51 protein-coding genes and 1 pseudogene (1 of these 52 only partly in view) are annotated in these 57,671 nt (G+C 61.9%); 28 read left to right on the forward strand and 24 right to left on the reverse strand.

What is annotated here, in order from left to right:
• Nucleotides 1–128 precede the first annotated feature (128 nt).
• The 9 genes from LVD08_RS18740 (at nt 129) to LVD08_RS18780 (ending at nt 8,254) form a co-directional block, all read left to right on the forward strand.
• A complete protein-coding gene (locus tag LVD08_RS18740; protein WP_247268901.1) occupies nt 129–1,523 on the forward strand; it encodes an ethanolamine ammonia-lyase subunit EutB in 1,395 nt (464 codons plus the stop codon).
• Between the two features lie 5 nt (nt 1,524–1,528).
• Nucleotides 1,529–2,353 (forward strand): ethanolamine ammonia-lyase subunit EutC, encoded by an 825-nt coding sequence (gene eutC, locus LVD08_RS18745; RefSeq protein ID WP_247268902.1) that lies wholly within the window; start codon nt 1,529–1,531, stop codon nt 2,351–2,353.
• 114 nt (nt 2,354–2,467) lie between these two features.
• The gene (locus LVD08_RS18750; RefSeq protein ID WP_003228592.1) at nt 2,468–2,929 is read left to right on the forward strand and encodes a GNAT family N-acetyltransferase; all 462 of its coding nucleotides are present in this window, start codon (nt 2,468–2,470) and stop codon (nt 2,927–2,929) included.
• 346 nt (nt 2,930–3,275) lie between these two features.
• Entirely contained in the window at nt 3,276–3,932 is a 657-nt protein-coding gene (locus LVD08_RS18755; protein WP_247268903.1) for a DedA family protein, read from the forward strand.
• 4 nt (nt 3,933–3,936) lie between these two features.
• A complete protein-coding gene (locus tag LVD08_RS18760) occupies nt 3,937–4,749 on the forward strand; it encodes a M90 family metallopeptidase (protein ID WP_247268904.1) in 813 nt (270 codons plus the stop codon).
• A gap of 112 nt (nt 4,750–4,861) precedes the next feature.
• Complete coding sequence (ppa, locus tag LVD08_RS18765; RefSeq protein ID WP_008052339.1) at nt 4,862–5,389, forward strand: inorganic diphosphatase; 528 nt, start codon at nt 4,862–4,864, stop codon at nt 5,387–5,389.
• A gap of 223 nt (nt 5,390–5,612) precedes the next feature.
• Nucleotides 5,613–6,359: a S24 family peptidase gene (locus tag LVD08_RS18770; RefSeq protein WP_247268905.1), complete on the forward strand. Its 747-nt coding sequence runs from the start codon at nt 5,613–5,615 to the stop codon at nt 6,357–6,359.
• Between the two features lie 890 nt (nt 6,360–7,249).
• Entirely contained in the window at nt 7,250–7,804 is a 555-nt protein-coding gene (locus tag LVD08_RS18775; RefSeq protein WP_247268906.1) for a hypothetical protein, read from the forward strand.
• 15 nt (nt 7,805–7,819) lie between these two features.
• Nucleotides 7,820–8,254, forward strand: coding sequence for a hypothetical protein (locus LVD08_RS18780; RefSeq protein ID WP_027612917.1), 435 nt, complete (start codon nt 7,820–7,822; stop codon nt 8,252–8,254).
• Nucleotides 8,255–8,277: 23 nt separating this feature from the next.
• Here the strand turns inward: LVD08_RS18780 and LVD08_RS18785 are convergent, their stop codons facing one another.
• Genes LVD08_RS18785 through LVD08_RS18810 form a run of 6 tightly spaced genes read right to left on the reverse strand, consistent with a single transcriptional unit; the run spans nt 8,278 to nt 18,463 of the window.
• Nucleotides 8,278–9,090 (reverse strand): YfaP family protein, encoded by an 813-nt coding sequence (locus LVD08_RS18785; protein WP_247268907.1) that lies wholly within the window; start codon nt 9,088–9,090, stop codon nt 8,278–8,280.
• A 3-nt stretch (nt 9,091–9,093) separates the two neighbouring features.
• The gene (locus LVD08_RS18790) at nt 9,094–10,713 is read right to left on the reverse strand and encodes a DUF2300 domain-containing protein (protein ID WP_247268908.1); all 1,620 of its coding nucleotides are present in this window, start codon (nt 10,711–10,713) and stop codon (nt 9,094–9,096) included.
• Between the two features lies 1 nt (nt 10,714).
• The gene (locus LVD08_RS18795; RefSeq protein WP_247268909.1) at nt 10,715–15,289 is read right to left on the reverse strand and encodes an alpha-2-macroglobulin family protein; all 4,575 of its coding nucleotides are present in this window, start codon (nt 15,287–15,289) and stop codon (nt 10,715–10,717) included.
• Nucleotides 15,286–15,951, reverse strand: coding sequence for a DUF1175 domain-containing protein (locus tag LVD08_RS18800; RefSeq protein ID WP_045121987.1), 666 nt, complete (start codon nt 15,949–15,951; stop codon nt 15,286–15,288). Before LVD08_RS18800 ends, LVD08_RS18795 begins: the two co-directional genes overlap by 4 nt.
• Nucleotides 15,921–17,633 (reverse strand): DUF2138 domain-containing protein, encoded by a 1,713-nt coding sequence (locus LVD08_RS18805; RefSeq protein ID WP_247268910.1) that lies wholly within the window; start codon nt 17,631–17,633, stop codon nt 15,921–15,923. The genes LVD08_RS18800 and LVD08_RS18805 overlap by 31 nt, the downstream gene beginning before the upstream one ends.
• Before the next feature lie 38 nt (nt 17,634–17,671).
• Nucleotides 17,672–18,463 carry a YfaP family protein gene (locus tag LVD08_RS18810; RefSeq protein ID WP_247268911.1) on the reverse strand — a complete coding sequence of 264 codons (792 nt, stop codon included), beginning with the start codon at nt 18,461–18,463 and terminating at the stop codon, nt 17,672–17,674.
• A 277-nt stretch (nt 18,464–18,740) separates the two neighbouring features.
• Here LVD08_RS18810 and LVD08_RS18815 point away from each other — a divergent pair, with 277 nt between their 5' ends.
• The 5 genes from LVD08_RS18815 (at nt 18,741) to LVD08_RS18835 (ending at nt 25,114) form a co-directional block, all read left to right on the forward strand.
• The gene (locus LVD08_RS18815) at nt 18,741–19,886 is read left to right on the forward strand and encodes a Fic family protein (protein ID WP_027612924.1); all 1,146 of its coding nucleotides are present in this window, start codon (nt 18,741–18,743) and stop codon (nt 19,884–19,886) included.
• A gap of 88 nt (nt 19,887–19,974) precedes the next feature.
• A complete protein-coding gene (locus tag LVD08_RS18820) occupies nt 19,975–20,217 on the forward strand; it encodes an exodeoxyribonuclease VII small subunit (RefSeq protein ID WP_003228627.1) in 243 nt (80 codons plus the stop codon).
• Nucleotides 20,214–21,101, forward strand: a complete 888-nt coding sequence (gene ispA / locus LVD08_RS18825; protein WP_247268912.1) for a (2E,6E)-farnesyl diphosphate synthase — start codon at nt 20,214–20,216, stop codon at nt 21,099–21,101. Before LVD08_RS18820 ends, ispA begins: the two co-directional genes overlap by 4 nt.
• Nucleotides 21,102–21,192: 91 nt before the next feature.
• Entirely contained in the window at nt 21,193–23,091 is a 1,899-nt protein-coding gene (gene dxs / locus LVD08_RS18830; RefSeq protein WP_247268913.1) for a 1-deoxy-D-xylulose-5-phosphate synthase, read from the forward strand.
• A gap of 139 nt (nt 23,092–23,230) precedes the next feature.
• The gene (locus LVD08_RS18835) at nt 23,231–25,114 is read left to right on the forward strand and encodes a TonB-dependent receptor domain-containing protein (RefSeq protein ID WP_247268914.1); all 1,884 of its coding nucleotides are present in this window, start codon (nt 23,231–23,233) and stop codon (nt 25,112–25,114) included.
• Nucleotides 25,115–25,225: 111 nt separating this feature from the next.
• Here LVD08_RS18835 and LVD08_RS18840 read toward each other — a convergent pair whose 3' ends face one another.
• From LVD08_RS18840 to nrdR, 12 genes are all read right to left on the reverse strand, one after another.
• Nucleotides 25,226–26,026: a cobalamin-binding protein gene (locus LVD08_RS18840; protein WP_247268915.1), complete on the reverse strand. Its 801-nt coding sequence runs from the start codon at nt 26,024–26,026 to the stop codon at nt 25,226–25,228.
• Complete coding sequence (locus LVD08_RS18845; RefSeq protein WP_027612930.1) at nt 26,026–26,445, reverse strand: hypothetical protein; 420 nt, start codon at nt 26,443–26,445, stop codon at nt 26,026–26,028. Before LVD08_RS18845 ends, LVD08_RS18840 begins: the two co-directional genes overlap by 1 nt.
• Entirely contained in the window at nt 26,442–27,059 is a 618-nt protein-coding gene (gene ribA / locus LVD08_RS18850; protein ID WP_027612931.1) for a GTP cyclohydrolase II, read from the reverse strand. The genes LVD08_RS18845 and ribA overlap by 4 nt, the downstream gene beginning before the upstream one ends.
• Nucleotides 27,060–27,298: 239 nt before the next feature.
• Entirely contained in the window at nt 27,299–28,036 is a 738-nt protein-coding gene (locus LVD08_RS18855) for a substrate-binding periplasmic protein (protein WP_247268916.1), read from the reverse strand.
• A gap of 34 nt (nt 28,037–28,070) precedes the next feature.
• The gene (locus tag LVD08_RS18860; RefSeq protein WP_007910933.1) at nt 28,071–28,574 is read right to left on the reverse strand and encodes a phosphatidylglycerophosphatase A family protein; all 504 of its coding nucleotides are present in this window, start codon (nt 28,572–28,574) and stop codon (nt 28,071–28,073) included.
• On the reverse strand, nt 28,571–29,536 hold the full coding sequence (thiL, locus tag LVD08_RS18865) for a thiamine-phosphate kinase (RefSeq protein ID WP_247268917.1): 966 nt from the start codon (nt 29,534–29,536) through the stop codon (nt 28,571–28,573). The genes LVD08_RS18860 and thiL overlap by 4 nt, the downstream gene beginning before the upstream one ends.
• A gap of 17 nt (nt 29,537–29,553) precedes the next feature.
• Nucleotides 29,554–30,054 carry a transcription antitermination factor NusB gene (nusB, locus tag LVD08_RS18870; RefSeq protein WP_003228643.1) on the reverse strand — a complete coding sequence of 167 codons (501 nt, stop codon included), beginning with the start codon at nt 30,052–30,054 and terminating at the stop codon, nt 29,554–29,556.
• Nucleotides 30,051–30,527 (reverse strand): 6,7-dimethyl-8-ribityllumazine synthase, encoded by a 477-nt coding sequence (ribH, locus tag LVD08_RS18875; protein ID WP_003228649.1) that lies wholly within the window; start codon nt 30,525–30,527, stop codon nt 30,051–30,053. Before ribH ends, nusB begins: the two co-directional genes overlap by 4 nt.
• 235 nt (nt 30,528–30,762) lie before the next feature.
• Nucleotides 30,763–31,854, reverse strand: coding sequence for a bifunctional 3,4-dihydroxy-2-butanone-4-phosphate synthase/GTP cyclohydrolase II (gene ribBA / locus LVD08_RS18880; protein ID WP_003228650.1), 1,092 nt, complete (start codon nt 31,852–31,854; stop codon nt 30,763–30,765).
• A gap of 16 nt (nt 31,855–31,870) precedes the next feature.
• Complete coding sequence (locus tag LVD08_RS18885) at nt 31,871–32,533, reverse strand: riboflavin synthase (protein WP_095139117.1); 663 nt, start codon at nt 32,531–32,533, stop codon at nt 31,871–31,873.
• A 47-nt stretch (nt 32,534–32,580) separates the two neighbouring features.
• Nucleotides 32,581–33,714: a bifunctional diaminohydroxyphosphoribosylaminopyrimidine deaminase/5-amino-6-(5-phosphoribosylamino)uracil reductase RibD gene (gene ribD, locus LVD08_RS18890; protein WP_183784251.1), complete on the reverse strand. Its 1,134-nt coding sequence runs from the start codon at nt 33,712–33,714 to the stop codon at nt 32,581–32,583.
• Nucleotides 33,711–34,175, reverse strand: a complete 465-nt coding sequence (nrdR, locus tag LVD08_RS18895; protein ID WP_003228656.1) for a transcriptional regulator NrdR — start codon at nt 34,173–34,175, stop codon at nt 33,711–33,713. The genes ribD and nrdR overlap by 4 nt, the downstream gene beginning before the upstream one ends.
• A gap of 127 nt (nt 34,176–34,302) precedes the next feature.
• On the opposite strand from nrdR, the gene LVD08_RS18900 reads away from it, so the two are divergent.
• From LVD08_RS18900 to trxA, 3 genes are all read left to right on the forward strand, one after another.
• Nucleotides 34,303–34,767 (forward strand): YbaY family lipoprotein, encoded by a 465-nt coding sequence (locus LVD08_RS18900; protein WP_027612936.1) that lies wholly within the window; start codon nt 34,303–34,305, stop codon nt 34,765–34,767.
• Nucleotides 34,764–35,420, forward strand: a complete 657-nt coding sequence (locus LVD08_RS18905) for a class I SAM-dependent methyltransferase (RefSeq protein ID WP_247268918.1) — start codon at nt 34,764–34,766, stop codon at nt 35,418–35,420. The genes LVD08_RS18900 and LVD08_RS18905 overlap by 4 nt, the downstream gene beginning before the upstream one ends.
• Nucleotides 35,421–35,590: 170 nt before the next feature.
• Nucleotides 35,591–36,463, forward strand: coding sequence for a thioredoxin (gene trxA, locus LVD08_RS18910; protein ID WP_247268919.1), 873 nt, complete (start codon nt 35,591–35,593; stop codon nt 36,461–36,463).
• 4 nt (nt 36,464–36,467) lie between these two features.
• On the opposite strand, the gene LVD08_RS18915 is transcribed toward trxA, so the two are convergent.
• Complete coding sequence (locus tag LVD08_RS18915) at nt 36,468–36,827, reverse strand: hypothetical protein (RefSeq protein ID WP_115988796.1); 360 nt, start codon at nt 36,825–36,827, stop codon at nt 36,468–36,470.
• Between the two features lie 135 nt (nt 36,828–36,962).
• Here LVD08_RS18915 and LVD08_RS18920 point away from each other — a divergent pair, with 135 nt between their 5' ends.
• From LVD08_RS18920 to LVD08_RS18940, 5 genes are all read left to right on the forward strand, one after another.
• A complete protein-coding gene (locus tag LVD08_RS18920; RefSeq protein WP_247268920.1) occupies nt 36,963–37,565 on the forward strand; it encodes a DUF2796 domain-containing protein in 603 nt (200 codons plus the stop codon).
• 138 nt (nt 37,566–37,703) lie between these two features.
• Nucleotides 37,704–38,414, forward strand: coding sequence for an ABC transporter ATP-binding protein (locus tag LVD08_RS18925; protein ID WP_108183942.1), 711 nt, complete (start codon nt 37,704–37,706; stop codon nt 38,412–38,414).
• A gap of 1 nt (nt 38,415) precedes the next feature.
• Complete coding sequence (locus tag LVD08_RS18930; RefSeq protein ID WP_247268921.1) at nt 38,416–39,681, forward strand: ABC transporter permease; 1,266 nt, start codon at nt 38,416–38,418, stop codon at nt 39,679–39,681.
• Between the two features lie 11 nt (nt 39,682–39,692).
• On the forward strand, nt 39,693–40,211 hold the full coding sequence (locus LVD08_RS18935) for a DUF3299 domain-containing protein (RefSeq protein ID WP_027612942.1): 519 nt from the start codon (nt 39,693–39,695) through the stop codon (nt 40,209–40,211).
• A 184-nt stretch (nt 40,212–40,395) separates the two neighbouring features.
• Nucleotides 40,396–41,094: an OmpW/AlkL family protein gene (locus LVD08_RS18940; protein WP_027612943.1), complete on the forward strand. Its 699-nt coding sequence runs from the start codon at nt 40,396–40,398 to the stop codon at nt 41,092–41,094.
• A 183-nt stretch (nt 41,095–41,277) separates the two neighbouring features.
• On the opposite strand, the gene LVD08_RS18945 is transcribed toward LVD08_RS18940, so the two are convergent.
• Both LVD08_RS18945 and LVD08_RS18950 read right to left on the reverse strand, forming a co-directional pair.
• Nucleotides 41,278–42,207, reverse strand: coding sequence for an NAD-dependent epimerase/dehydratase family protein (locus LVD08_RS18945; protein ID WP_247268922.1), 930 nt, complete (start codon nt 42,205–42,207; stop codon nt 41,278–41,280).
• Nucleotides 42,200–43,084, reverse strand: a complete 885-nt coding sequence (locus tag LVD08_RS18950) for a sugar nucleotide-binding protein (protein ID WP_247268923.1) — start codon at nt 43,082–43,084, stop codon at nt 42,200–42,202. Before LVD08_RS18950 ends, LVD08_RS18945 begins: the two co-directional genes overlap by 8 nt.
• A 295-nt stretch (nt 43,085–43,379) precedes the next feature.
• On the opposite strand from LVD08_RS18950, the pseudogene LVD08_RS18955 reads away from it, so the two are divergent.
• Nucleotides 43,380–47,815, forward strand: a pseudogene (locus tag LVD08_RS18955) (DEAD/DEAH box helicase).
• 142 nt (nt 47,816–47,957) lie between these two features.
• Here the strand turns inward: LVD08_RS18955 and LVD08_RS18960 are convergent.
• On the reverse strand, nt 47,958–50,051 hold the full coding sequence (locus LVD08_RS18960) for a mechanosensitive ion channel family protein (protein ID WP_247268924.1): 2,094 nt from the start codon (nt 50,049–50,051) through the stop codon (nt 47,958–47,960).
• Between the two features lie 328 nt (nt 50,052–50,379).
• Here LVD08_RS18960 and LVD08_RS18965 point away from each other — a divergent pair, with 328 nt between their 5' ends.
• The 5 genes from LVD08_RS18965 (at nt 50,380) to LVD08_RS18985 (ending at nt 55,761) form a co-directional block, all read left to right on the forward strand.
• A complete protein-coding gene (locus LVD08_RS18965) occupies nt 50,380–51,585 on the forward strand; it encodes an MFS transporter (protein WP_247268925.1) in 1,206 nt (401 codons plus the stop codon).
• 213 nt (nt 51,586–51,798) lie between these two features.
• Nucleotides 51,799–52,725 (forward strand): DUF72 domain-containing protein, encoded by a 927-nt coding sequence (locus LVD08_RS18970; protein WP_247268926.1) that lies wholly within the window; start codon nt 51,799–51,801, stop codon nt 52,723–52,725.
• Entirely contained in the window at nt 52,722–53,519 is a 798-nt protein-coding gene (locus LVD08_RS18975) for an endonuclease/exonuclease/phosphatase family protein (RefSeq protein ID WP_183784262.1), read from the forward strand. Before LVD08_RS18970 ends, LVD08_RS18975 begins: the two co-directional genes overlap by 4 nt.
• Nucleotides 53,516–54,790 carry a cardiolipin synthase ClsB gene (gene clsB / locus LVD08_RS18980; protein WP_247268927.1) on the forward strand — a complete coding sequence of 425 codons (1,275 nt, stop codon included), beginning with the start codon at nt 53,516–53,518 and terminating at the stop codon, nt 54,788–54,790. The genes LVD08_RS18975 and clsB overlap by 4 nt, the downstream gene beginning before the upstream one ends.
• Entirely contained in the window at nt 54,787–55,761 is a 975-nt protein-coding gene (locus tag LVD08_RS18985; protein WP_115988788.1) for a lysylphosphatidylglycerol synthase domain-containing protein, read from the forward strand. Before clsB ends, LVD08_RS18985 begins: the two co-directional genes overlap by 4 nt.
• A 114-nt stretch (nt 55,762–55,875) precedes the next feature.
• On the opposite strand, the gene LVD08_RS18990 is transcribed toward LVD08_RS18985, so the two are convergent.
• Together LVD08_RS18990 and LVD08_RS18995 are read right to left on the reverse strand one after the other, a co-directional pair.
• On the reverse strand, nt 55,876–56,634 hold the full coding sequence (locus LVD08_RS18990; protein WP_027614239.1) for an alpha/beta hydrolase family protein: 759 nt from the start codon (nt 56,632–56,634) through the stop codon (nt 55,876–55,878).
• Nucleotides 56,624–57,671, reverse strand: partial view of a DUF3182 family protein gene (locus LVD08_RS18995; RefSeq protein ID WP_027614240.1) — the 3' portion only. Its footprint extends 62 nt past the window's final position; 1,048 of the gene's 1,110 nt are visible here — the last part of the coding sequence; its start codon lies off the right edge, out of view; its stop codon occupies nt 56,624–56,626. The genes LVD08_RS18990 and LVD08_RS18995 overlap by 11 nt, the downstream gene beginning before the upstream one ends.

Raw genomic sequence — 57,671 nt, forward strand, 5'->3', positions numbered from 1 at the left:
GGGGGGGGTCTGCCCGGGGGGGGCGCGTTCCCACCCACAACGGTGGTCCCCCACCCCCCCCCTCCCGCGACGAACCCCTCCCCCACAGGGAGACCGAGTTACCCACAGAATCAGGAGGACACCGCCCCATGGCCGCATTTGCCCATTCCGTCGGCGCCCAGACCTACCGCTTCGACAGCCTCAAGGACGTCATGGCCAAGGCCAGCCCGGCGCGCTCCGGTGACTTTCTGGCCGGCGTTGCCGCGCTCAATGACGGCGAACGCGTGGCGGCACAAATGGCGCTGGCCGATATCCCGCTCACGCATTTTTTGCAGGAAGCGCTGATTCCTTACGAGACCGATGAAGTCACCCGACTGATCATCGACACCCACGACAAACAAGCCTTTGCCGTGGTCAGCCACCTCACCGTCGGTGGTTTCCGCGACTGGCTGCTCAGCGACGCGGCGGACGAAACCAGCCTGCGCGCCCTCGCCCCCGGCCTGACCCCGGAAATGGTCGCCGCCGTGTCGAAGATCATGCGCGTGCAGGATCTGGTGCTGGTGGCGCAGAAGATCCGCGTGGTCACAAAATTTCGCGGCACCCTCGGCCTGCGCGGGCGCTTGTCGACCCGGCTGCAACCGAACCATCCGACCGACGAACCGTCCGGCATCGCCGCGAGCATTCTCGACGGCCTGCTGTACGGCAATGGCGACGCGATGATCGGCATCAACCCGGCCACCGACAGCATCGCCTCGATCTGCGCGATGCTGGAAATGCTCGACGCGATCATCCAGCGCTATGACATCCCGACCCAGGCCTGCGTGCTGACCCACGTCACCACCTCGATCGAGGCGATCAACCGTGGCGTGCCGCTGGACCTGGTGTTCCAGTCGATTGCCGGCAGCGAAGCAGCCAACGCCAGTTTCGGCATCAACCTCAACGTATTGCAGGAAGGCTATGACGCGGGGCTGAGCCTGAAGCGCGGCACTCTGGGGCAGAACCTGATGTATTTCGAGACCGGTCAGGGCAGCGCGCTGTCGGCCAACGCCCACCACGGTGTCGACCAGCAGACCTGCGAAACCCGGGCCTACGCCGTGGCGCGGCATTTCAAGCCGTTTCTGGTGAATACCGTGGTCGGCTTCATCGGCCCGGAATACCTCTATAACGGCAAACAGATCATCCGCGCCGGCCTCGAAGACCATTTCTGCGGCAAGTTGCTCGGCGTGCCGATGGGCTGCGACATCTGCTACACCAACCATGCCGAAGCCGATCAGGACGACATGGACACCCTGCTGACCCTGCTCGGTGTGGCCGGAATCAACTTCATCATGGGCATCCCCGGCTCCGACGACATCATGCTCAACTACCAGACCACCTCGTTTCACGACGCGCTCTACGCGCGCCAGACCCTGGGCCTGAAACCGGCGCCGGAATTCGAGCAATGGCTGGCGAACATGGGCATCTTCACCCAGGCGGACGGCAAGGTTCGCTTTGGCAACAACCTCCCGCCGGCCTTCCGCCAGGCGCTGGCGCAACTGGGATGAGTGTGATGGAAAAACCGCCTGTCGACCCGCAAAACCCATGGCTGGAACTGCGCCGCCTGACCCCGGCGCGCATCGCCCTCGGCCGCACCGGCACCAGCCTGCCGACCAGCGCCCAACTGGATTTCCAGTTCGCCCACGCCCAAGCGCGGGATGCGGTGCATCTGCCGTTCGATCATGCCGGGCTCAGCGCGCAATTGAGCGAACGCGGGCGTGACAGTTTGTTGCTGCACAGCGCCGCGACTGATCGCAACAGCTACCTGCAACGCCCGGATCTGGGGCGCAAGCTCAGCGACACCTCGGCGCAGAGCCTGCGGGATTACGCGCAGGCCAACCCCGGCGGGGTCGATCTGGCGATTGTGGTGGCGGACGGCCTGTCGGCACTGGCGGTGCATCGGCATACCCTGCCGTTTCTGACCCGCCTGGAGGAGCAGATGAGCGCCGACGGCTGGTCGCTTGCCCCGGTAGTGCTGGTGGAACAGGGCCGCGTCGCCATCGGTGACGAGATCGGTCAGTTGCTGGGTGCAAAAATGGTCGTGATGCTGATCGGAGAGCGTCCGGGCCTCAGCTCGCCCGACAGCCTCGGTTTATATTTCACCTACAATCCAAAAGTCGGGCTGACCGATGCCTACCGCAATTGCATCTCCAACGTGCGGCTTGAGGGCTTGAGCTACGGCATGGCTGCGCATCGCTTGCTGTATCTGATGCGCGAAGCCTGCCGGCGGCAGCTGTCGGGGGTCAATCTGAAGGACGAAGCACAGGTGCAGACGCTGGAGTCGGACGCCGGTGCGGACATGAAGGGAAACTTCCTGCTTGATCCGCCCACAACCTGAACCGTTTCCGCATTGCGTTTCTGCGCTGCTTTCAGGCAGGATCGATGCACGGCCGCAGGGTTTCCCATCGCCGTCAGAGCAGTTGAAGACAGCCACTTGAAGACGAGACCTATCATGCGGATTATTCAAGCGACCCTCGAACACCTGGATTTGCTGACCCCGTTGTTCGTCAAATATCGCGAGTTCTACGGTTCCCTGCCCTACCCGGATTCCTCCCGCGCGTTTCTCGAAAAACGCCTGCGCCGCAAGGAATCGGTGATTTATCTGGCCCTGGCCGATGATGACGACAAGAAGCTCATGGGTTTCTGCCAGCTGTATCCAAGCTTTTCCTCGCTGTCGCTCAAGCGCGTGTGGATCCTCAACGACATCTATGTCGCCGAAGACGCCCGCCGCCAACTGGTGGCCGATAACCTGATCCGCACCGCGAAGAAAATGGCCAAGGAAACCCAGGCCGTGCGCATGCGCGTTTCCACCAGCAGCAACAACGAGGTGGCGCAGAAAACCTACGAATCCATCGGATTCAAGGAAGACACCGAGTTCAAGAACTACGTGCTGCCGATCAGTGACGAGCTCTAGCGCTCATCAAGGGCCTGTTGTGGCGAGGGAGCTTGCTCCCGCCGGGCTGCGAAGCGGCCCCACCTCAGTCATCTCAACAGGTCAGGCAAATCAAGGCTTGGGAGTGCTCCGCCCTCCAGCGGGAGCAAGCTCCCTCGCCACACCCACCTTGCCGCAACCATCAATGCCTGCCTGACATTTGTTCACACCCCGACATCCCTCGCTACAAAACCAACGCGCTTTTCACCTCTCAGACCGTATAATCCCGAGCTTTCCGGCTTGTAAGAAAAACTACACCCCGCTGTAGGCTTACACCCGAATCATCCGCACAGGCCTGCCGAGTTGGGCCGTCACCACAGGTGCCCCCATGGATTTCAACCCGCTCGACCTTATCCTGCATCTCGATGTGTACCTCGATTTGCTGGTCACCAACTACGGGCCGTGGATCTACGCGATTCTGTTCGCTGTCATCTTCTGTGAAACCGGTCTGGTGGTGATGCCGTTCCTGCCGGGTGATTCGCTGTTGTTCATCGCCGGAGCGGTGGCGGCGGGCGGTGGCATGGACCCAGTCCTGTTGGGCGGTCTGTTGATGCTCGCGGCGATCCTCGGCGACAGCACCAACTACGTGATCGGACGAACGGCGGGCGAAAAACTGTTCAGCAACCCGAATTCGAAAATCTTCCGTCGCGATTACCTGCAAAAAACCCACGATTTCTACGACAAGCACGGCGGCAAAACCGTGACCCTGGCGCGTTTCCTGCCGATCATCCGTACCTTTGCCCCGTTCGTCGCCGGCGTCGGGAAAATGCCCTACCCGCGCTTTTTCGCGTTCAGCGTATTCGGCACCATCCTCTGGGTCGGTGGCCTGGTCACTCTGGGTTACTTCTTCGGCAACGTGCCGTTCATCAAGAAGAACCTGTCGCTGCTGGTGGTCGGCATCATTCTGCTGTCGCTGATTCCGATGATCATCGGCGTGGTGCGCAGCCGTTTCGGCGGCTCCAGCTCCAAAGCCGAAACCCACTGATCCGATGTGGTCACTGAGCGCCTGGCGTCGCCGGCGCATTCTGGCCAGGCACCCGATTGCCGACGACCTCTGGCAACGGGTGCGCCATCACCTGAGCTTTCTCGACGGCATCAGCGCCGCCGAAGACCAATGGTTGCGTGAAGCCAGCGTGCTGTTCCTCGAAGAAAAACACCTGACCGCCCTGCCCGGTGTCGAACTGCATCAGGAACAACGCCTGCTGCTCGCCGCCCAGGCCCAGTTGCCGTTGCTCAATCTGGGCGATTTGAACTGGTATCAGGGTTTCCACGAAATCGTCCTCTACCCCTACGACTTCCTCAGCCCGCAACGGCATCGCGATGCCAGCGGCGTCGAGCACGAGTGGGACGGCGAGCACAGCGGTGAAGCCTGGCAACAGGGGCCGATCATCCTCGCCTGGCCGGGGGTGATGGCCAGTGGTGGCTGGGAAGGCTACAACCTGGTGATTCACGAACTGGCGCACAAACTCGACATGCTCAACGGCGACGCCAACGGCCTGCCGCCGCTGCACGCCGACATGCGCGTCAGCGACTGGGCCGAGGTCATGCAACACGCCTACGATGACCTCAACCGCCAGCTCGACCGCAACCCCGACGCCGAAACCGCCATCGACCCGTACGCCGCAGAAAACCCGGCGGAGTTCTTTGCGGTCACCAGCGAATACTTCTTCAGCGCTCCGGATCTGCTGCACGCGGCTTATCCACAGGTCTACTTGCAACTGCAGCTTTTCTACCGGCAGGATCCGTTGGGCAGGCTGCGGCAACTTCAGGCCACAGACCCGGTCTATCAGGCGCACGCGTAAGCGCTGCACGACTTCTGGTACGTGGCGTCGGCGTAGGAATATGCCTATAATCGCCGCCACTTTTTGGTCAATCCGGCCAAGTGTTTTTGGTCAACTACGGGGGCAACGCCCAATGAGCTACAGCAAGATTCCGGCTGGCAAAGACCTGCCGAACGACATCTACGTCGCGATCGAGATCCCGGCCAACCACGCGCCGATCAAATACGAAATCGACAAAGACAGCGATTGCCTGTTCGTTGACCGTTTCATGGCCACCCCAATGTTCTACCCGGCCAACTACGGTTACATCCCGAACACCCTGGCTGACGACGGTGATCCCCTCGACGTGCTGGTTGTGACCCCTTACCCGGTTGCTCCAGGCTCGGTGATCCGCGCGCGTCCAGTCGGCATCCTGAACATGACCGACGACGGCGGCGGCGATGCCAAAGTCATCGCAGTCCCACACGACAAGCTGTCCCAGCTGTACGTCGACGTGAAGGAATACACCGACCTGCCACCGCTGCTGATCCAGCAGATCGAGCACTTCTTCGCGAACTACAAAGATCTCGAAAAAGGCAAGTGGGTCAAGATCGAAGGCTGGGCTGGCGCTGACGCCGCTCGCGACGCGATCACCAAGTCGGTTGCTGCCTACAAGGGCTAAGCATCTGCTGGCTGGATGACGCTTGAAGAAAACCCCGGTTGATCCGGGGTTTTTTGTGCCTGAAAAACGCCGCTTTAAACAGTGTGTTTATTGCGGACTACAGAAAAGTTTCGAAGTGAGTGATTTCCCACAAGCACGTCTTACATCCAGTCGCAAAATACAGGCTTTTTTTGAACAGCCAGTTTATTCAAACCGCTCTGGCACGGCCGTAGACTCGGTGTTTATGAGAAAGAACACTAGCGGTCCAAGATTCAAGGCACTCCTGGAAGCAGCGAACATCACCACCACGGGATTCGCAAAGTTCTGGGGCACGGAAGCCCAAAACATTCATAACTGGTACACCCGGGGCGTCCCGGCGTATCGCATGGAGGAAGTCTCACGCCTGCTCTCGGTCAACAGCGAGTGGCTGAAAACCGGCGAAGGCAGCAAAGAGTCACCCCGCCTGCAAACGCCTGCCAGCAGCGGCGACACCTTCGACGCCCAGTCCGTCAACGGCGTCTATTCCATCATCAACCCCAACGACATCGAACTGCCGTTTTTCAAGGAAACACCGCTCAGCGCCGGCGCCGACAAAACCCACGTCATCCTCGACCCCGAGCAAACCGTCCGCCTGCCCCGCGCCCATCTTGCGCAACTGGAAATCCGCCCAAGCGACGCCATCTGCGCGCACATGATCGGCAACAGCATGGCCGAGCGCATCGAAGACGGCTCCATCGTCGGCATCGACCGCGGCCTGACCCAGGTGGTCGACGGCGAAATCTACGCGATCGAACATGACGGCATGCTGCGCATCAAATACCTGCACCGCATGCCCGGCAACGCCCTGCGCCTGCGCAGCCACAACAGCGCCGAATACCCGGACGAAATCTTCCGCGCAGCACAAATCGATGAGCAGCGGATACACATTCTGGGCTGGGTATTCTGGTGGTCGACCCTGGGCAAACGCCGGCCGGTGGTACCGTTTCTCTGATCGGATACGGATCTTCAACCCTGCACCAAACCCTGTGGGAGCGAGCCTGCTCGCGAAGAGGCCCCGAAAATCAGTACAAATTACAAATATCGACCGCCGCAGTGGCTCTATTCCGCAGTTGAGGCTGGGAATCCCCAACAAAACTCAGTATCCTGCGCCCCACATTTGCGCATCGACCCGCTCCCGCGGCTCAGATGACGCCTGACGCGGCAGACCAACGTCTGACCAAGTCCCACAGCCGGACGCAGATCCGGGTGTACGTTTTGAAGGCTGACGCGGTTTACCAAAAATAAACCAAGCCAGTCCCCGAGAAGCCGGCCACAAGCCGGCTTTTTAATGCCTGAAAGAAACCCAGGCCTACCTCTAGGAAGGCCCACTTGTTATCGTAGCGACAACTTCATTACGGTTTTCCATCGTGGCATTCTTTAAACCCTCTACTGACGACGATCTGAAGCAGCGCTTCGCTGATCAGTATCAGTCACCGCTCAAAACAGAATTGAATTTTGTAGAGGATAAGGCTCTCATCGCTGCAGTCACCAAACGCCTTGTAGCTCCTCAAAGGGTCAAGATAAGCCTGGATGACCTGTAACTTCGAATACCCAGAGTGCTAAATCCCGCCAAGCGCAAATCCCAGTGTCTCTATCCTCATCCTCCGGCCGGATTACGGTACTGAGTCCTCATGGGACCTCATGGAATTGACCTGCTCCCATTGCAAACCTTGCTTTCTTTATACCTGAGCCTTTCGCAAGATAAACCGGGCAGCGCCCGCCACTCAGGCATCGCAATAAGCCATTAGCACATCCGCCCTAATTGCCCCGCGACCAACCTCACCACTAAATTTCCATTCTGTTTTTGTGCATTACAAAAGCGCCAAGGAATGGAGCAACACCATGTTTTTCAAACTCAATCACTCCGCTGTTCTGCTGACCGCACTCCTGACCGCTGCCACTTCAGCCTTGGCAGACGAGCCGAAGCTCGTCGGTGACTGGTGGATCATTTACGGCAACGGCGTTCCCCACAAGAACATCATGTATGTCGCCGACAGCACTTCAGTCGTGCCGTCGAAGCAGACCAAGGGGGCCAAGTTGGTCGCCGTGACGCTGGTGTATGAGGAACCCGGCAAACCGATGATCGATGCCTACAACCTCGAAGTTCAGTGTTCGACGAACAAGGTCCGAATGCTCAATGGCCAGTCGGTTGATCGCATCGCCTACATGATGCGCAACCTGAAAGTTAATGACCAATGGCAGCAGCCGAAAGAGTTCTGGGTGCAGCGCACCAGCGAGTTCGTTTGCTCACCTGCCAAAAAGGACATGATCGCGCTGGGCAAGATGGAGTACTTGCAGATGATTCAGGGCCTGCAGCAGATGTTCTTCAAACTGGCGCCGATTCAGGAGAAAGGCCAGATGATGGACAACCTCGACTCGATCCTGGGCAACAAGTAAGCGGCGGGAATCACGATGAACCCATGGACTAAAACGTTATTGGCGCTGCTGATAACGCCCGCTGTTTTGCTGATCAATGGTTGCCACTTGATTGCCCAGTCGCGCTGGGAAGGACGCGATGTGCAGGAAGCGCTCGATCTGTTCGGCAAACCCGACTCGATGAAAAAACAGACCGGGGCCAACGGCGAGAATCTGGCTGTGCTCACCTGGTACAAATCGTCCAGCTGGACCACCACGGAAGCGGCCGGCACTTCAATGAATCACACCGGCAACGGCATGGTTTACACCGAGTACTACGAGACGGTCGGTCACAGTTCCGACTGCAAACTCGAAGCCACCGTCAACAAGGCGAAAAAGATCGTGCTGTTCAGAATCGAAGACGGAAAGATCATTCACGGCAAGTGCATCAACGTGCCGTTCGTGCCTGGTTACATTCCGCCCGGTTTCTAGTGCAACCCTGAGCAGGCTGCTGCTCAGGGATAGCTGAACGATTTCACCAACGTCAGTTCACCCACCGCCCGCATCGGTACCACAAACGTCTCCATTTTCTCGCTTGGCGTGCCTTCCTCGGTAATCACCGTCACCTGCGCCGTGGTCAGCGGCTGCACCGCCTCTTCCCCGCCTTCATCATCACCGCGATAACCACCGCCGAAGTAGTTCACATACACCAGATACTGGCCCTTGATCGGTGCCGGCATGGCGAAGATTTCCGGGCCGTAGCCGGTGGTGACGTCGACGTCGAGTGCGGCGCCATTGGGTGCGACGCGGTCGCCGTACCAGATGTGCGCGCCGTCGGGGGTGATCAAGTGCAGGTCGAGGTCGGTGCCGTCGCTGTCCCAAGAGAGCAGCACGCGCAGTTTGGCCGGGGTGGCGCCGCCGCTGGTGTTGAGGAATTGCGTGCGGTGGCGTTGCTGGCCGTCGGGGATGCGCACTTCGACGCTGTTGCTGCCGTTGGGGAAGGAGAACGGGCGGTCGAAGCGGCCACTGTCGTCGATTTTCAGCGGCATGCTGACACCGTTGACGATCAGCCGGCCGGGATCCTTGCTCTTGGGGGTGGCTTTGATCTCGCCGCTGATGCGGGCAGTGTTGGCCTGGCCGACCGGGGTGTTGACCGAGGAGGCCGGGTAGTTGACGGTCTGGCGGAAGTTCTCGCCTTCGCCCTCGGGCGCGCCGGTGCGCCAGCCGCCGACCGGGGTGTCGAGTTTGACGCTGTCAGCGGCCATTGCCATCGGCCATGCATTGAACGCGCAGAGCAACAGCAAGACCTGTGGATAACGGAGTGTCATGGTCTATTCCAGCAAGAGGTGACGGGCGAGCCCTTCGATGTAGGTTTCATCCTGGCCATTGGGATGTGCTTCAAAGGCCAGGTGCAGATATTCGTGAGTCAGGTCGAGGCGATCCTGCAGCGTCAGCACGCCGCGCACGTAAATGCGCTGGCGTTCGCGATCGACAAACGGGCGGCCGAACGCCAGTTTGCACACGGCGAACGTGCTGACTTCGTTGTAGCCGGTTTCGCTTTCCAGGGTCGGACGCCAGCCGCGGCGCTGCTTTTGCAGCCAGTCTTGCGCGGCGGGCAACGCTTCGCAGGAGGCCACCGGGTTGTCCCAACGGCTGAGGCTGGCGCGCGGATAGGCGTGCAACAGAATCGCGTCGTAGCGTTGACCGGCGTTGGCCTGTTCGACGGCTTGTTGCCAGGCGAGTTTGTCCGGGCCGGGTTGATCGGAGTGATAGGTGACGGTGCTGCCGGCCAGCACCAGATCCGCGGTCCACGCCGCGATGTTGCGCGACTCGGCGGAGGCTGGGCGTGGGGCGACGCGCTGGCGGTTGCTGCTGTCGTCGATGCTCAGGCAATCGCCGTTGCGCGTGGCGTTTTGCAACAGATAGGTGCGGATCGCCACGGCCAGTGCCTTGGCAGCTTCGGCGGGCTCAGGTTTGGCTTCGCGCTCAAGGACGCGGGCGACGTATTCTTCGCGATCAAGTCTGGCGACCAGTTTGTCGTTGAGCAGAAACATTTCGCTGGCGCTGTGGATATCCAGCGCATTGCCGTTGGCGAACTCGACGCGGTAGTCGCCTTGCAACGGGCCGGAAGACACCACCCGATCCCCTGCCAGAACACGCGTCAGCGGATAGCGCGAGAACAGTCCGACCTCTACACAACGCCCCGCTTCCGCCGGCCACGATGAAGGCAACACCATCGCCAACGCCTGCCCGTAATGACGCAAAACCATCTGACTGGTGCCACGCCCACCGGCCCAGATCGGCGAGCCGTCCGCCGTCCAACCGGCGAAACCGCCCTGCCGCGATTGCGGATCCTGATCGCCGAGCCAGCTCCAGGTTTTCACCCGCAAGCGCCCGCCCAGCTCACCGACGACATTGCCGTCCGCCGCATTCAGCACGACGTCGAGCAACACGCGGCGCATCTGCTCCTGCGCTGGCAGCACCGACAACACCTTCAGCAAGTCAGTCACGGAAACCCGAGTAGCCGGTTGCACGGTCGGCAAATCCAGCAACCACGACGGCGCCTGCCGCGCCTGCCAATAGGTGCGCCAATCGGCAGCAGCGATGCCCAATCGCGCCGGCTCAAAGTACAAGCCGCAGGATTTGACCAACGCCTGATCACGCTCGATCCTGCCGCCCGCCGAGCAGCAATAAACCTCTTCCTTCGACTGCCCGCGACATTCATACGCTGGCTCGCGCGCGCCGGTATCCACCAGCCACGCATAGACGAACAATTTCCACAGACTGCCCAGCGGCGTTTCCAGCGTCGACGGCAACGGTTCGCGAGCGATCAGTTGCGTCTGATTCAACGACAGCAACTCGCCCTTGTACGCCAGCCGCAACGGCTCATCCTGCGCCGTCGCCAGCGCAGGCATCACACACATCAACAGCCACAGCAGCGGCCGGTTCATGTCAGTTGACCGTGACCTGACCGAGGGCGGCTTTCGCTTCCCGGGCCTGATGCTGCGGCGCATAGACCTGAGTGAAGCGCACCGGCGGCAGGTTGAACTGGCCCTTCTGCGAGAACCGCACCAGATGGCGCAGACGCAATTCGCCGCTCAGCGCATCCACCGGCACCGCGTAGGCCAATTGCCCCGGTTCGAAGCGCGCCTTTTCCAGCGCGGTCGGCTCGGTGCCGTCCTTGCCCTGCAACTTGATGCCCCAAGTGGTGCGCTCGACGTCGGCGCCCGGTGGCAGCGGCACTTCGAGCATGCCGTAGCGCAGCGGTTTCGGCGCCTTGCTGGTGAGGATCACTTCGTCCAGATACAGGCTGTCACTGGAGAGCGGTTTGCTGCCGACCGGCTCCAGTTTGAAGGTGAACGCTTCATCGCCCGGCACCAGTCGCGACAGGCGCCGGGTGATGGTCACGGCCATTGGATCGACGGCCGGTTGCTGGGTCTGGAAGCTCAGCGCCGCGCGCAACGGACGCTCCTGAGTGCCGGACACCGACAACACGCTCGGCACCGGCGTCGCACCCTGCCAGGTCCAGTACATCTCGCCGGTGGCGCCGTAGTTTTTCTTCCAGCCTTCACCCGGCATCAGCGCGATGGTCGGCGAGGCCTGGGCGATGCTGCGTTGCAACCAGCTCAGCGCCAGCGCACGTTCGAGGGTCGATTGCTGTGGCAACAGACGTTGCAACAACGCCGTCGCCCGCGCCTGATCAAACGGTTGCAGCGACAGGTTCAGCGCTTCGGCAAACGGCTGCGAACTGACCGCCAGACGCTGTTGCGCCGCGCCAACCTGACGGTTGAATGCCTCCGGCAACGCGACTTTCGACTGCGTGGCCAGCGACGCGGTCAACACCCGCGCCGCCGCCAGACCGAGCGCCGAATCCGGGTCGCTCATCACCAGGCTGTCTTCGCCGTCGTCCATCAGGTTTTCGGCATTGCCCTCACCGGCCTTGGCCAGATCGTCCATCAAACCGCTGAGCAGGGTATTCACCGGCAGGTGCATCTGCTTGGCGAACGACAGAATCAGTGCCCGCTGCAGCAGCGGCGTGTTCGGCGCTTGCTTGGCGTAGACCTCCAGCACTCGCTGCCAGTGCTCCGGTGGCAAGGTCAGTTCCAGCACCTGACTGGCGTTCCAGTCGGCGTAGTAGGCGTAAGCGCTGAGGAACGCGTCCGGCTCGCCGTCGAAGCCCCACCAGGTGAAGCTCGCCGACGGCCCGGCCATTTGCACCAGACGCAGACGGCTGTTCTGCATGATCAGGCGCAGGCGATCGCGGATCTGCGGGCTCGACGCCAGCGACGGATAAGCGATGCTCAGCGGCAGCAAACGGCTGGCGGTCTGCTCGACGCCGCCGTACGGGTAGCTCAGCAAATCATCGAGGGCGGAACGGAACAGCGCTTGCGGACTGTCATCCAGACGCAGACGAATGTCGGTGGCGTCGGCCGGCAGGCTCAACGGGGTATCGCCGCTGGCGACGTCGAGGCTCTGAGTTTGCGTCACCTGCCAACCGTCACCGGTGGCGCTCAGGCGCACGGCGAGGGCGTCAGCGGTTTTGCCATCCTGCACCAGCTCCGCTGTCCACTCACCGGTCGCCAAGGCGAACGCTGGCAGCGGCACGTAGTTGATGCCGTTGTTCAGGGTTACCGGCAGGCGTTGTTCGGCGCCAGCGTAATGGGTGACCAGCTCAGCCTTGACCGGTTTTTCGGCCTGGCTGAAGGCAAACACACCGAGTTGCGGCTGATCGCCCTTGCGGAATTTGCTCGGCCCGCTCCACTTCAGGTACAGCGGTTTTTCCGAACGGACGAACTGCTTCTTCTGCCCGACCTGGCCGTCGTCGGCGATGGCCCGGGCGGTGATGCGCCAGCGGGTCAGCGAGTCCGGCATCTTGAAGGTGAAGCGGGTTTTGCCGTCGGCACCGGTCAGCAATTCCGGCTGCCACGCGGCGGTGTCGACGTCTTCACGACGCGGACGCTCCAGCACTTTCACCCCACGTTCGCTGCGGTTGGCCTTGCCCGGCGCGCCGGGGCTGCCCGGCAACGCCACGTCGTAACTGATGAACGACAGGCTGGCGCTGGTGCGCACATTATTGCGACGCGGGTGGTAGAAGAACTGGTCGATGGTCGGCGCGACTTCCGGTTGCAGCGCGTAGACCATTTCATCGACAACACTCACCGTCAGATGCGCCGGAACTGCTTTACCGGCGAACTGCGTAGTCAGGTCGACGGTCACCGTGTCGCCCGGCAGATACACCTGTTTGTCGGTGCTGATCGCCACGTCGATTTGCGGGGCAATCACTTTGATCCCGGCGTTCTGGAAGCTGTACTGCCCGCCCTTGGTGTAGAGCACCGAGAAGGTCAGGTTCGGCGCGAAATTGTCTTTCACCGGAATCCGCGCGCGGTATTGGGTGTCGCTGAGTTTTTCCAGCTTCAGCCAGTCGCCGCCCTTGGCCAGCAGCGCGGTGGCCTCGACCTTATCGCGCTCCAGCGACAGCAGTGCATCGCTGACCGGCTCAGGGAAGGTGATCAGTGCCAGCGCTTCATCGCCGGCCTTGTACTCGGGCTTGTCGAGGACGATTTCCACAGTGCCCGGCACCGCTTTGACACCGTCGCCGGTGACCGAATGGCCGGTGGCGCCGAGGACGCGACCGTGTTGATCTTTCAGCGTCAGGTTGTAAGTACCCGGACGTTCAAAGGCCAGACTAAAGCCTTTGTCAGTCGCCGCGAGTTTGCCTTCGCCAGTGCTCTGGTCTTCCAGACGCATCCAGCTGTAGCTGCTCGGGGTCACGGCTTTGCTCTGCTCGCCGCCGCCCTCGTTGGCGTAGCTGAACGCGACTTTGTCGTTGACTGCGCTGAAACGTTGCGGCGCGCTCAGGCGGAAGCTCGCGGCGCCACGGTCGATGAGGATTTCCTTGGTGGTCTTGACCCGATACGCCGCGCCATCGCTGGCAAACACGGTGAGCATATAACGGCTCGGTTTGTCGGCGGCCGGCAGGTCGAGGGTCGCGTTGCCCTTGCTGTCAGTGGTCAGTTCGGTGCTGGTCAGCTCCACCGGGAATTGCCCGAGGTATTGCAACTCGTTGTCGACCATCGACAGTTGCTGGGCACGCAGGCTCAGGCTCAGTTTGGCGTTGGCCACCGGTTTGCCGTCCGGGTACAGCAGCACCAGACTGCCCTTCACCGGCTCGCCGGTGCGGTAATCCTGCTTGGCCAGATTCAGCGAAATTTCGAAGTGCGGCTTGATGTACTCGGCCACGCGGAAGGCGCTGCTGTAGGCCTGATCCTTGTAGTTGAAGCGGATCTCGTAACCACCGGCCACAGCGTTGTCCGGCAACTGGAACCGGCCCTGGGTACCAGCCCTGGAATCGAGTTTCAGGTCGAGGCGTTGCAGCTCGGTGCCGGTGGCATCAAGCACACTGACGTTGACGTCAGCAGCGCCCGGCAGCACCGAATCCCGCGCATTCTTGAACTCGCGACCGACGATTTTCAGCGACACCCAATCCCCCGGGCGATACAGCGGTCGGTCGGTGAACGCATAGAGTTTGGTGTCGTAGATTTCGCTGTCGTAATAGAAGTTTTCCGAGACGAACACCCCGCCCTCTTCGTCCTCGCCGATCACGAACGAGCGCTCGGGGCTGACGTGTTTCAGGCGCAGCAAACCATCGGCATCAGTGGCACCGCTGCTCATCACGCCGAGGCCGTCAGTCCACAGCACATTGACCTTCGGCACCGAACTGCCTTGGTGTTTGCGTGCGGCCCAGACCAGCAATTCATCGCCGGCGATTTTGCTCACCGCCACGGTGTTGGAAACGAAGACCATGGTGGTCGCGCGATACTTGCCGATCAGCGCTTCGACCAGATACAGGCCCGGCTTCAGGTTGCCCAACGGGATGTACACGTTACCCGGCGCAACGCTGACGAACTCGCTGGAAGACCCGGCCAGATTGACACCGGCCGGCGGCTGGATCGGTTTGGCTTGCCACAGCGGATAACGGAACTGGCTGACCACCGGCAGACCCGGAATCAGCGCGAATTGCGGCTGCGCGTCGTACGGGGTTGGCGCGGCGATGGCGGTGCCCATCTTCAGCTCCGGCACTTCCTCGGTGACCTGCTTGCGCGACTCGTAGGAGAACGCGCGCTGCATCACCCGCCGCGATTTGCGGTACCAGTTGTCCCACAGGTACGCGAGGGTGTTGGACAAGCCCTCGCCCTTGAACTGACCGTCGCTGACCACGCGGTGCAGGTTCTTCTGACGTTTGAGGAAATCCAGCGGCTTGTCGATGTGGTATACGCGGATGTCGGCGCCGCCATAGGGTTCCATACGAAAGCGGCGGTAGTCGCGGCCCGGCGCTTCGAGACGAACCATCGCCTGTTCGTCGGCGGCGAAACTGCTGTCGGCCAGCAGGAAGAAGCTTTCACCGGGGACCGGCGTGTAGCCGCTCGGCTCCACCGAATCTTCAGCGTTGACGGTCGCCAATGGCAGCAACAGCGCCAGCAGCAGAGGAATTCGAGCGCAGAGTCGCAGCATGCGGGCACCGGTCATTGGGAGAGAAAGTTCAGTCGATAGACGCCGATGAAGTTGGGGTTGGCTGCGTCGGGTATCCATCGGGTGTCCTTCCATGTCATGAGTTGCTGCAGGCTTGCCGAACGCATGCCGTTGTCAGTGGGGGTGGTCGTGCCGGTGTGATAGGCGATGTAGCGGCCCATCCAGATCATCAGGTGCTGGTCGTCGCCCTGATCGAAAAACATCAGGTCGCCGGGGCGTGCCTGGGACACGTCGCGGCTGACCAGATGGCTGTTGAACTGAATCAGTTTGATCGCGTTGACGTACGGCCCGACCTTGCCGCCGCCCTGCTGCCATTGCTGGGCGAGCTTGCGCTGCTCATCGCTGAGCGTCAGCTCCGGCGGCAGGTAGCGATTGGACAGGCCATTGCTGCGCAGCCACTTGTCGTCGTGGACTTTCAGCGCTTCGTTGGCGGCAAAACGCACAAGGCCTGCGCAGTCCTGCTGATACCAGCGCGGGCTCGGGCCCTGGCTCAGTTGTTCCTGAGCGATGCGCACGAACCAGGCGCGGAACACCTGGGACTGCGCCGGATCCAGCGCCGGCGTTTCGACGGCTCGGGCGCCCGCGCTGAGCAGTAGCGCGAGCAGGCCGAGGCTGCGGATCAGTGTCGTCACAGCGCTTTCCACTCCAGCGGCAGCCATTGCCAGTGGCCGTCAGGCTCGCTGCCTTCCGGCAGGGTCAGGGCGTATTTGCCGTAGCCGCCGAGGGTGCGCAGTTTCGGAATCAGGTAGGTTTGCGCGGCGTTGTAGAACACCGGCTCCATGTCCTGCGGCAGGCTGTCGAGGGTTTCCTGCTGCATCAGTTGCGCCATCGAATCCGGACCGAAGTAGATCGGCATCAGCACATCTTTCGGCAGCACGTCGGCCATCGGCGGGAAGCGCTTGTCGAGAGTACCGAGAGCCTTGTCCACCAGTTTGTCGTCGAGGGAAAACAGCAGCGTCGAACCGTGACGGGCGAGGCTGACTTTCATGAACGCTTTACCGCTAATCGCATCCGGATTCTCGGCAGTCTTGGCGGCGTACGGGCCGAAATTGGAGCTGACCTGACGCTGCCAGACATGGCTCTGGCCTTCCTGTTTCTCGACCACCGGGAATGCGTGTTCATCGACATTCGTCTCGTAGGCGCCCACCATCGAACCGAACAACGTGCCCAGGTCGCCATCGAGCTTGCCGCTGTCCTCGTCCTTCAGGCTGGCAACCAGCAACGGCGTGTACAACCGCGAATCGGCGTACCAGCACAGGCCCGCCGCGCCAGCCACGTGTTCGGTGAGTTTCTGCGCCACCGCTTCGTCGGCGCCGAGTTTCACCAGCAGCGGTTTCTGCGGTTCGGCCGCTACCGGAAAGGTCACGCAGGCACTGGCGCCCAGCGGCATGGCTTGCCACACCGGTTTGAAATCGAAGTCCGGCTGATTATCCAGTTCGTCCATGGCGAGGTAGCTGTGCCAGCCCTTGTCATCCATGTCGAAACGCAGCCCGGCGAAGTTCGGGATGAAGCGCTGATAGCCCATCGCAAGGACGCTGGAATTGACCGACAGACGCTGTTTGATCTCCGGCGCCTTGGCCGGCAGACCGAAGGCCTCGGGGAACAGTTTGTCGCCGCTGAGCAGCGCTGCCAGCGCTTGTGGCGAGACGTGCCCGGACTCTTCCGATTCGCCACTGGCCGGGTCGTAATACTTGTTCGGGTTGGACAGCACCACCAGTTTGTCGCCGCGCGACGCGAACAGCAGCGATTTGCTGGCGTTGTAGCTGAGCTGGTACAGCGGCACTTCGTCGCTGCCGACCTTGAGGCTGCCGAAGACGCTGAGTTGCGAATCGTCCAGCGCCACTTTCGCCAACGGTTCGAGCAGTTTCGCCAATCCGCCGCGATCCATCACCAGCAGGAAATCCTTGAGCCGGCCATCGGCGCCACGCCACAACGCCACATCGGCCGGTTGATCGAAAAGCTGTTCGATCAGGCTGTCCTGCAGCTTCAGGTCGTGTTCGTAGATGATCCGCCGCAGGCTGCCGATCAACCCCAGGCGGTCGGCGTGGGTTTCGTAATAGAAGACGAAATCCTCGGTGAGCGTGGCCTTGAGAAACGGCACCGTCAGCAGGTCCTTGGGCAACTGGCTCAGGGAGCGGGTTTCCAGCAGCGCGTCCGGCCTGCTCAGGCCGAGCTTGTCGCTGGCCAGTGCCGCCGCCGGCACCTTGGGCTTGTGCAGCAGCCAGCCAAGACCACCGGCCACCCCGGCCACCAGAACCAGGCCGATCAGTAGCGCCGGCCAGCGCCGGGAAGGTTGGCCGGCAGGAGTCGGGACGGCCGGAGAAGCAGCGTTATCACTCATGTTCACAAAACCCGAAGTTCATCCGTGGAGCGGGATGCTTAATAGTTGAAAGTCTTGACCAGCAGCAGATCACCGATCGCCCGCAGGGGCACGATGAATGTTTCGCGTTTTTCGTCGACCGTGTTTTCGTTGAGCACCAGCGTGATTTGCGAGGTGATCACCTCGTTCTGATTGCTGGCCTCCTCGAAGTTATAGCCGCCGTTGCCGAAGTTGCCCCAATAGTTGACGTAAACCAGATAGGTGCCATGCAGCGGCGCGGTCATGGTGAACATTTCCGGGCCGGGGCCATCGACACCATCCGGGTCCAGACCGCCACCGTTGGTCAACGCCGTGTGGGCGAAAAACGCATGCTGGCCGTCGGGTGTAATGATGTGCAGGTCGAGTTCGGCCTTGGGATCGTCCCAACCCAGCACCACACGGATTTTCGCCGGAGTGCGCAGGTTGTTCGCTTCGTAGAACTGCACACGCTTGAGCGACTGGCCCTCGGCGCTGCGCACTTCGACACTGTTGGAACCGGCGCCGAACGCATAGGGCCGGGCGAATCGCCCGTCATCGTCGGTGTACAGATTCAATGGATTGCCGTTGACCGCCAGCGTGTGCGGCCCGCGCTGATTGCCGATGGCCTTGAGCTGGCCCTGAATCATCGTGCGATTGCGCTGAATGCCGCGATCGATCGGCGGCGTGGGATAGGCGACTTGCGGGTTTTCACTGCGGTCGAGCAGACCGTTGTAACGCCAGCCACCGGATGGCTCAGACAGCTCGGCAGTCGGCGCCGCCCACAGCGCAGGCGCGCAGGCCAAACCGATCAGCAGCCAAAGAAATGAACGCATGTAATGCCTCCTGCCATGCCTGAACGAAACCTTGCACCCGATCCTCGGTACTTCACAGCGGTGGAAACTGCGTTTCGTCTGAAAGACCCGTGACTATGGGGTCGTAGAAGGCGCGAAGATTAGCGATTCGGCAGTTTTTTAACAATCGGATACATCTTGAAATGCGGTAGGAATCACGCCCTCGGGTGGACGATGAGCCGAATAGGTGTCATATTCGGCTCACGAAATGAGCCGAATAGCGTTTCTATTCGGCTCACACACTCAGGAATGGCATTTCATGGCAACTCACTGGATCTGGCAGCAGCCCGACTGGCCCGACTTCAACTGGCAGGCAGAGCGTCTCACTGCGCTGTTGCGCGAATGCGTTCAGGCGCAGGGACAATTGATGGGCATGGCGGGATCAGTGGGCAATTCATTGAGCGCTCAGACTGAACTGGACGCGTTGCTGCAAAACATCGTGACCTCCTCGGCCATCGAGGGGGAACAATTGAATGTTGAATCCGTGCGTTCTTCACTGGCACGACGCCTGGGGCTGGAATCGCCTGATGGCGACAACGTCAGCAAGCGCAGCGAAGGGCTCGCGCAACTGATGCTCGATGCCACTCAACGCTTTGCCGAACCGCTGACACTGCAACGATTGCTGGAATGGCATTCATGGCTGTTTCCAGAACAGGAGAGTGGTTTCCTTTCGCGTGCAATCAATGTCGGCGCATTACGCGGCGATGAGCCGATGCAGGTGGTTTCAGGGCGAATCGACCGTCCGACCGTGCACTTCGAGGCGCCACCGCGACAAGGCCTTGAGCGGCAACTCGACAGTTTTCTCAAGTGGTTCGACGCCAGTCGGCAACAGGCAGGCCTCGATCCATTCTTGCGAGCTGGCATCGCACATTTCTGGTTCGTCACCTTGCATCCGTTCGACGACGGCAATGGACGCCTGACTCGCACCCTTACCGATCTGGCACTGGCTCAGAGCGAAGCGCAGGCGATTCGTTTTTATGCGATGTCCGCCAGCATCCTCGATGATCGTGCGGGCTATTACCGGATTCTCGAATCCAGTCAGAAAGCCACGCTGGACATTACCGACTGGCTCACATGGTTCCTGCAAACCTTACTGCGCAGTCTGCAACAGGCCATTGCGCGGATTGAAAGTGTGTTGGGAAAATCACGCTTCTGGCAGGCGCACCGCGAATCCGGGCTGTCGGCGGAGCAGATCAAAGTGCTCAATCGTTTGCTCGACGGTGGTGAGCGTGGTTTCGAGCACGGTATCAGTGCAGCGCAATACCAGAGTGTGGCCAAGGTTTCCAAAGCCACGGCCACCCGACATCTGGCGGAACTGCTGGAAAAAGGCTGCCTGCAACGTCTTCCGGGCGGGGGGCGGAGCACTCGGTATCAGATTCAATATCCGGGTGACTCGACCGACTGACACCCTTGTCCGTCGGCCCACTCATTTGCCCATAACCCCCCTATCTGCTAGTGTCGCGCCGGTTTAACGTCAACCGGAAATCGCCGCCATGGCCCGCAAAAAAGCTGCACTGGATTTCGAACAGTCCCTCGCCGACCTGCAAACACTGGTCGAGCGTCTGGAGAACGGTGAATTGTCGCTGGAAGACTCGCTGACCGCTTTCGAGCAGGGCATCGGTCTGACCCGTGACTGCCAGGCAGCGCTGGCCCAGGCCGAGCAGAAGGTGCAAGTGCTGCTGGAGCGCGATGGCGAACTCGCCGAGGAACCCTTCGACGCGGAACAGCCAGAATGATTGCGGCGTATTCGGCGACCAGCCAGGCGCGGGTCAATGCGGCACTGGAAATCCTCTTCAAGGCTCCGCTGCCGGAGCTGTCGCGCCTGTATGAGGCGATGCACTACAGCGTGATGATCGGCGGTAAACGCGTGCGCCCGCTGCTGGCCTACGCCGCGTGCGAAGCGCTGGGCGGCAAGGCTGAACAAGCCAACGGCGCGGCCTGCGCAGTTGAGCTGATCCACGCTTATTCGCTGGTTCACGACGATTTGCCGGCGATGGACGACGACGATCTGCGTCGCGGCCAGCCCACCACCCACAAGAAATTCGACGAAGCCTGCGCGATTCTCGCCGGTGACGGCTTGCAGAGCCTGGCGTTCAGCGCCCTGCTCGACCCGCGCCTGAGCGATCTGGACGCTGACATCCGTCTGCAACAGGTCACGGCGCTGGCGCACGCGGCCGGCCCGGCAGGCATGGTCGGCGGTCAGGCCATCGACCTCGGCTCGGTCGGCCTGAAGCTGGATCAGCAAGCGCTGGAGCAAATGCACCGGCACAAGACCGGCGCGTTGATCGAAGTCAGCGTCAAGCTCGGCGCCCTGGCCAGCGGCCGTGCCGAGCAGGATCAACTCAAGGCCCTGCAGACTTATGCACAGGCCATCGGTCTGGCCTTCCAGGTGCAGGACGACATTCTCGACGTCGAAAGCGATACCGAAACCCTCGGTAAACGCCAGGGCGCCGACATCGCCCGCGACAAACCGACCTACCCGGCCCTGCTGGGACTGGACGCGGCCAAGGTCTACGCTCTGGAACTGCGCGATCAGGCCCTGCACGCACTGCGACCGTTTGACGCGGCAGCCGAGCCTTTGCGCGACCTGGCCCGGTATATCGTCGAGCGGCGCAACTGAACGCCAGCCTGCCAAAAAAGACCAACGCGTGGGCAGGGGGCGATGCATCAGGTAAACTGCCGCATCTTTTATACCTATAACGATTCGCCTGATGCCCACGACGTTTCATGAGATTCCCCGCAAGCGCCCGACCACGCCCCTGCTCGACCGCGCGAACACGCCGGACGGCCTGCGCCGGTTAGGCGAAGCCGAGCTGGAAACCCTGGCCGATGAGTTGCGCCTGGAATTGCTCTACACGGTCGGCCAGACCGGTGGGCATTTCGGTGCCGGCCTGGGCGTCATCGAGCTGACCATCGCGTTGCATTACGTCTTCGACACCCCGGATGACCGGTTGGTGTGGGACGTCGGTCATCAGGCGTATCCGCACAAGATCCTCACCGGTCGCCGCCAGCGCATGGAAACCCTGCGCCAGAAGGACGGCATCGCCGCCTTCCCGCGTCGCGCCGAGAGCGAGTACGACACCTTTGGCGTCGGCCACTCCAGCACCTCGATCAGCGCAGCGCTGGGTATGGCGATTGCCGCCCGCCTGCAAAACAGCGATCGCAAGGCGATTGCGGTGATTGGAGACGGCGCGCTGACCGCCGGCATGGCTTTCGAGGCGCTGAACCACGCGCCGGAAGTCAACGCCAACATGCTGGTGATCCTCAACGACAACGACATGTCGATCTCGCGCAACGTCGGTGGCCTGTCCAATTATCTGGCGAAGATTCTTTCCAGCCGCACCTACGCGAGCATGCGCGAGGGCAGCAAGAAAGTCCTGTCGCGCCTGCCCGGCGCCTGGGAAATCGCCCGTCGCACCGAAGAATACGCCAAAGGCATGCTGGTTCCCGGCACCCTGTTCGAAGAGCTGGGCTGGAACTACATCGGCCCGATCGATGGCCACGATCTGCCGACCCTGATCGCCACCCTGCGCAACATGCGCGATCTGAAAGGCCCGCAGTTTCTGCACATCGTCACCAAGAAAGGCAAAGGCTTCGCCCCGGCGGAAGTCGACCCGATCGGTTACCACGCGATTACCAAGCTCGAACCGCTCGACGCCCCGGCCGCTGCGCCGAAAAAGGCCGGCGGACCGAAGTATTCGGCGGTGTTCGGCGAATGGTTGTGCGACATGGCCACAGCTGATCCGCGTCTGGTCGGGATCACCCCGGCGATGAAGGAAGGCTCGGACCTGGTGGCGTTCAGCGAACGCTTCCCGCTGCGCTACTTCGACGTGGCGATTGCCGAACAGCACGCGGTGACGTTCGCCGCCGGCATGGCCTGCGAAGGCGCCAAACCGGTGGTGGCGATCTACTCGACGTTCCTGCAACGCGGCTACGACCAGTTGGTGCATGACGTCGCGGTGCAGAACCTCGACGTGCTGTTCGCCATCGACCGCGCCGGTCTGGTGGGCGAAGACGGCCCGACCCACGCCGGCAGCTTCGATCTGTCTTACCTGCGCTGCATTCCGGGCATGGTCATCATGACCCCGAGCGATGAAAACGAATTGCGCAAAATGCTCACCACCGGCCACCTGTACAACGGCCCGGCGGCGGTGCGCTACCCGCGCGGCACCGGCCCGAACGCGGCCATCGACAAGGATCTCGAGCCGATCGAAATCGGCAAGGGCATCGTCCGCCGCCAGGGCAGCAAAGTCGCCCTGCTGGTGTTCGGCGTGCAACTGACCGAAGCGCTGAAAGTCGCCGAGAAGCTGGATGCGACCGTGGTCGACATGCGCTTCGTCAAGCCGCTGGATGAAGCGTTGGTACGCGAGATTGCCGGCAGCCACGAGTTGCTGGTGACCATCGAGGAGAACGCGATCATGGGCGGCGCCGGTGGCGCGGTCAGCGAGTTCCTGGCGCGCGAGAACATTCTCAAGTCGATGCTGCACCTGGGCTTGCCGGACATTTACGTCGAGCACGCCAAACCGGCGCAGATGCTGGCCGAGTGCGGGCTGGACGAAGCGGGAATCGAAGCTTCGATTCGTGAGCGTCTGGCTTTACTCGACAAATAAACGCAATACCCTTGTGGGAGCGAGCCTGCTCGCGAATGCGGATTGTCAGTCAAAGTAATGCTGACTGATACACCGCCTTCGCGAGCAAGCCCGCTCCCACATTTGATTTGTGTACACCTGAAACACCAGTGGAACGTCCATGAACCTCTCGCGCCTCGCCCTGCCCTTTCTCCTGCTGCCAGCCGCCAGCGCCCTAGCCGATACCTTCGAACGCGACGAAGCGCTGAAGCTGCCGGATACGCTGATCAGCGCCAACCGCCAGGTCGAAGCGCGCAACGACAGCAGCGCCGCCAACACCGTGTTCACCCGCGAAGACATCGACCGCCTGCAACCAGGCAGCGTCACCGACCTGCTGCAACGGGTGCCGGGCGTGCAGGTGGCGCAGGCCGGTGGGCGCGGCAGTCTGCCGGGGATCTACATTCGCGGCACCCAGTCGGCGCAGAGTCTGGTGCTGGTCGATGGCCAGCGCATCGGCAGTTCGACCTCCGGCGACAGCAATCTGCAGCACCTGAACATCGACCAGATCGAACGCGTGGAAGTGCTGCGCGGTTCGCGCTCAGTGATTTACGGCAGCGATGCGATTGGCGGGGTGATTCAGATCTTCACCCGCCGCGGCACCGAGCAAGGCCTGCAGCCGCGCTTGCACGTCGGCTTCGGCAGCAACCAGACCTGGGAACGCAGCCTCGGCCTGTCCGGTGGCGATGACAAGACCCGTTTCAACTTGGGCGCCAGCCTCGATGACACCGCCGGTCTCGACCGCACTCACGAGTCCTATCCCAGCGACAGCGATCATGATGCCTACCGCAATAAATCCGTCAGCCTGAGTCTCAGCCATGCACTGACCGATGACATCGAAGTCGGCGCCAACCTGCTGGATAACCGTGGCAAAAGCGAGTTCGACAACCCGTTCGGCCGCTTCGATACGACTACTTTCGAGTCGGTGCAACAGCAGCCTTACAGCGACTTCAACGTCAGCAGTGTCAGCAGTTACGTCGATGCCCGGGTCAACGAAATCTGGAAAACCCGCGTCGAATTCGGTCACACCGAGAACCGCGAGAAGACCCTCGACAAGCTCAGCGACGAGCGCACGGTGTTCAACACCTATCGCGACTCGGTGAACTGGCAGAACGACCTGACTCTGGATGCGCGCAACAGCCTGATCCTCGGCGGCGACTGGTACGAAGACCGGGTCAACAGCAGCACCGCATTCAACGAAGACAGCCGCTGGAACCGCGCCGCGTTCATCCAGCATCGTTATCAGGCCGACAGCTTCTCCACCGAACTGGGCCTGCGTCACGACGACAACCAGCAATTCGGCAGCCAGAACACCTGGAGCGGCACCTTCACCCTGCCCCTGAACCCGGACAACGATCTGCTGCTGAGCTACAGCGAAGGCTTCCGCGCGCCGACCTTCAACGACCTGTACTACCCGGACTTCAGCAACCCTGACCTGCAGCCGGAAACCTCGAAAAGCTACGAGCTGCAATGGCGCAGTCAGTTGAGCGATAGCAGCCGACTGGAGACGTCGATTTACCGCACGGACCTGCAAGACGCGATCATCTTCGGCAGCAACTCACGCCCGGAGAACGTGGCCTCGGCGCGGATCAATGGCTTTGAAGCGGCGTTGAAGCAGGAACTGTTCGGCTGGCAAAGCAATCTCGGTGTGGCGATTATCGACCCGCGTGATCGTGATAGCGGGCACACGTTGGCGCGTCGTGCGCGGCGCACGATGAGTTGGGATCTGGATCGCCAGTTCGACCAGTTGGGCGTGGGCGCGAGCTGGCAGTTGGTCAGCGGCAGTTACGACGATCTGAACAACACCCACTCACTGGGCGGCTACGGCTTGATCGGTTTGCGCAGCAGTTGGGCGCTGAATCGCGAGATCAAACTGGATTTGAAGGTCGATAACCTGTTGGACAAAGGCTACAGCCGTGCGCTGTACAGCTATGACGGCAGCCAGTATGGCTATCGCGAGGAAGGTCGGGCGTGGATGTTTGGGGTCACCTGGACACCGGAGCTCTGATCCAGAATTTTCGCTGCTTCGACTGGCCTCTTCGCGAGCAAGCCCGCTCCCACAGGGGGAACGCATTCCAACTGTGGGAGCGGGCTTGCTCGCGAAGAATTCACCTCGGTCTCAGCGCTCAGGCGCGATCAATTGGCAGAGTTTGGCGGTGGCTTCGATCATTTGGCCGCTTGGGCGCTCAAGGCCTTTGTCGCTGACCAGCAGCAACTGACCATGTGCCACCGCACTCACCTGCGGCCAGGCCTTCCACGCATCGAGCTGGGCCTGATCACCGGCCAAAATCACCTCCGGATTGCGCTGCAGCACCGCCTCGATACTCACCTGCGGCGCCGGCAAACTCAGATCGGCAAACACATTGCGTGCGCCACAGACTTCGAGCGCATCGCTGATGATCTGTCCGCCACCAACGGTGTACAGCGGCTTGTCCCAGACTTGATAAAACACTGTCAGCGGCGTGTCCCGGCGATAGCGTTGGCGCAGGTCATCGAGCTTCTGGCGCAGGTCCGCCGCCAGTTTCGTCCCACGTTCAGGTCGCCCCAGTTGCGCGGCAATCGTCTCGATCTGCGCAGACAGCTGTTCGAGATTGTGCGGCTCGGCGACGTAGGTCGGAATGTTCAGGCGTTTGAGCTGATCGCGTTGTGCCGGGCCGACACTGCCGGGCCACAACAGCAACAAATCGGGCTTCAAACTGAGCAGACGCTCCATGTCCAGCTGACCGTAGCGCCCCACTGACGGTACATCCTTGAGCGCCGCCGGACGCTCGCCGGCATCGAGCACGCCAACCAGCAGATCAGCCGAGCCCAGCTCGACAACGATTTCCGACAAAGAAGGCGCGAGACTGACCACTCGCAGACTCGCCAGCACCGGGCCGGCGCAGGCCAGCAGCAGAACCGCCAGCCACAGACGACGCATCAGCCGAGTTGACGCGGGATGCGATAGAGGTAGAACAGCACCGCCGTGGACAACGCCAGCAGCATCAGCGGTACGGCTTCGAGGCCGACGAACACCGCCAGCGCACCGATCCATGCCGGCAATGCGGCCGCGAGGAATGCACTGCGACGCTGGGCCGCCAAGGCAATCCAGGCCGCCGGTTCGTCGGGGGTATCAAGGGCTTTTTGCGTGGCGATCAGCGCGTGCTTGTAGCGGCCGAAAAACTTCAGACTGACAAACATCGAGGCCACGCCGGCAATGAACAACGGCATGGCCAGCACCGGCAGAATGCCTTCGCCCTGGCCGAACAGGCCATTGAGGACAAACAGCGGCAGCAGCGCCAGCGCCAGGTATTTCCACCAGTCGACCGCCAGGCGGCGTCGCACCTGACCGCGGGTCACGCGCGGTCGACCTCGCCCTGATGCTCGTTGCCCATCATGTGGTCGAGCTTGCTGGCCTTGGTCGCCAGGTACAGTTTGTTGTGCGGGTTGTGGCCGGTGTGCAGCGGCACGCGCTCGGCGACGACGATGCCCATGTCGGTCAGGGCTTTGACCTTGCGCGGGTTGTTGGTCATCAGACGCAGCGACTTCACGCCCAGATGCTCGAGCATCGGCAGGCACATGGCGTAGTCACGCTGATCGGCGGCAAAGCCCAGACGCTCGTTGGCTTCAACAGTGTCAGCGCCGCCGTCCTGCAACTCGTAGGCGCGGATCTTGTTCAGCAGACCGATGCCGCGACCTTCCTGACGCAGGTACAGCAGCACGCCACGGCCTTCACGGGCGATGGCCTTGAGCGCCGCTTCGAGTTGCGAGCCGCAGTCGCAGCGCTGGCTGAACAGCGCATCACCGGTCAGGCACTCGGAGTGCAACCGGCCGAGAACCGGGGCACCGTCGGCGAAATCACCCAGGCTCAGCACAACGTGCTCGCGGCCGGTAGCCTCATCGAGAAAACCGTGCATGGTGAATTGCGCAAAAGGCGTTGGCAGCTTGGAAGCGGCGACAAAAACGACAGGCACCGGTGTGCTCCTGATCTAAAAATTCTGAAAATTCGCAGGCCGGCATTGTAACAGCAGGTTCCTGCAGACGCTTAGGCTGAATTATCGGGCATAACGATCAAAAAGTTTGATAACACCCGGGCAGTGCAGAACCCTGTGGGAGCGGGCTTGCTCGCGAAAGCGTCGTGTCAGTCGATCAATAGGCTGGCTGACACACCGCATTCGCGAGCAAGCCCGCTCCCACAGGGGGGACGGCCCTGTCAGTTCGGCTCGAACGGATACGGCTGCCTCCACTGCTCGAAAATCGGCTTCAGCTCGCCGCTCTTGACCAACTGCTCCATGCGCCGGTCGAACACTGCCATCAACATGCGCGATTGCGGTGTGTTGGCGAAGCACAGGTACAGCGGCAGTTCGGCGATATGCGTCTTGCGAAACTGCGTCGGTTCCCTGGCCCGGCCAAGCACGTAATCGATTTCGGTCAAAGCATCGATGTAATAGTCGGCGCGGTTGTGGGTGAGCATCGAGAGGATCCCGGTACGTCGCACGACCTCGTTGAAGTTGCGCACGCCGGGCAGATAATTCTGATAGTCGTAACCACGAACCCAGGCCAGCCGATATTGACCGAGGGTTTCCGGGGTCGGTGCTGGATTACTTGCCAGGCCCAGGGCGTAGATGTGGTCGGTGTCGAAATTCCAGCGCGGATAGAGCAGGTCGCTGAATTCTTCATGATAAGAACCGACACAAGCATCGACCTCGCCACGCTGGGCCAGCCCAACTGAACGAGTGTATGGTTCGCTGCGAATGTCGAGTTTCACCCCGGCCGGTTCGAACACCTTGCGCAGCACGTCCCAGCCCAGGCCATGACCGTCGGCGGCGGTGTAGTCTTCCCAGTCTTCGCTGGCCAGATGGATGACCGCGGGCGTCGGCGCAGCTTCCTGCGCACTGGCGACAGTGCCCAGCAAGGTAAACATCACAAGCGCCAACCAGCGTCGAGCCATCCCTAGTTTCCTCACTTAACCCTGACGATCCGGATCAGGCGAAAATCCACACCAGTCCCTGCATTGCCAGCCAGGCGAATACGCCGGCCAACACGTCGTCGAGCATGATGCCGACGCCGCCATGAACATGCCGGTCGATCCAGCGGATCGGCCATGGCTTGAGAATGTCGAAAAAGCGGAACACCAGGAACCCCGCGAGCAACCAGTACCAGCCCTCCGGCACCAGCCACAGGGTGATCCACATCCCGACCATTTCGTCCCAGACGATGCCTTCATGGTCGTGGACCCGCAGATCGTCGGCGACCTTGCCGCACAGCCAGAAGCCGAACAGCATGGTGATTCCGAGCATCAGCCAGTAACCCCAGTCGGGCAACATCTGCCACAACGGGATAAAGGGTAGCGCAACTAACGAACCCCACGTGCCCGGCGCTTTCGGCAAGGTGCCGGAGCCAAAGCCGAACGCGAGGAAATGCCAGGGATTGCGCCAGACCGACGGCGGAACGAATTCGGCCGGAACCTGTTTCGGGTGATCTGTCACGGTGTCTCCTGAAAATGTTGATAACCCCGGATTTGCGGGGTGATGTCGTGTCCTTCGCGATCCAGCAGGACCACACCCTGGCCCTGCGCCACACGCCCGATCACATGGATCGGCCAGCCATCGGCCAGCAGTGCCGGCAACTCGACGGACGGTAGCGTGAAGGCCAGCACATAGTCATCGCCGCCGCTCAACGCCGCCCGTTCGGCACCGCGCTGACCGAGAAAAGCCACTAAAGCATCGGACAACGGTACGCGTTCACGTTCAACTTCGAGGCGAACCTGCGAGGCCAGGGCGATATGCCCACAGTCGGCGAGCAGGCCGTCGGAGATGTCGAGAGCCGCAGTGGCCTTGCCACGCAGCGCCTGACCAAGAGCCAGTTGCGGCTGGGGCGACCAGTAATGATCGAGCAACCGCTGGGCGATATCCGTTGCGGCTTCACGCTGGCCAAGCACCAGCGGCAAGGCACCGGCGGCATTGCCCAGCTCGCCGCCGACGCAGAGCAGATCGCCCGGTTGTGCGCCGCTGCGGGTCAAGGCCTGCCCGGCCGGCACCCGACCGAACACCGTGACCGTCAGGCTCAACGGCCCGCGCGTGGTGTCGCCGCCGACCAGCGCGATGCTGCAGCTCTGCGCCATGCGGTTCAAACCGTGGGCATAGGCTTGCAGCCAATCGGCGGTCACCGTCGGCACAGTCAGGGCAAGGGTAAAGGCAACGGGCGTGGCGCCCATGGCGGCCAGATCGCTGACCGCGACGGCCAGCGAGCGCTGACCGAGCAGAAACGGATCGCAGGGATCGGCGAAATGCACGCCGGCCACCAGCGTATCGGTGGAAATCGCGAGCTGTTCCCCGGGGGGAACCGCGAGCAAGGCGCAGTCGTCGCCGATCCCCAGAGCAACGCCCTCGCCGCCCTGCGCACAAGGCGCGGCGGCGAAGAAATTGCGGATCAGCTCAAACTCGCCCATGAGGTCTCAAGCGCGTATCAGCGCTTGAACGCCTTCACTTCAGCTTCACGCAGGCGCGGAGCCAGCTTGTCGAGTACGCCGTTGACGAACTTGTGGCCGTCGGTCGAACCGAAGACTTTCGCCAGCTCGATACCTTCGTTGATCACCACGCGGTATGGCACGTCGACGCGCTTGAGCAGTTCCCAGGTGGACAGGCGCAGAACAGCCAGTTCAACCGGGTCCAGCTCTTCGATTTCGATGTCCAGGCACGGCTTGAGCGCGGTGTCGATTTCGGTGCGGCTCGCCGGAACCCCGTGGAGGATTTCGCGGAAATACGCGCCGTCGACATCGGTGAAATCGTTATCAACGCGGAACTGCGCTTCGATCTCGTTCAGCGAAGCCTTGGCCATGTGCCACTGATACAGGGCCTGAGTCGCGAGCTGACGGGCTTCGCGACGCTTGACGCTTTTCGATGGCTTGCCGGCATCCGCAGGTTTCGGATCGCGCGGGTTGAAACGATCGCTATCGTCGCTAATCACTTGGCCTCCAACTGCGCCAGCAGGCTGACCATTTCCAGAGCGGACAGGGCAGCTTCAGCACCTTTGTTGCCGGCCTTGGTGCCGGAACGTTCGATGGCTTGCTCGATGGAATCAACGGTCAGGACGCCGAACGCGACCGGTACGCCGAACTCCATGGACACCTGGGCCAGACCCTTGGTGCACTCGCCTGCCACGTATTCGAAGTGTGGAGTGCCGCCACGAATGACCGCGCCGAGGGCGATGATGGCTGCGAACTCGCCTTTCTGGGCGACTTTCTGCGCAACCAGCGGGATTTCGAAGGCGCCAGGCGCGCGGATGATGGTGATGTCGCTTTCGCTCACGCCGTGGCGAACCAGGGCATCAACTGCACCGCTGACCAGGCTTTCAACCACGAAGCTGTTGAAACGGCCCACTACCAGAGCGTAGCGGCCTTTAGGGGCGATGAAGGTACCTTCGATGGTCTTCAGGGTCATTCGTCAGATCTCTTAAAGAGCCGGGACACGTTTCGTACGCATCCCTCAGTGATATTAGCCACAAATTCATGACCGGAAACACCGCATTGCTGTTCGACTACACCCCTGTGGCGAGGGGATTTATCCCCGATGGACTGCGTAGCAGTCCCAAAACTGGGGCCGCTGCGCAGCCCATCGGGGATGAATCCCCTCACCACAAGAATCCATGTCAACAATGCCGGAAACAACCGGGTCATTATTCGGAGGGCACGTATTCTACAACTTCCAGATCGAAACCGGATATCGCATTAAATTTCATTGGCGCAGACATCAGGCGCATTTTGCGTACGCCGAGGTCACGCAGGATCTGCGAACCGGCACCGACAATGCTGTAGGTGGTCGGTTTTTTCACCGCCGCCTGCTCACCGGTTTCGCGGATGTGCGCCAACAGTACATCGCCGTCCAGCGGGTGACCGAGCAACAGCACCACACCGCTGCCGGCCTCGGCCACCGCAGCCATCGCGGCGCGCAGGCTCCAGCGGCCCGGTTGCTTGACCATCAGCAGGTCGCGCAGCGGATCCATGTTGTGCACGCGAACCAGGGTCGGTTCCTCGGCGCAAACGGTGCCCAGGGTCAGGGCCATGTGCACGTCGCCTTCCACCGAATCACGATAGGTCACCAGGTTGAATTGGCCCAGTTCGCTGTCCAGCGGCTGCTCGGCAATCCGCTGAACGGTACGTTCGTGGATCATCCGGTAGTGAATCAGGTCGGCGATGGTGCCGATCTTGATGTTGTGTTCGGCGGCGAACGCTTCCAGCTCAGCGCGACGGGACATGGTGCCGTCGTCGTTCATCACTTCGCAGATCACGCCGCTTGGCTCGAAACCGGCCATACGCGCCAGGTCGCAGGCGGCTTCAGTATGACCAGCGCGCGCCAGGGTGCCGCCGGCCTGGGCCATCAGAGGGAAGATGTGGCCCGGGCTGACGATGTCTTCAGCCTTGGCGTCTTTTGCCGCCGCCGCTTGCACGGTGCGCGCACGGTCGGCGGCGGAGATACCGGTGGTGACGCCTTCGGCGGCTTCGATCGATACGGTGAACTTGGTGCCGAAACCGGAACCGTTGCGTGGCGCCATCAGTGGCAGCTTCAACAGCTCGCAACGCTCGCGGCTCATCGGCATGCAGATCAGGCCACGGGCGTGCTTGGCCATGAAGTTGATGTGCTCGGCCTTGCAGCATTCGGCGGCCATGATCAGGTCGCCTTCGTTCTCGCGGTCTTCGTCATCCATGAGGATGACCATCTTGCCTTGGCGGATGTCTTCAACCAGTTCTTCGATGCTATTGAGCGCCACAAGGCACCCCCTTCAGTCAGGATTTGAGATAGCCGTTGGCGGCCAGAAAGCTTTCAGTAATACCGCCAGCGCTTGGCTCAGCAGCCTTGTCGCCGAGGAGCAAACGCTCCAGATAACGCGCCAGCAAATCGACTTCCAGGTTCACCCGGCGGCCCGGCTTGTAGGAAGCCATGATGGTTTCGCTCAAGGTGTGCGGAATGATCGTCAGCAGGAATTCGGCGCCATCGACCGCGTTCACGGTGAGGCTGGTGCCGTCGACGGTGATCGAGCCTTTATGGGCGATGTACTTGGCCAGTTCTTTCGGCGCGCGAATGCGAAATTCCACCGCACGAGCGTTGTCGCTGCGCGACACCACTTCGCCGACACCGTCGACGTGACCGCTGACCAGATGCCCGCCGAGACGGGTGGTCGGGGTCAGGGCTTTTTCCAGATTGACCGGGCTGCCGCTTTTCAGGTCATTCATGGCGGTGCAGTCGAGGGTTTCGCGGCTGACGTCGGCGGCAAAACCGTTGCCCGGCAGTTCAACCGCCGTCAGGCACACGCCGTTGACCGCGATGCTGTCGCCGAGTTTGACGTCGCTCAGGTCGAGCTTGCCGGTTTCGACATGCACCCGCACATCACCGCCCTTGGGGGTCAGTGCACGGATACTGCCGATGGATTCGATGATGCCGGTAAACATGGGGTTCTCCTTGAGAACGAAGCCAGCGCTAAGGCGATGGCCGGGAATTATACGCTCGCCGAAACGACTGGCGTCGCAGTGACTCGCCAGTCATCGCCAACCGCGCGGATTTCAGTGATTTTCAGCTCGGGAGCGTCCTTCATATAGGCCAGCGGCCAGTCCAGCAGCGGCCGCGCCGAGGAGCCGAGAAACTTGCCGGCGATGAAGATCACGAACTCGTCGACCAGACCGAGCTGGGCAAATGCGCCGGCCAGTCGCGGCCCCGCCTCGACCAGCACTTCGTTGACGCCACGGTTGGCCAGCTCGATGAGCAGTTGATGCAGATCGACCTGACCGTCATCACCCGGCACGATCAGGCACTCCGGGCCATTGGCGTATTGCTCTTCGACCGCCATGCAGGTGGCGACCAGCGCCGGGCCGGCCTTGAAGAACGGCGCATCCAACGGCACCCGCAGGCGCCCGTCGATCAGCACCCGCAGCGGCGGACGGCTCATGGCCCGTGCGGTTTGTTCAGCATCCAGACCCAGTTCGTCGGCGCGCACGGTCAGGCGCGCGCCGTCGGCCAGTACGGTGTCGGCGCCGGTCAACACCACGGCCGCCTGCGCGCGCAAACGCTGCACGGCGGAACGCGCGGCCGGGCCGGTGATCCACTGACTCTCGCCACTTTCCATCGCCGTGCGCCCGTCGAGACTCATCGCCAACTTGACCCGCACGAACGGCAAGCCATGTTCCATGCGCTTCAGGAAACCTTGATTGAGCTGGCGCGCCTCGACTTCCAGCACGCCGCTTTCGGTAGCGATCCCGGCATCGCTCAGACGCTGCAAGCCACGCCCGGCGACCTGTGGGTTCGGATCGCGCATCGCGGCGACCACCCGAGCAACCCCGGCAGTCACCAACGCATCGGCGCACGGCGGTGTGCGGCCATGGTGGCTGCACGGCTCAAGGGTCACGTAAGCCGTGGCGCCCCGGGCCAGTTCACCGGCAGCGCGCAGGGCGTGGACCTCGGCGTGGGGTTCGCCGGCGCGCTCGTGAAAGCCTTCGCCGACAATCTGCCCGTCACGCACGATCACGCAGCCAACCCGTGGATTGGGATGGGTGGTGTAGTGGCCCTTGCGCGCCAGTTCCAGCGCGCGCGCCATGAAGTGGGCGTCGAGGATCGCCTGCTCGGCGGCGCGGGTCATTCTTTCACCGGTTCGCGGGCGAGGCGGTCGATCTCTTCACGGAACTCGTTAAGGTCCTGGAAGCGCCGGTATACCGAAGCGAAACGGATGTAGGCCACTTCATCGAGCTTTTGCAGCTCGGCCATCACCAGTTCGCCGACCACGAGGGATTTGACCTCGCGCTCGCCGGTGGCGCGCAGCTTGTGCTTGATGTGAACCAGAGAGGATTCGAGGCGCTCGACGCTCACCGGACGTTTCTCCAGCGCGCGTTGCATGCCGGCGCGGAGTTTTTCTTCGTCGAACGGTTGGCGGCTGCCGTCGGTTTTGATCAGGCGCGGCAACACCAGTTCGGCCGTCTCGAATGTCGTGAAACGTTCGCCGCAGGCCAGGCATTCACGCCGGCGGCGCACCTGTTCGCCCTCGGCGACCAGACGCGAGTCGATGACCTTGGTGTCGTTGGCACCGCAGAAGGGACAGTGCATGGTGGCTGGCAACAAAAAAAGGGAGGGCCATGGTAGCGCATCCCGGTGGCAAGACAAGCCATAGGGTTTGCGGTATACAGACTGCCATGATCGTTTGATCCACGGATTTCATTTTCTGGAGCTGCCAATGTCGCTACGACCGCTCGTTTTGCTCAGTCTTTTCGCCCTGCTGGTGGCTTGCGGCAGCGACAAGCCCAAGCCGCAACCGCCAACACCGGGACCTGCACCACAACAGGCGCAGAAAAAAGCCCGCGAGGCCGCTGATCTTGGTCCGCTGCCGGCCTATCAACGGGAACTGAGCGGCACCCTGCAAGGCGTGCCGGCCGGGGCCGAAGTCGAACTGGCGCTGCTGGTGATCGATGAAAAGTCGCGCCCGCAACAACTGCTCGCCAGTTCCAGCCTGATCGGCAACAACCAGATCCTGCCGTTTCGCCTGCGTTTCAATCCGGAAGCCTTCCCGGCCGGCGCACGGGTTGAGCTGCGCGGGCGAGCCACGCAGTCGGGTCAGTTGATCCTGCACCTGCCGTCGCAAACCATCACCCAGCCGACCACTCAGGCGCTTGGCCAGCTGCAATTTGTCAAAGCACCATGACCGTACCGCTCGACCTGCAACAGGCGCTGGGTGAATTGCTCGGTGATGCGCGGCTCAAGGCCTGCGCATTACCGGATACCGATCTGCAGCTGTGGCTGATCGACGGTGACAACATGCACCGCGAGTTCAGCCCGGATGAAACCCAGCGCATTCTCCACGAACCGCCCTATTGGAGCTTCTGCTGGGCCAGCGGTCTGGCGGTGGCGCGCTATCTGGCCGAGTTCCCGGAATGGGTGCGCGGCAAGCGGGTGCTGGATTTCGGCGCCGGTTCCGGGATCGCCGCGATTGCTGCGGTGAAGGCCGGGGCGTTGGAGGTGGTTGCCTGTGATCTTGATCCGCTGGCAATTGCCGCGTGCCGGGCCAACGCTGAACTCAATGATGTGCAGATGAGTTATTCGACGGACTTCTTTGCCGAGGCAGATCGCTTCGATCTGATCCTGGTGGCGGATGTGCTCTACGACCGCGAGAACCTGCCGCTGCTCGATGCGTTTCTCAGCCGTGGCCGCGAGGCGCTGGTGGCGGATTCACGGGTCCGGGATTTTCGCCATCCGTTGTATGAGCGAATCGAAATGCTTGAGGCGATGACCTTGCCGGATCTGGCGGAGCCGGAAGAGTTCAGACATGTCAGTCTTTACCATGCGCGGCGTGACTAAAAGCTTCGCGAGCAGGCTCGCTCCCACAGGGGTAACGCATTCCAAATGTGGGAGCGAGCCTGCTCGCGAAAGCATTCTGGCAGGCAACACACCTCTCAAAGACTGACCGCTTCCGGCCACACCCCGCCAAGCCGTATAGTTGCCCCATCCACGCTTTTACGAGATCCCCCATGAGTCAGCAAACGCCGTACATCTTCGACGCCACGACTGCCGATTTCGACCAGTCGGTGATCGAAGCTTCCTTCAACAAGCCGGTGCTGGTGGATTTCTGGGCCGAATGGTGTGCGCCGTGCAAGGCGCTGATGCCGATGCTGCAAGGCATTGCCGAGAGCTATCAGGGCGAACTGCTGCTGGCCAAGGTCAACTGCGACATCGAACAGGACATCGTCGCCCGCTTCGGCATCCGCAGCCTGCCAACCGTGGTGCTGTTCAAGGACGGTCAACCGGTGGACGGTTTTGCCGGTGCGCAACCGGAATCCGCAGTGCGCGCGTTGCTTGAGCCGCATGTGCAAATGCCGCCGCCGGCCGCCGCCGATCCGTTCGAACAGGCGCAGGCGCTGTTCGATGAAGGGCGTTTCGCTGACGCGGAAGCGGCGCTGGTGGTCATGCTCACCGAAGACAACAGCAACGCCAAGGCGCTGATCCTCTACGCCCGCTGCCTGACCGAGCGCGGCGAACTGGACGAAGCGCAAACCGTGCTCGACGCGGTCAAGAGCGATGAGCACAAGGCTGCACTGGCCGGGGCCAAGGCGCAGATCAAATTTCTGGGACTTGCCCGTGATCTGCCGGATGCTGCCGACCTCAAGGCGCGTCTGGCCAAAGATCCGCAAGACGACGAAGCGGTGTATCAACTGGCGATCCAGCAACTGGCGCGTCAGCAATACGAAGCGGCGCTGGAGGCGTTGCTCAAGCTGTTCATCCGTAACCGTAGCTACGGCGAAGGGTTGCCGCACAAGACGTTGCTGCAGGTGTTCGAACTGCTGGGCAACGATCATCCGCTGGTGACCGCTTACCGGCGCAAGGTCTTCGCTGCACTGTACTAACCGCTCACTCGACCCAGCTGTAGAGCGGCGTATCGCCGCCGCTCGCCACTTTCACCTGTGAACTGTGGCGCAAGCGCACCAGCAGGCGTTTGCCTGCGGCCGCGCTGCCGGTCAATCCCTCAAGCTGCTCCAGAAGATCTGGCCCGCTGAGTTGCCCGGCCTTGCGCAACAGATCCTGCGCGACCTGCCACAACGCATCGTCCTGGTTCAGTGGCTTCACTGCCGGCGTGCTCAATGCCGCTTCAGGCTGATCGCCCTGCGGCTGCGCGCCAAGGGCTGCGCCGAGCTTCACCCAATCGCTGTCATCCAGCTCCACCGTCAAATCCACCGGCGTCGCGCCGACGGTTCCGCGTATCCGCAACATCTGCTTCGCTCCTGCACATTTCTGACCTGCATGCTCCCACGGGACTTGTGCAACGCCAAGCGCACGGGCAAACTCTGCGAACTTTCGTTATAAGATTACATAACAAACTCTTCACTTTACTTTCCGGAGACCGCCATGCGTCGTCTGCTGCTCGCTTTGCCGTTTGCCCTGTTGCCGCTGGCCATCGCCCATGCCGCCGATGAGCACGATCATGACCATGAGCACGGCAGCCTCGGCGCCCACGAACATGGCGTCGGCCGACTGAACGCCGCACTCGACGGCCAGACCCTGGAACTGGAACTGGAAAGCCCGGCGATGAACCTGGTGGGCTTCGAACACGCCGCCGCCACCGACACCGACAAAGCCAAAGTCGTGGCCGCACGCACCAAACTGGAAAACCCGCTGGCGCTGTTCAGCCTGCCAGCCGCCGCCGGTTGCAAGGTCACCAGCCAGGAACTGGAAAGCCCGCTGTTCGGCGACAAACCGGCTGCCGACGAGCATGACGATGATGACCACGACGAAGATGCCAAGGGTGGTGAAGCGCATCACCACGATCACAGCGAAATCCACGCACACTACCAATTCAGTTGCGCTGCACCAGGTGCCTTGAAGACGCTGGATCTGGCGAACGTCTTCAATACCTTCCCGGCCACTCAGAAAATTCAGGTACAACTGATCGGCCCGAGCGGCCAGCAGGGTACGGAAGTGACCGCCAAGGCGGCGTCCCTGAATTTCTGATCACACCGAAAATCCCCTGTGAGAGCGGGCTTGCTCGCGAATGCGGTGTGTCAGTCAACATAGATTTGGCTGATCCACCGCGTTCGCGAGCAAGCCCGCTCCCACAGGGTTATGTGTTCACTCCATGAAATTGGTGCCATGACCCAAGCACTCATCGAACTGTCCGACCTGGGCTTCAACTGGCCCGGTCACCCGCCGCTGCTGGACATCCCGACGTTTCGCCTGGAACCGGGCGAAACACTGTTCCTCAAAGGCCCCAGCGGCAGTGGCAAGACCACCCTGCTCGGCCTGCTCGGTGGCGTGCAGAAACCCGGGCGCGGCAGCATTCGACTGCTCGGCCAGGAGCTGACCGAACTCGGTGCCGGCGCCCGCGACCGCTTTCGCGTCGATCACACCGGCTACATCTTCCAGCAGTTCAACCTGCTGCCGTTTCTCTCGGTGCGTGAGAACGTCGAGTTGCCGTGTCACTTCTCCAAACTGCGTGCCGAACGGGCGAAACAGCGTCACGGCAGCGTCGATCAGGCCGCCGCCACCCTGCTCGCCCACTTGGGCCTGAAAGATGAAAGCATCCTCGGTCGTCGCGCCGATTCGCTGTCGATCGGTCAGCAGCAACGGGTCGCCGCCGCTCGTGCCTTGATAGGCCAACCGGAACTGGTGATCGCCGACGAACCGACCTCGGCGCTGGATTACGACGCCCGGGAAAACTTCATTCGCCTGCTGTTCGCCGAATGCCGCGAAGCCGGATCGAGCCTGTTGTTCGTCAGCCACGACCAAAGCCTTGCGCCGCTGTTCGACCGTCACCTGTCCCTGGCCGAGCTCAATCGCGCCGCCACGTCTGCCGAGGTCTGAGATGTATCTGTTTCGTCTGGCCATGGCCAGTCTGGCCAACCGCCGCTTTACCGCCCTGCTCACCGCGTTCGCCATTGCTCTTTCGGTGTGCCTGTTGCTCGCTGTCGAGCGCGTGCGCACTGAGGCCAAGGCCAGTTTCGCCAGCACCATCAGCGGCACCGACCTGATCGTCGGCGCCCGTTCAGGTTCGGTGAACCTGCTGCTGTATTCGGTGTTCCGCATCGGCAACGCGACCAACAACATCCGCTGGGACAGCTTCGAACACTTCGCCAGCAACCCGAAGGTGAAGTGGGCGATCCCGATGTCCCTCGGCGATTCACATCGCGGCTACCGGGTGATGGGCACCACTGAAGCGTATTTCGAGCATTACCAGTACGGCCGCCAGCAGCACCTGGAACTGGCCGACGGCCGCGCCTTCGCCACCGATCCGTTCGAAGTGGTGCTCGGCGCCGAAGTGGCCGAGGCGCTGCATTACAAGCTCGGCGACCAACTGGTGCTGGCCCATGGTGTGGCGGCTATCAGTCTGGTCAAACACGACGACAAACCGTTCACCGTGGTCGGCATTCTCAAGCGCACCGGCACGCCGGTAGATCGCACGTTGCACATCAGCCTTGGCGGCATGGAGGCGATTCACATCGACTGGCACAACGGCGTGCCGGCCCGGGGCAACGGCCGGATCACCGCAGATCAGGCACGCAACATGGACCTGACGCCACAGGCGATCACCGCGTTCATGCTCGGCCTCAACAGCAAGATTTCCACCTTTGCCCTGCAACGCGAGATCAACGAATTCCGTGGTGAGCCGATGCTGGCGATCCTGCCGGGCGTGGCCTTGCAGGAGTTGTGGAGCCTGATGAGTACTGCGGAAAAAGCCTTGTTCGTGGTCTCGCTGTTCGTGGTGCTGACCGGGTTGATCGGCATGCTCACGGCGATTCTCACCAGCCTCAACGAGCGTCGCCGCGAGATGGCGATTCTGCGTTCGGTCGGTGCCCGGCCCTGGCACATCGCAAGCCTGCTGGTGCTGGAAGCCTTTGCCCTGGCGCTGACCGGCGTAATCGCCGGACTGGCCTTGCTGTACATCGGCATCGCCGCCGCGCAGGGTTATGTGCAGGCCAATTACGGTTTGTATCTGCCACTGGCGTGGCCGAGCGAGTATGAATGGACGCTGCTCGGTGGCATTCTGGCGGCCGCGCTGCTGATGGGCAGCGTGCCGGCCTGGCGCGCGTATCGCCAATCCCTGGCCGATGGCCTGTCGATCCGTTTATGAGGATGTTCACCATGCCCCGCGCCGTGCTTGCGCTGCTGTTGCTGGTCGCCCTGCCTGTGTCGGCAGCGGCGCCGAAAGACCTGACCTGGTCGGAGATGATCCCGCCGGACGCCGCGCCGGAAGTGCCGAACATGACGCCGTTGCACGACATGTCGAAGATGAGTGATGCGCTCTCGGCCGAGTCGGCGCCAGCCGCCAAGCAGGACATGCCCAACGCGCCGGTGGTGCAGAGTCTCGACGGGCAGAACATCCGCCTGCCGGGTTACATCGTGCCGCTGGAAGTCAACGAAGAGGGCCGCACCACCGATTTCCTGCTGGTGCCGTATTTCGGCGCTTGCATCCACGTGCCGCCACCGCCGTCTAACCAGATCGTGCATGTGAAAAGCGAGCTGGGCGTGAAGCTCGACGAGCTGTATCAGCCGTACTGGGTCGAGGGACCGTTGCAGGTCAAGGCGTCCACCAGCGAACTGGCCGATGCCGGGTATCAGATGGCGGCGGACAAGATTTATGTGTATGAACTGCCGGAGTGAATCCCGGTAGTTTTTGTATTGTTTGATCCGTCCTCTTCGCGAGCAAGCCCGCTCCCACAGGTGCCCGCCAAGGTTCCACAAAAAACCGCGGCATCACTGTTTCATTGAGCTGAGTCAAAAGACCGTATCAGTTGGCTTCATACCATAGGACATCAGAAACTTTTAACGTCCTTTTGGAGCCCCCATGAACAAGTCCTTGCTCAGCGCCTCGCTGTTTGCCCTCGCGCTCGCAGCCCCGCTCGCCCACGCCCACGAAGCCGGTGACATCATCGTTCGCGCCGGTGCGATCACCGTCAACCCGAAGGCCGACAGCTCCAATGTCAAGGTCGATCAGGGTCCGTTGAGCGGCACCAACCTGGGCGGCAAGGCGACCATGAGCAGCGACACCCAACTGGGTCTGAACTTCGCTTACATGCTGACCAACAACATCGGGATCGAGTTGCTGGCGGCCTCGCCGTTCGAGCATGACGTTAAAATCAAAGGCACCGCGCTGCCAGCTGCCAACGGCAAACTCGGCACCCTGAAACACCTGCCGCCCACCCTCAGCGTCGTGTACTACCCGCTGGATGCGAAATCGCCATTCCAGCCGTACATCGGTGGCGGCATCAACTACACCTGGATCTACGACGAGCACGTCGGCAGCGAAGCCCAGTCCAACGGCTTCAGCAACTTCAAGGCGAAAAACTCCTGGGGCCTGGCCTGGCAGGTCGGCGCCGACTACATGCTGACCGACAACATCATGCTCAACGCCCAGGTGCGCTACATCGACATCGATACTCGAGCCACCGTCGAGAACAACGCCGTGGCGCCGGGCACCCGTGCCAAGGTGAATGTCGATGTCGATCCGTTTGTGTACATGGTGGGTCTGGGCTACAAGTTCTAAGGCAGATTCAACCAGGAACGTTCACGTGGTGGTGAATGAGGCTTTGGGTGAGCAGGCTTAGAACTGACGACGATCACTTCGTGATCGATCGGGGATAAATCCCCTCGCCACAGGATTAGCGACAAATTCCGGCCGTGAAAAAGGCGCCTGTAAAAAGGCGCCTTTTTCATGTCTGCGATAAACCTACCTGCCGAGCAACCGCGCCAGCCCCACACGCATCGGCGTCGGCTCTGGCAGCTTGAAGCGTTGCAGCAAACGCGCGTTATTCGCCCGCGAGTGACGGATGTCGCCGGAGCGCGCCGGGCCGTAGCTGACCGGGGGCAACTCGCCGACCACTTCCTGCAGCGCTTGCAGCATCTGCTTGAGGTTCATCGCCTGATTCCAGCCGACGTTCATCGCGCCCACTTCCACTTCAGGCTTGTCGATTGCCTGCACCAGCACATCGACCAGATCCTCGACATAGAGGAAATCGCGGGTCTGCTCGCCATCGCCGAACACCGTGATCGGGAGGCCTTTCTGTGCCCGCTCGCTGAAGATGCTGATGACCCCGGAGTACGGCGAAGAGGGATCCTGGCGCGGGCCGAAGATGTTGAAGAAGCGGAAGATCACCGGCTCCAGACCATGCTGACGACGGTAGAAATCGAAGTAGTGCTCGCCGGCCAGTTTGTCCGAGGCATATGGCGTCAGCGGGGCTTTTGGCGTCTCTTCGTCAATCGACTCGCCTTCACCGTTGTTGCCGTACACCGCTGCGCTCGACGCGTAGAGCACACGCTTGACCCCGGCCTGGCGCATGGCTTCGCAGACATTCAGGGTGCCAATGAAATTGCTCTGGTGGGTTTTCACCGGGTCGTCCACCGACGCCTGCACCGAAGCCACCGCGGCCAGGTGGGCGACGGCGCTGCAGCCTTGCATGGCCTGCGCGACCAGCGCGGCATCGGCGACGTCACCGACGATCAGTTCGACCTTCGGGTTGTCCAGCGGCAGGTTGCTGCGTTTGCCGGTCGACAGATCATCGAGAATCCGCACCGAGTGGCCGGTGGCGAGCAACGCATCCGTCAGGTGCGAGCCGATGAAACCGGCGCCGCCGGTGATTAAAACAGGGCCTTCAGCCATGACGATAAAACCTATCCAGTAAAGCCGGGAGTGCGGCGCGCCAGGCGCGGGGCTTGATCCCGAAAGTGTGCAGAATTTTCTTGCAGGCGAGTACCGCGTGTTGCGGTTCCTCGGCGGCGTCCGGCCGCGCGGCATGGGCCTGAGCGGTCGGCGCTTCGATTGCCAACTGATGCAGGCCGCGCGCCTCGGTCAGAATCGCCTGACCGAGCGCCAGCGGCGTGGTCGCTTCGTGGCCGGCGTAATGGTAAGTGCCCCACAGCGGCGCTGCGCAATCGAGTTGCTTGAGCACCGAAATGATCACCCGTGCGGCGTCATCGACCGGAGTCGGATTGCCCCGGCGGTCATCGGCCATGAGCAATTCGTCCGGTTGTTCGGCGCGGGCGAGGAAGCGCCCGAGGGTGCCTTCAGGGCTGTCATCGAGCAGCCAGCCGAAGCGCAGCAACACGTGTTGCGGGCAAGTGGCGCGAACACTTTGCTCGATGCGCCACAGTGCCTGACCGCGCAGGCCCAGCGGCACCGGCTCGTCTTTTTCGCTGTAGGCGGTCGCCCGCGAACCGTCGAACACCCGATAGCTGGAAGGCTGCACGAGGATGATGTTGTGGTGCTGGCACAGCTCGGCCAGCCGTTCGATGGCGCGTTCCTGCCCGGCCAGACGGCTTTCGCTGACGGTCTCGGCCTGGAACCAGTCGAAATAGTAGGCGAGGTTGATCAACGCATCCGGACGGGTATCGTCGAGCAGTTGCGTCAGGCTCGCGGCATCCCAGCCGTCTTCTGGCGGGCGGGGGGCGAGGAAACCGATGTCTTCTTCCGCACCGAGGCGAATCAGCGCCTGCCCAAGGGCATTTCCGCCGCCCAGTAACATAAGGCGCATTCGCATAGAGTCAGCAGGCCCAGTCTGATTGGAACGATGGCTTTAGCGACGGTGCTGGTGACACCGTCATCGATAATTGCCGGAATCGTTGCATTTTGCGGGTTTAGTGCGCAACCGTCACCCGTAAAGTGTAGATCGCCGGGAATTGTGCCGAATCAACTGGCCCCATCGCGAGCAGGCTCACTCCTACAGTTGACCGCATTCCCCTGTAGGAGTGAGCCTGCTCGCGATGAAGCCTGTCAGCCACTGGAGATCCCCAGCGGTACTTGCATCTTGCCGCCCTCACCCGCATAACTTGAGCATGAATCTGCCCATCCCCAAGGACGCGGCCCTGGCGGGCTTCCATCCCGCCGTCAGCGCCTGGTTCAGCAGCACTTTCCCGACGGTCACCGCCGCCCAGGCCCGCGCATGGCCGTTGATCCGCCAGCGCCGTTCGACGCTGATTGCCGCGCCCACCGGCTCCGGCAAAACCCTCACCGCGTTTCTCGCGGTGCTCGACGACCTCGTCCACCGTGGCCTGGAAAACCCCGACGGCCTGCCCGACGAAACGCTGGTGGTCTACGTCTCACCGCTCAAGGCCTTATCCAACGACATCCGCATCAACCTGCAGAATCCGCTAGCCGGAATCACCGAGCAGTTGCGCCAGATGGGCCTGCCCGAACTGCAAATCACCACCGCCGTACGCACCGGCGACACTCCACAGAAAGACCGCGCCGCCATGCGCAAAAGTGCGCCGCACATTCTGGTGACCACCCCGGAATCGCTGTACGTGCTGCTAGGCTCCGAGTCCGGGCGCAAAATGCTCGGCAACACACGCACGGTGATCATCGACGAGATCCACGCCATCGCGGCCGGCAAACGCGGCAGTCACTTGGCCCTGAGCCTAGAACGCCTGCAGGCGTTGTGTGCCGAACCCTTGACCCGCATCGGCTTGTCCGCCACGCAAAAGCCGATTGATGCCGTGGCACGATTTCTGGTCGGCACCGATCGCCCCTGCGAAATCATCGACATCGGCCACGCCCGGCCACGGGATCTGGGCATCGAAGTGCCGCCGGTGCCGTTGTCGGCAGTGATGGCCAACGACGTCTGGGAACTGGTTTATGCCCGGCTCGCCGAACTGGCCCGCGAACACCGCACCACGCTGATTTTCGTCAACACCCGGCGCTTGGCCGAACGCCTGAGTCGGCACCTCAGCGAACGCCTGGGCAAACAGGCGGTGGCCGCGCATCACGGTAGCCTGGCCAAGGAATTCCGCCTCGACGCCGAACAGCGGCTCAAGCGCGGCGAGCTGCAAGTGCTGATCGCCACCGCCTCACTGGAATTGGGCATCGATATCGGCGAAGTCGATCTGGTCTGCCAAATATCCTCGCCGCGTTCGATTGCCGGGTTTCTGCAAAGGGTCGGGCGCTCCGGGCACCAGGTCGGCGGCACACCCAAGGGCCGCTTGTTCGCCACCACCCGCGACGACCTGATCGAGTGCGCCGCCCTGCTCGACTGCGTGCGCCGTGGCGAACTCGACACCCTGCACATCCCCGAAGCGCCGCTGGATGTGCTGGCGCAGCAGATCATCGCCGAAGTCAGTTGCCGGGAATGGGCGGAAGACGCGCTGCTGGCGCTGTTTCGCAAAGCCTCGCCCTACCGCGATCTCGACGAAAAACACTATCAAGCGCTGCTGGCGATGCTCGCTGAAGGCTACAACGGTCGTCAGGGCATCCGCAGTGCCTACCTGCACCGCGATGCGGTCAGCTGCACCCTGCGTGGCCGCCGTGGCGCGCAACTGACCGCTGTGACCAGCGGCGGCACCATCCCCGATAATGCCGACTACAGCGTGCTGCTCGAACCGCAAGGCCTGAACATCGGCAGCGTCAACGAAGACTTTGCCGTGGAAAGTATCGCGGGTGATGTGTTCCAGCTCGGCAACACCTCCTACCGAATCCTGCGGGTTGAAACCGGCAAGGTGCGGGTCGAGGATGCTCAGGGCCAGCCGCCGACCATTCCGTTCTGGCTCGGCGAAGCCCCGGGGCGCAGCGATGAATTGTCTGCGGCGGTGGCGCGCCTGCAAGCGACCCTCGACCTGTTGCTCGGCGCCAGCCCCGGCGATCTGCAACCGGCGCTCGACTGGCTGACCGCAACCCTCGGCCTGAACCGCGCCAGCGCCGAACAGCTGGTGGACTATCTCGCCCGCGCTCGCCTGACCCTCGGCGCCCTGCCCTCGCAGGACACGTTACTGATGGAGCGGTTTTTCGATGAGTCCGGCGGCACCCAATTGATCATCCATTCACCGTTCGGCAGCCGCATCAACCGCGCCTGGGGCCTGGCGCTGCGCAAGCGTTTCTGCCGCACCTTCAACTTCGAATTGCAGGCTGCCGCCAGCGAAGACGCGATCGTCCTGTCGCTGTCCACCAGCCACAGTTTCGAGCTGGACGACGTCTGGCGTTACCTGCACAGCAACAGCGCCGAGCACATCCTGATTCAGGCGATTCTCGACGCGCCATTGTTCGGTGTGCGCTGGCGCTGGAATGCCGGGGTGGCGCTGGCGTTGCCGCGTTTTACCGGCGGGCGCAAAGTCGCGCCGCAATTGCAGCGGATGAAAAGCGAAGACCTGATCGCCAGCGTGTTCCCCGATCAGATCGCCTGTCTGGAAAACCTCGCCGGCGAGCGGGAGATTCCCGAACATCCGCTGATTGAACAGACTCTCGACGATTGCCTGCACGAGGCCATGGACAGCGACGGGTGGCTCAATCTGCTGCGGCGCATGGAGAGTGGCGAGGTACGGTTGCTCAGCCGCGATCTGCCGGCACCGTCACCGCTGGCGGCAGAAATTCTCAGCGCGCGGCCGTACAGCTTTCTCGACGATGCGCCGCTGGAGGAACGTCGCACCCAAGCGGTGATCAACCGGCGCTGGAGCGATCCGCAGTCCACTGATGATCTCGGTGCGCTGGACGCAGACGCCATCAACGCGGTGCGTGAAGAGGCATGGCCGACGCCGGCCAACATCGATGAAATGCACGAGGCGCTGATGAGCCTTGCCTGCATCAGCGACCTTGAAGTTCAGGCTGGCGAACACTGGCGCGAATGGCTTGACGCGCTGACTGCGAGCGGTCGCGCCTGCCGCTTGGCCGTTCCGCCAGTAACGGCAAAAGAAAAGCTTCGCGAGCAGGCTCGCTCCCACATTCAACCGCGTTCCGCCAGTCGGAACACTGTCAACTGTGGGAGCGGGCCGGCTCGCGAAGACGGCCTCACAGGCACTACTCCTCCACCCCCCTGCTCGTTGTGGCTGGCGCGAGGACGCCTGGCCTGCCTGTCGTGGCGCTTTATCCACAGGCCACGCTGCAACCGCAGCAAGAGGCCTTGCCCGGTTTCAACGAACCTTGGACGTTAGAGGAAGCGCTGGTCGAAGTGCTCCGCGCGCGACTGGCCGCATTTGGCCCGCTGCCGTTAGCCACCATTGCCGAACCACTCGCGTTGCCGATACCGCAGGTCAATCAGGCCCTCGCGCAACTGGAGCGCGAAGGCTACGTGCTGCGTGGTAAATTCACCCCGGGCGCGACGGTTGAGGAATGGTGCGAACGGCATCTGCTGGCGCGCATTCATCGCTACACGGTCAAGCGTTTGCGCCGGGAAATCGAGCCGGTGGCTCTGCAGGATTTCATGCGTTTTCTGTTCGACTGGCAGCATCTGTCCTCCGCTACGCGCGCTCAGGGCAGCGCGGTGTTGCCGGCGATTGTCGGCCAGTTCGAAGGTTACCCGGCAGCGGCCTCCGCGTGGGACAGCGACATTCTCCCGGCGCGCCTGAAAGACTATTCGCCGAGCTGGCTGGATGACCTGTGCCGCAACGGCAAACTGGTGTGGACGCGGCTCAGCGCCCGGCAGAAAGTCAGCGGCACGGCGTTGCGCAGTACGCCGATTGTGCTGTTGCCGCGCAGTCAGGTCGGGCTGTGGAGTGCGCTGGCCGAACAGACGCCGGTCAGCGAACTGTCAGCGAAAACGCAAAAGGTTTATGAGGCGCTGAGTCAGCACGGCGCGCTGTTTTTCGATGAGCTGATCCACGAGGCGCACCTGCTGCGCACCGAGCTGGAAATCGCCCTGCAGGAACTGGTCGGTGCCGGTCTGGTGAACGCCGACAGCTTCGCCGGTTTGCGCGCCCTGATTACCCCGGCGAGCAAGCGCCAGCAACGCAGCAGTCGTCGCGGGCGCGGGGCGTTTGTCGGTGGCATGGACGATGCCGGGCGCTGGGCGTTGTTGCGGCGCGGGCCGCTCATGGAGAACAGCCAGAGCGCTTCGCCGGAAACCCTCGAACATGTCGCCATGACGTTGCTGCGCCGCTACGGCGTGGTGTTCTGGCGTCTGCTGGAGCGCGAAGCGGACTGGCTGCCGAGCTGGCGCGAATTGCTGCGCACGTTTCATCGGCTGGAGGCCCGTGGCGAGATTCGCGGCGGGCGGTTTGTCAGTGGTCTGGCGGGAGAACAGTTTGCCTTGCCCGAGGCGATTCCGTTGCTGCGCGAAGTGCGCCGCCGGGCACATGACGGCAGTCTGATTGCGGTGTGCGGGGTGGATCCATTGAACCTGGCGGGGACATTGTTGCCGGGGGCAAAAGTGCCGGCGTTGGCGAGTAATCGGCTGCTATATCGCGATGGGGTGCCGGTTGCTGCCGAGATTGCCGGCAAGCAGGTTTTCTGGGCTGAGCTGGATCAGATCACTATGGAACAGGTGCGCAGCAAGCTGATCCGGCATTGATGTCGACAGTTCCGGCCCTTTCGCGAGCAAGCTCGCTCCCACAGTGATTTTTGGTGTGCCTACTATTTCAACATCACCCAGAACCCTGTGGGAGCGGGCTTGCCCGCGAAGAGGCCGGCAATCCCAGCACAAAATCCGGCGGTCAGGTACTCGACCGTTGTGGCGCCTCGCTCGCCACCAACCCCCCCTCACCCTGCCGCTTGGGCAACAAAACCTGCTGTGGATAAGTCTGCGCGAAATGCACCTCGGGACTGTTATCCACAAGCTTTTTCAAACGCTGATTGAACGCCCGGCTCACCGCATATTGCCCACCCGACACGGTACGGAATTGCGCGGTAAGCACCACGCCGTTCAAGTCCATCCTGTCCACCCCGAACACATCCAGCGGCCCTTGCAGGTTGTACTTGAGGAACGGGTCTTCACGGATCGAATCGCCAGTCTCGCGGATCAGCTCGATGGCCTTGTCGACATCGGTGTCGTAGGTGAACTGCACCGAGAAAAACGCGTAGGCAAACTGGCGTGATTGGTTGGTCACTGCCTTGATCTGGCCGAACGGCACCGAATGCACAAACCCCTTGCCGTCACGCAGGCGCAGGGTGCGAATGGTCAGGCCTTCGACGGTGCCGGCGTGCCCGGAATCAAGCACCACCCAGTCGCCGATCGACAGGGTGTCCTCGATGATGATGAACAGCCCGGTGATCACGTCCTGCACCAGTTGCTGCGAACCGAAACCGATCGCCAGACCGACCACCCCGGCACCGGCCAACAGTGGCGCAACGTTGATGCCGAGGTTGGCCATGGTGGTGATCGCGCAGATCACCACGAGGATGATTTTGATCGCATTGCGCAGCAGCGGCAGGATGGTTTTCACCCGGGTGCTGGGCTGGCGCGACGAGCGTTTGCTGACCGGTGGTTTCAGCGCTTCCTGAATCGCCGTGTCGAGCACCACCCACAACAGCCACGTGACGAGGAAGATCAGGCCGATGCTGCTCAACGCATTACTGATCGCCCGGCCGATCGTGCTGCTCTGGGCGAAATCGAGCAGTGAAACGCCCCAGATCCGCCCGAGAATATCGATGAAGGCAATCGCAATAACGATCCGCAGCAGCGCGTGCAACAGGCTGAGAAAGCGCTCCTTGTAGGCGCTGCTGCGTTGGATCGCTTCGGCTTTGCGCGACTTGAACAGGTGCTGGAGGATGGTGCTGAGGAACACCGTGCCGATTAGCAGCACCGTGGTGAACAGCGCACAGCGCAGGGCCTTTTGATTGTCTTCGCCGATGCCGATCAGATTGACCGCCGAAACCAGCACCATCAGCACGATCGGCCAGTACCAGAGCCCGGAAAAAATCCGCAGCGACTCCTGCAACGACGGCTGTTTCAGACGTTGCGCCAGCGGTCGGTTACGAATCAGATGCGCCACCGGCCGACGCAGGCGAATCACCAGCAGACCGAAGATGATCGAGGCGATCAGCCCGGTGAACACCGCAACGCTGCTGGTGATATTGCCGCCCAACTGGCGGGCGATCTGTGGGCTGGTCAACGCATCACTGAGGGCGGCGAGAAAGCCGATCAGGAACAGCGGTTTCGGGCAGTAGTCGCGAATGATCCGCGCGGCCGGCCGTTTGTGCCCGACATTGAACATCACCACCACACACAACAGCATCGAGGTGGAGAAAATCCCGCTGCTGGTGGCGTAGGCGAAACACAGTGCCAGCGCCCGCCCAACCGAAGCTTGCAGAAAGTGGCTGACATACAACGTCAGCGGCAGGCAGATCAGCGCCGGCAGCGTGTACGGTAGCAGGTAGCCAACCAGGTCCTGACTGCGCTGGCGGGTGCGCAGCCAACGGCCCTGACTCAGCCGTTTGGCCAGCAGGCTGCCGAGCACCGTGAGCAGCGCAAAAGTGCCGAGCCAGACGCCGGACAACATCAGGAAATCTCCGGCGACGCTCCAGCCGGATCGGTTCGACGGCTGGTTGACCAGTTTGTCGACCTCATCCGCCGCCCGGTCGGCACGCAGGCGCCAGGCGTCGACCAGATGCTCGTTGAGATCGAGTTTGTCCTGCACGTCGTCGATGCTCGAACTGATCGCGCCGAGCAGACCACCCTGCACAATCGGCTCGGGTTTGGCCGGTTCTTCAGCAGCAGCCGGAACACCCGGCAGCGTGGCGGCTTCGAGTTCGCTGGCGCCGAGAAACAGTAGCGCTCCCAGCAGAATGGCGATCCTGAACTTGATCAAAACTCCGATCCCTCTTGGCTGAACCTGTAAGGAACTGATCGGTGAATGGCGGACAAGTTCGGTTTTTGGGTCAATGACCTTCCCCCTGTGGTGAGGGGATTCATCCCCGATCGGCTGCGCAGCAGTCGTAGACATCTGCTTTCACACCCTTTGGAACCGTTTGGGGTTGCTTCGCAACCCATCGGGGATAAATCCCCTCACCACAGAATTCACAGCACTCCGTGGATATTTGCGCCAGCAGCAAATATCAAATGCCCAACCCTGTATTTTTCCGCACAACCCAAACTCCGACACTGCGCTCCATTCAAACCTCTAACGGAGTGCTGTCATGCCCATTGCCTTGCTCGCGCTGACCCTCAGCGCATTCGCCATCGGGACGACCGAGTTCGTCATCGTCGGCCTGTTGCCCACCATCGGCGCCGATCTCGGCGTCAGCCTGCCGTCCGCCGGGCTGCTGGTCAGTCTGTATGCACTGGGCGTTGCCATTGGCGCGCCGGTGCTGACCGCCCTCACCGGCAAAGTCCCGCGCAAACTGTTGCTGCTGTCGCTGATGGTGCTGTTCACCCTCGGCAACCTGCTGGCGTGGATGGCGCCGGGTTATGAATCGCTGGTGCTGGCGCGGATCGTCACCGGTCTGGCCCACGGGGTGTTCTTCTCTATCGGCTCGACCATCGCCACCAGCCTGGTGCCCAAGGAAAAAGCTGCCAGCGCGATTGCCATAATGTTCACCGGCCTCACTGTGGCTTTGGTCACCGGCGTGCCACTGGGCACGTTCATCGGTCAGCATTTCGGCTGGCGCGAAACCTTCCTCGCCGTCTCGGCGTTGGGTGTGATCGCCTTCATTGGCAGCCTGCTGTATGTGCCGAACAACATCGCCCACAGCAAACCGGCATCCTTGCTGCAGCAACTGCAAGTGCTGAAACAACCGCGTCTGCTGCTGGTATACGCGATGACCGCGATCGGATACGGCGGCTCGTTCATCGCCTTCACCTTCCTCGCGCCGATCCTGCAGGACCTCTCCGGTTTCAGCGCCGGCACCGTCAGCCTGGTGTTGCTGGTGTACGGCGTGTCGGTGGCGGTCGGCAATATCTGGGGCGGCAAACTGGCGGACAAGCGCGGGCCGATCAGCGCCCTGAAAATCATCTTCGCCCTGCTGGCGGCGGTGCTGTTCCTACTGACCTTCACCGCCGCCAATCCATGGCTGGCGCTGGCCACGGTGCTGGTGTGGGGTGCGGTGGCGTTTGGCAACGTGCCGGGGTTGCAGGTGTATGTGGTGCATCAGGCTGAACATCACACGCCGCAGGCGGTGGACGTGGCATCCGGGCTGAACATTGCTGCGTTCAACCTAGGGATTGCCGGCGGGGCGTGGGGCGGCGGGTTGATCGTCGAGCATTTGGGCCTGATTCATACGGCGTGGATCGGTGGCCTGGTGGTGTTGCTGGCGTTGGCGCTGACCGCGTGGAGCGGGCGACTGGATCGCCTCGGTCCGGTCTATGCCGAACCGGCTCAAGGCCGAGTATTCACGGGTCATTGAGTAACCCTGTGGGAGGGGGCTTGCTCCCGAAGTCGGAGGGTCAGTCAGCATCAATGGCGACTGATACACCGCTTTCGGGAGCAAGCCCCCTCCCACATTAGCTTTGTGTTGCTCTCAGGGATGTACCGTCCGTAACGCCACCGAAACTTTCCCGAACCGCCCGCAGTCATCAACAGACACAGGCTGTACGAGGACTGACAACGGGAGGGCGGCATGGCAACGATTCACATCGGTATTTCCGGCTGGCGCTACGTTCCGTGGCGAGGGGATTTCTACCCGAAAGGACTGACGCAGAAGCGCGAATTGCAGTTCGCTTCGCGGGCGGTCAACAGCATCGAAATCAATGGATCGTTCTACGCCCTGCAACGGCCCGAACGTTACGCCCAGTGGTACAACGAAACGCCCGACGACTTCGTGTTCAGCGTCAAGGCGCCGCGCTTCATCACCCACGTCCGGCGCCTGCGCGAGATCGAAAAGCCGCTGGCGAATTTCTTCGCCTCCGGGGTGCTGGAGCTCAAGGAAAAGCTCGGGCCGATCCTCTGGCAGTTTCCGCCGAACTTCAAATTCGACCCCGAGCGCTTCGAACACTTCCTCTCATTGTTGCCCCACGATACTGCAGCGGCCGCCGCCCTCGCCCGCCAACACGATTCACATCTTCACGGCCACGCCAGCCTCAAAGCCTGGCGCAAAAAACCGCTGCGCCATGCCGTGGAAGTGCGCAATGACACGTTCATCGACCCCGACTTCGTGCGCTTGTTGAAACGCTACAACACCGCCCTGGTGATCGCCGACACCGCCGGCAAATGGCCGTACCGCGAAGACCTCACCAGCGATTTCGTCTACCTGCGCCTGCACGGTGCCGAAGAGCTGTACGCCAGCGGCTACACCGACGCCGCGTTGAACAAATGGGCTGAACGCATCGACGCCTGGCATCACGGCCGGCAGCCGGGCGATGCGCATCTGATCGCGCCGCGCCTCAAGCCGCGGGCGCGTACATCCCGCGAAGTGTTCTGCTATTTCGACAACGACATCAAAGTCCGCGCGCCCTACGACGCGCGCAGTTTGCTCCACCGATTCGAGCTGGATAAAACGCTCGCCACCACCCCCGGTGAACCGGCTGCCGAAGGGGTGCTGGCATGAGTATTCCAGAGCCGGTCGGGTTCACCGACGAGCAGACCAGCGTTGAAGTGTCGGTGCGTCGTTTCACCGTGCTGACGGTCAACACCCACAAGGGTTTCACTGCGCTCAACCGACGTTTCATCCTCCCGGAGCTGCGCGAAGCGGTGCGCAGCGTGGCCGCCGACGTGGTGTTTTTGCAGGAAGTCCACGGCACCCACGAGCATCATCCCAAGCGCTACAGCAACTGGCCGACGATGCCGCAATACGAGTTCCTCGCCGACAGTCTATGGCCGCAGTTCGCCTACGGGCGCAACGCGGTGTACCCGGAGGGCGATCACGGCAATGCATTGCTGTCGAAATTCCAGATCATCCGCCACGACAACCTCGACGTCTCGATCAGCGGCCACGAGAACCGCGGGCTGCTGTATTGCGTGCTGCGCCTGCCCGGCGATGGCGTCGAAGTGCATGCGATCTGCGTGCATCTGGGTCTGCGCGAAAGCCATCGCAATGCGCAATTGAAACTGCTCGGCGAGCGTCTGGCGGAGCTGCCGGTTGACGCACCGGTGATCGTTGCCGGTGACTTCAACGACTGGCGCCAGCGTGCCGACGCGCTGCTCGAACCCTGCGGCCTGCGCGAGGTGTTCGCCGAGCATCACGGCAAACCGGCGCGCAGTTTTCCGGCGCGCCTGCCGACGCTGCGGCTCGATCGTATTTATGTACGCAACCTCAAGGCCAGCCAACCGAAAGTCCTGGCCAACCGGCCCTGGTCACACCTTTCCGACCACGTCCCGTTATCGGTGGAGATCGAACTATGAGCAGCGCACCGCTGGAGAAATCCGCCGTGGAACCGATCAGCATCAACCCGCCAGTGCGCGAGCCCGGGCATGTCGATGTCGAGTACGGCTGGCAGGGCAATAACCGCGTCGAGTTGCTGGAAAACGGCGAGGAATATTTCCCCCGGGTGTTCGACGCCATGCGTGCGGCGAAGAGTGAAATTCTGCTGGAGACCTTCATCGTTTTCGAAGACAAGGTCGGCGCAGAGTTGCAGCAGATCCTGATCGACGCCGCCCGGCGTGGCGTGCGCACCACTGTCAGCCTCGACGGTTTTGGTTGCGGCGAGTTGACCACCGGTTATCTCGCGGCACTGAGCGAAGCGGGCGTGCATCTGCAAATGTTTGACCCGGCGCCCAAGCACCTGGGCATTCGCACCAACTGGTTCCGCCGCCTGCACCGCAAGATTGTGGTGGTCGACGGACTGATCGCGTTCATTGGCGGGATCAACTTTTCCGGCGATCACCTGGCCGATTTCGGCCCCGAGGCGAAACAGGATTATGCGGTGCAGATTCAAGGGCCAGCGGTCGCTGACATCCATCATTTCGCCCTGCTGCAAAGTGGTCGTCCGGGACGCGCGCGGTTCTGGTGGCAGCGACGGCGTCAGCGCCGGGCGGACATGGCTTTCAACGATCACGACGGTCAGGTACGCCTGGTGTTTCGCGACAACGATCAGCATCACACCGACATCGAAGATGTTTACTTGCACGTATTGCGCCGGGCCAAACGCCGGGTGGTGATCGCCAACGCCTATTTCTTCCCCGGCTACCGCCTGCTGCGCGAGATCCGCAACGCCGCGCGCCGTGGTGTCGAGGTGCGGCTGATCCTGCAAGGTCAACCGGACATGCTGGTGGCGAAACTGGCGGCGCGCATGACCTACGACTACCTGCTCAAGGCCGGCGTGCAGATCCACGAATATTGCCAGCGCCCGCTGCACGGCAAAGTCGCGTTGGTGGATGAGGAATGGAGCACCGTCGGCTCGAGCAATCTCGACCCGCTGAGCCTGTCGCTGAACCTGGAAGCCAACGTGCTGATCCGCGATCGCGCGTTCAATCAGCATTTGTTTCAGCGCCTCGAAGACCTGAGCCAGAACCACTGCAAGGCCATGGACGCCAGCATGTCCCCGCGAGGACGGATCTGGCACATGACCGTAGGGTTTCTGGTGTTTCACTTCCTCCGGCATTTCCCGTCAATGGCCGGATGGTTGCCGGCGCACAAACCGCGGCTCAAGCCGTTTCGGGGGCGCACGTCATGAGCCATTCCCACGCACAGTCTGCGCCCGCCACTCACTCTCGCTGGAGTCGCTGGAAACGCCCACTGACGTTGCTGTTCTTCCTCGCGCTGATCGTGTTGCTGACGATGTTCGCCACCCGTATCGAATGGGCAGAAGTCCTGCAAACCCTGGCCGACTTCAAGGTGCGCACGCTGATCATTGCCGCCAGCCTGACCCTGCTGAGCTTTCTCACCTACGCCAGTTTCGACCTGATCGGCCGCACCTACATTCGTCAGGACCTGACCTGGAAACAGATCCTCCCGGTGGGGATCATCAGCTATGCGTTCAACCTCAATCTCAGTGCCTGGGTCGGCGGAATCGCCATGCGCTATCGGCTGTATTCGCGCCTGGGGGTGAGCAAAAGCAACATCGCCAAGATTCTCGGTCTGAGCCTGGCCACCAACTGGTTCGGTTATATGACGATTGCCGGCGTGGTGTTCAGCAGCGGCCTGGTGAGCATGCCGCCGGGCTGGAAAATCAGCAGCGCCGCGTTGCAAGGCATTGGGGTGCTGTTGCTGCTGTTGAGTGTCGGTTACCTCGCCGCGTGCCAGTTCTCGAAGCGCCGCGAGTGGTCGATTCGCGGGGTGGAAATCAACCTGCCATCACTGCGCATGGCCGTCCTGCAATTGCTGCTCGGTGCATTGAACTGGTCGCTGATGGCGGCGGTGATTTTCACTCTGCTGCCGAGCAAACTGGATTATCCGTTGGTGCTCGGCGTGCTGTTGATCAGTGCGATTGCCGGGGTCATCACGCACATTCCGGCGGGGCTTGGAGTGTTGGAAGCGGTGTTTGTCGCGCTGCTGCAGCACGAAGCTTCGCGGGGCAGTTTGGTGGCGGGGTTGCTGGCGTATCGGGCGATTTATTTTCTGTTGCCGTTGTTGATTACGGTGGTGATGTATTTGCTGGTGGAAGCCAAGGCCAAGGCGTTGCGGATCGATAAGAAACCTTCCTGATTTTGTGGCTATGGCTGATGGCCCCTTCGCGAGCAAGCCCGCTCCCACAGGTAGAACGCATTCCAAATGTGGGAGCGGGCTTGCTCGCGAAGGCGTCCGAAGAGCCACAACAAATCATGTGGACTGGATGATGCTCAACCGCTCACCCACCACCATCTCGGTAATCCAGTCCACCAGAATCGAAGTATAGGCCTGCTGCGAAACCGGCTCGCTCAAGGCATGGTCGGCGCCGTCGATGATCCGGTGCGTCAGCGAATGCGTCTGCTGACAGGCGGCGCGGTAACTCATGATCGTTGCGTGGGGCACGTAATCGTCAGTTTCCGATTCCACCAGCAACACATCCCCGGTGAACTGCGAACAGGCGTGCAGCGCACGGTTGCTGTCTGCACGGACCAACGTCGCCCGATAGTCGCGCAGGTCGGCCTTGTCCAGTTCACGCTTGGGCGTGTGCCATTGCTCGTCGCGATACAGCGCCGGTACCCGCAGCGCCAGCCAGCGCACCGGACGCAACGAGGTGAGGATCGAAGCCAGGTAACCGCCATAACTGGTGCCAACCACCGCAATCGCCGAGGTGTCGAGCGCCGGATGCGCCAGCAGGCGGTCGTAGGCTGCGAGCAGGTCACGCAGATTGTCTTCGCGCGTGACCCGGGTCAGCGGAATGCCCGTGCCACCGGTGTGGCCGCGCAGGTCGAAGGTCAGGCATACACAACCGAGACCGGCGATGCCCTTGGCGCGTTCAAGATCACGCTCCTGGCTACCGCCCCAACCGTGCACAAACAACACGCCGGGGACTTTCGATTTTGGACTGAGAAACGTCCCGCTCATCTGTTCATCATCAATGTCGATCTGAATGCTTTCGCTTCTAGCCGTCATAAGATTTGACCGTTACGTATTTGAGAAGGAAGTCGCTGTTCTCCGCTGGCCCGCGATAGATTTCGATGGCGTCCGCCGGCAGGCTTTGATCGCTATAGGTTTCTACGGTCGACACGCGGATCGCGGGCATCTGCGGATCATTGACGAAGCTTTGCAACGCGGCCAATTCAGCGCTGCTGGCACCGCCCATGCGCCAGGATTGTTCGAGCACCCCGCTGCGGGGTTTGCCATTGCTGTCCAGGCCTTGGGCAATGTCGTAGTTGCGCCGGGAGGCGTAGAAATCTGGATAAGCCTCATCCGCCGCCCGGTCGAAAATCTGCGCCTGCTTGATGGCCAGTCGCACGTCATCCGGCAAGTCCAGCGCCAGCAGATCTTCGTAGCCGCCCTGCACTACCAACAGATTCGAACCACCATAGACGTCTTCGCCATGGGCATCCTTGGTCAAGTATTGATCACCGCAGTAGCTAAGCACTTTGTCGCCGATGAATGACTGGCCAACGCTGTGGGTGAAGACCTTGCTCAAGTCCTGTTCGAGCACCACGCCATCGCGAAACAACGCTTCCGCTTCTGCACGGGCCAGTACTTCATCGAACGCGTCGAGGCTGTTGATAACTTCCTGGCCACGACCGGCACAGGCGTGAATCGGCTTCAGGCGGATCGGTCCGCTGTACAGCAGATGCTCGGCAGCGGGTCGCGCATCTTCCACGGCAAACACCGTCAAGCCGTCGAGCACCACATCGCGCACGCGCTCGGAGAATTGCGGCGCCCAGCCTTGTGGCGCGTGAGCCAGATGACTGCGCAAGCCGTGGCTGATGGCTTTGGTGCAAATGAAATCGTGTTCGACGTACCCGCCCCACAAATCGCCGGGCCCCCTGATCCCCAGATTACGCGCGCTGGCCGGGCCAACAATGGTCTGGGTCGGCAGCCAATACAAATCGCGACCGCGATGCTTCTGCGGGTCAAAACTGCCGCCGAAGCTGAGTCCCAGAATCTGCGCCAGCCAGCGGGCCAGAGCCTTGTTGGTCTGCACTTCATGT

It is taken from the genome of Pseudomonas sp. YL2 (genome assembly GCF_023063025.1).
Classification (GTDB): Bacteria; Pseudomonadota; Gammaproteobacteria; order Pseudomonadales; family Pseudomonadaceae; genus Aquipseudomonas; species Aquipseudomonas putida_A.

Coding starts and splice junctions, on each gene's coding strand:
- LVD08_RS18740 (WP_247268901.1), top strand. CDS start 129: ATGGCCGCATTTGCCCATTCCGTCGGCGCCCAGACCTACCGCTTCGAC.
- eutC (WP_247268902.1), top strand. CDS start 1,529: ATGGAAAAACCGCCTGTCGACCCGCAAAACCCATGGCTGGAACTGCGC.
- LVD08_RS18750 (WP_003228592.1), top strand. CDS start 2,468: ATGCGGATTATTCAAGCGACCCTCGAACACCTGGATTTGCTGACCCCG.
- LVD08_RS18755 (WP_247268903.1), top strand. CDS start 3,276: ATGGATTTCAACCCGCTCGACCTTATCCTGCATCTCGATGTGTACCTC.
- LVD08_RS18760 (WP_247268904.1), top strand. CDS start 3,937: ATGTGGTCACTGAGCGCCTGGCGTCGCCGGCGCATTCTGGCCAGGCAC.
- ppa (WP_008052339.1), top strand. CDS start 4,862: ATGAGCTACAGCAAGATTCCGGCTGGCAAAGACCTGCCGAACGACATC.
- LVD08_RS18770 (WP_247268905.1), top strand. CDS start 5,613: ATGAGAAAGAACACTAGCGGTCCAAGATTCAAGGCACTCCTGGAAGCA.
- LVD08_RS18775 (WP_247268906.1), top strand. CDS start 7,250: ATGTTTTTCAAACTCAATCACTCCGCTGTTCTGCTGACCGCACTCCTG.
- LVD08_RS18780 (WP_027612917.1), top strand. CDS start 7,820: ATGAACCCATGGACTAAAACGTTATTGGCGCTGCTGATAACGCCCGCT.
- LVD08_RS18785 (WP_247268907.1), bottom strand. CDS start 9,090: ATGACACTCCGTTATCCACAGGTCTTGCTGTTGCTCTGCGCGTTCAAT.
- LVD08_RS18790 (WP_247268908.1), bottom strand. CDS start 10,713: ATGAACCGGCCGCTGCTGTGGCTGTTGATGTGTGTGATGCCTGCGCTG.
- LVD08_RS18795 (WP_247268909.1), bottom strand. CDS start 15,289: ATGACCGGTGCCCGCATGCTGCGACTCTGCGCTCGAATTCCTCTGCTG.
- LVD08_RS18800 (WP_045121987.1), bottom strand. CDS start 15,951: ATGGCTGCCGCTGGAGTGGAAAGCGCTGTGACGACACTGATCCGCAGC.
- LVD08_RS18805 (WP_247268910.1), bottom strand. CDS start 17,633: ATGAGTGATAACGCTGCTTCTCCGGCCGTCCCGACTCCTGCCGGCCAA.
- LVD08_RS18810 (WP_247268911.1), bottom strand. CDS start 18,463: ATGCGTTCATTTCTTTGGCTGCTGATCGGTTTGGCCTGCGCGCCTGCG.
- LVD08_RS18815 (WP_027612924.1), top strand. CDS start 18,741: ATGGCAACTCACTGGATCTGGCAGCAGCCCGACTGGCCCGACTTCAAC.
- LVD08_RS18820 (WP_003228627.1), top strand. CDS start 19,975: ATGGCCCGCAAAAAAGCTGCACTGGATTTCGAACAGTCCCTCGCCGAC.
- ispA (WP_247268912.1), top strand. CDS start 20,214: ATGATTGCGGCGTATTCGGCGACCAGCCAGGCGCGGGTCAATGCGGCA.
- dxs (WP_247268913.1), top strand. CDS start 21,193: ATGCCCACGACGTTTCATGAGATTCCCCGCAAGCGCCCGACCACGCCC.
- LVD08_RS18835 (WP_247268914.1), top strand. CDS start 23,231: ATGAACCTCTCGCGCCTCGCCCTGCCCTTTCTCCTGCTGCCAGCCGCC.
- LVD08_RS18840 (WP_247268915.1), bottom strand. CDS start 26,026: ATGCGTCGTCTGTGGCTGGCGGTTCTGCTGCTGGCCTGCGCCGGCCCG.
- LVD08_RS18855 (WP_247268916.1), bottom strand. CDS start 28,036: ATGGCTCGACGCTGGTTGGCGCTTGTGATGTTTACCTTGCTGGGCACT.
- thiL (WP_247268917.1), bottom strand. CDS start 29,536: ATGGGCGAGTTTGAGCTGATCCGCAATTTCTTCGCCGCCGCGCCTTGT.
- ribH (WP_003228649.1), bottom strand. CDS start 30,527: ATGACCCTGAAGACCATCGAAGGTACCTTCATCGCCCCTAAAGGCCGC.
- LVD08_RS18885 (WP_095139117.1), bottom strand. CDS start 32,533: ATGTTTACCGGCATCATCGAATCCATCGGCAGTATCCGTGCACTGACC.
- ribD (WP_183784251.1), bottom strand. CDS start 33,714: ATGACCCGCGCCGCCGAGCAGGCGATCCTCGACGCCCACTTCATGGCG.
- nrdR (WP_003228656.1), bottom strand. CDS start 34,175: ATGCACTGTCCCTTCTGCGGTGCCAACGACACCAAGGTCATCGACTCG.
- LVD08_RS18900 (WP_027612936.1), top strand. CDS start 34,303: ATGTCGCTACGACCGCTCGTTTTGCTCAGTCTTTTCGCCCTGCTGGTG.
- LVD08_RS18905 (WP_247268918.1), top strand. CDS start 34,764: ATGACCGTACCGCTCGACCTGCAACAGGCGCTGGGTGAATTGCTCGGT.
- trxA (WP_247268919.1), top strand. CDS start 35,591: ATGAGTCAGCAAACGCCGTACATCTTCGACGCCACGACTGCCGATTTC.
- LVD08_RS18915 (WP_115988796.1), bottom strand. CDS start 36,827: ATGTTGCGGATACGCGGAACCGTCGGCGCGACGCCGGTGGATTTGACG.
- LVD08_RS18920 (WP_247268920.1), top strand. CDS start 36,963: ATGCGTCGTCTGCTGCTCGCTTTGCCGTTTGCCCTGTTGCCGCTGGCC.
- LVD08_RS18925 (WP_108183942.1), top strand. CDS start 37,704: ATGACCCAAGCACTCATCGAACTGTCCGACCTGGGCTTCAACTGGCCC.
- LVD08_RS18930 (WP_247268921.1), top strand. CDS start 38,416: ATGTATCTGTTTCGTCTGGCCATGGCCAGTCTGGCCAACCGCCGCTTT.
- LVD08_RS18935 (WP_027612942.1), top strand. CDS start 39,693: ATGCCCCGCGCCGTGCTTGCGCTGCTGTTGCTGGTCGCCCTGCCTGTG.
- LVD08_RS18940 (WP_027612943.1), top strand. CDS start 40,396: ATGAACAAGTCCTTGCTCAGCGCCTCGCTGTTTGCCCTCGCGCTCGCA.
- LVD08_RS18945 (WP_247268922.1), bottom strand. CDS start 42,207: ATGGCTGAAGGCCCTGTTTTAATCACCGGCGGCGCCGGTTTCATCGGC.
- LVD08_RS18950 (WP_247268923.1), bottom strand. CDS start 43,084: ATGCGAATGCGCCTTATGTTACTGGGCGGCGGAAATGCCCTTGGGCAG.
- LVD08_RS18965 (WP_247268925.1), top strand. CDS start 50,380: ATGCCCATTGCCTTGCTCGCGCTGACCCTCAGCGCATTCGCCATCGGG.
- LVD08_RS18970 (WP_247268926.1), top strand. CDS start 51,799: ATGGCAACGATTCACATCGGTATTTCCGGCTGGCGCTACGTTCCGTGG.
- LVD08_RS18975 (WP_183784262.1), top strand. CDS start 52,722: ATGAGTATTCCAGAGCCGGTCGGGTTCACCGACGAGCAGACCAGCGTT.
- clsB (WP_247268927.1), top strand. CDS start 53,516: ATGAGCAGCGCACCGCTGGAGAAATCCGCCGTGGAACCGATCAGCATC.
- LVD08_RS18985 (WP_115988788.1), top strand. CDS start 54,787: ATGAGCCATTCCCACGCACAGTCTGCGCCCGCCACTCACTCTCGCTGG.
- LVD08_RS18990 (WP_027614239.1), bottom strand. CDS start 56,634: ATGACGGCTAGAAGCGAAAGCATTCAGATCGACATTGATGATGAACAG.